The sequence below is a fragment of the Bombilactobacillus mellis genome, from assembly GCF_000967245.1.
In the GTDB taxonomy this organism is placed as follows: Bacteria; Bacillota; Bacilli; order Lactobacillales; family Lactobacillaceae; genus Bombilactobacillus; species Bombilactobacillus mellis.
The window spans coordinates 620,441-678,111 of record NZ_KQ033877.1 but is presented as its reverse complement, the minus strand read 5'-3'; the positions used below and the strand labels follow the sequence as shown (position 1 = coordinate 678,111).

At 37.2% G+C, this 57,671-nt stretch carries 66 protein-coding genes, 1 tRNA gene and 1 other annotated feature (2 of these 68 running past the window's edge); of the genes, 5 read left to right on the top strand and 62 right to left on the bottom strand.

The features are described from left to right. From JG29_RS03360 to JG29_RS03300, 13 genes are all read right to left on the bottom strand, one after another. A protein-coding gene (locus tag JG29_RS03360) for a polyprenyl synthetase family protein (RefSeq protein WP_045922482.1) crosses the window boundary here: on the bottom strand, positions 1-534 show its 5' portion. It extends 339 nt beyond the left edge of the window; only the first 534 of its 873 coding nucleotides appear in the window; its start codon is at positions 532-534; its stop codon lies beyond the left edge, outside the window. Then, positions 534-773 carry an exodeoxyribonuclease VII small subunit gene (locus tag JG29_RS03355; RefSeq protein WP_045922481.1) on the bottom strand — a complete coding sequence of 80 codons (240 nt, stop codon included), beginning with the start codon at positions 771-773 and terminating at the stop codon, positions 534-536. Before JG29_RS03355 ends, JG29_RS03360 begins: the two co-directional genes overlap by 1 nt. Further along, positions 760-2,103 (bottom strand): exodeoxyribonuclease VII large subunit, encoded by a 1,344-nt coding sequence (gene xseA, locus JG29_RS03350; protein ID WP_045922480.1) that lies wholly within the window; start codon positions 2,101-2,103, stop codon positions 760-762. The genes JG29_RS03355 and xseA overlap by 14 nt, the downstream gene beginning before the upstream one ends. After that, a complete protein-coding gene (locus JG29_RS03345) occupies positions 2,093-2,950 on the bottom strand; it encodes a bifunctional 5,10-methylenetetrahydrofolate dehydrogenase/5,10-methenyltetrahydrofolate cyclohydrolase (RefSeq protein ID WP_045922479.1) in 858 nt (285 codons plus the stop codon). Before JG29_RS03345 ends, xseA begins: the two co-directional genes overlap by 11 nt. Before the next feature lie 65 nt (positions 2,951-3,015). Next, positions 3,016-3,420 (bottom strand): transcription antitermination factor NusB, encoded by a 405-nt coding sequence (nusB, locus tag JG29_RS03340; protein ID WP_045922478.1) that lies wholly within the window; start codon positions 3,418-3,420, stop codon positions 3,016-3,018. Positions 3,421-3,442: 22 nt separating this feature from the next. After that, positions 3,443-3,844: an Asp23/Gls24 family envelope stress response protein gene (locus JG29_RS03335; protein ID WP_045922477.1), complete on the bottom strand. Its 402-nt coding sequence runs from the start codon at positions 3,842-3,844 to the stop codon at positions 3,443-3,445. A 24-nt stretch (positions 3,845-3,868) separates the two neighbouring features. After that, the gene (gene efp, locus JG29_RS03330; RefSeq protein WP_045922476.1) at positions 3,869-4,432 is read right to left on the bottom strand and encodes an elongation factor P; all 564 of its coding nucleotides are present in this window, start codon (positions 4,430-4,432) and stop codon (positions 3,869-3,871) included. 181 nt (positions 4,433-4,613) lie between these two features. Then, on the bottom strand, positions 4,614-4,895 hold the full coding sequence (gene rpmA / locus JG29_RS03325) for a 50S ribosomal protein L27 (RefSeq protein ID WP_045922475.1): 282 nt from the start codon (positions 4,893-4,895) through the stop codon (positions 4,614-4,616). Positions 4,896-4,918: 23 nt separating this feature from the next. Next, entirely contained in the window at positions 4,919-5,263 is a 345-nt protein-coding gene (locus tag JG29_RS03320) for a ribosomal-processing cysteine protease Prp (RefSeq protein ID WP_045922474.1), read from the bottom strand. A gap of 6 nt (positions 5,264-5,269) precedes the next feature. Then, positions 5,270-5,581, bottom strand: a complete 312-nt coding sequence (gene rplU, locus JG29_RS03315; RefSeq protein ID WP_045922473.1) for a 50S ribosomal protein L21 — start codon at positions 5,579-5,581, stop codon at positions 5,270-5,272. 8 nt (positions 5,582-5,589) lie between these two features. Next, positions 5,590-5,655 (bottom strand) — a sequence feature (ribosomal protein L21 leader region). Between the two features lie 55 nt (positions 5,656-5,710). Further along, a complete protein-coding gene (locus JG29_RS03310) occupies positions 5,711-5,947 on the bottom strand; it encodes a hypothetical protein (RefSeq protein WP_045922472.1) in 237 nt (78 codons plus the stop codon). Between the two features lie 74 nt (positions 5,948-6,021). Next, positions 6,022-6,201, bottom strand: a complete 180-nt coding sequence (locus JG29_RS03305) for a hypothetical protein (protein ID WP_045922471.1) — start codon at positions 6,199-6,201, stop codon at positions 6,022-6,024. Beyond that, positions 6,194-6,856: an NAD(P)H-dependent oxidoreductase gene (locus tag JG29_RS03300; protein WP_084232529.1), complete on the bottom strand. Its 663-nt coding sequence runs from the start codon at positions 6,854-6,856 to the stop codon at positions 6,194-6,196. The genes JG29_RS03305 and JG29_RS03300 overlap by 8 nt, the downstream gene beginning before the upstream one ends. Before the next feature lie 275 nt (positions 6,857-7,131). Between JG29_RS03300 and JG29_RS08830 the strand changes: the two genes are divergently transcribed. Beyond that, entirely contained in the window at positions 7,132-7,278 is a 147-nt protein-coding gene (locus JG29_RS08830) for a hypothetical protein (RefSeq protein WP_174789243.1), read from the top strand. A 435-nt stretch (positions 7,279-7,713) separates the two neighbouring features. Here the strand turns inward: JG29_RS08830 and JG29_RS03295 are convergent, their stop codons facing one another. From JG29_RS03295 to miaA, 6 genes are all read right to left on the bottom strand, one after another. Further along, entirely contained in the window at positions 7,714-10,287 is a 2,574-nt protein-coding gene (locus JG29_RS03295) for a hypothetical protein (protein WP_045922469.1), read from the bottom strand. A gap of 1,034 nt (positions 10,288-11,321) precedes the next feature. Beyond that, a tRNA-Arg gene (locus JG29_RS03290) sits at positions 11,322-11,395 on the bottom strand. Between the two features lie 47 nt (positions 11,396-11,442). Then, a complete protein-coding gene (gene glnA / locus JG29_RS03285; RefSeq protein ID WP_045922468.1) occupies positions 11,443-12,783 on the bottom strand; it encodes a type I glutamate--ammonia ligase in 1,341 nt (446 codons plus the stop codon). A gap of 18 nt (positions 12,784-12,801) precedes the next feature. Continuing rightward, positions 12,802-13,164, bottom strand: a complete 363-nt coding sequence (locus JG29_RS03280) for a MerR family transcriptional regulator (RefSeq protein WP_045922467.1) — start codon at positions 13,162-13,164, stop codon at positions 12,802-12,804. Between the two features lie 82 nt (positions 13,165-13,246). Beyond that, a complete protein-coding gene (locus JG29_RS03275; RefSeq protein WP_045922466.1) occupies positions 13,247-14,497 on the bottom strand; it encodes a methionine gamma-lyase family protein in 1,251 nt (416 codons plus the stop codon). Between the two features lie 5 nt (positions 14,498-14,502). Next, a complete protein-coding gene (gene miaA / locus JG29_RS03270; RefSeq protein ID WP_045922465.1) occupies positions 14,503-15,429 on the bottom strand; it encodes a tRNA (adenosine(37)-N6)-dimethylallyltransferase MiaA in 927 nt (308 codons plus the stop codon). A 100-nt stretch (positions 15,430-15,529) separates the two neighbouring features. Between miaA and JG29_RS03265 the strand changes: the two genes are divergently transcribed. Next, on the top strand, positions 15,530-15,718 hold the full coding sequence (locus JG29_RS03265; protein ID WP_045922464.1) for a DUF3042 family protein: 189 nt from the start codon (positions 15,530-15,532) through the stop codon (positions 15,716-15,718). A 90-nt stretch (positions 15,719-15,808) separates the two neighbouring features. Here JG29_RS03265 and JG29_RS03260 read toward each other — a convergent pair whose 3' ends face one another. The 15 genes from JG29_RS03260 to JG29_RS03190 form a co-directional block, all read right to left on the bottom strand. Continuing rightward, positions 15,809-16,210 (bottom strand): rhodanese-like domain-containing protein, encoded by a 402-nt coding sequence (locus JG29_RS03260; RefSeq protein WP_232297076.1) that lies wholly within the window; start codon positions 16,208-16,210, stop codon positions 15,809-15,811. Between the two features lie 16 nt (positions 16,211-16,226). Beyond that, entirely contained in the window at positions 16,227-17,192 is a 966-nt protein-coding gene (locus JG29_RS03255; protein WP_045922463.1) for an ROK family glucokinase, read from the bottom strand. Then, positions 17,161-17,412 carry a YqgQ family protein gene (locus JG29_RS03250; RefSeq protein ID WP_180213543.1) on the bottom strand — a complete coding sequence of 84 codons (252 nt, stop codon included), beginning with the start codon at positions 17,410-17,412 and terminating at the stop codon, positions 17,161-17,163. Before JG29_RS03250 ends, JG29_RS03255 begins: the two co-directional genes overlap by 32 nt. After that, positions 17,409-18,080 (bottom strand): rhomboid family intramembrane serine protease, encoded by a 672-nt coding sequence (locus JG29_RS03245; protein ID WP_045922462.1) that lies wholly within the window; start codon positions 18,078-18,080, stop codon positions 17,409-17,411. Before JG29_RS03245 ends, JG29_RS03250 begins: the two co-directional genes overlap by 4 nt. A gap of 8 nt (positions 18,081-18,088) precedes the next feature. After that, entirely contained in the window at positions 18,089-18,634 is a 546-nt protein-coding gene (locus JG29_RS03240) for a 5-formyltetrahydrofolate cyclo-ligase (protein ID WP_045922461.1), read from the bottom strand. Positions 18,635-18,732: 98 nt separating this feature from the next. Then, on the bottom strand, positions 18,733-18,882 hold the full coding sequence (gene rpmG / locus JG29_RS03235) for a 50S ribosomal protein L33 (protein WP_045922460.1): 150 nt from the start codon (positions 18,880-18,882) through the stop codon (positions 18,733-18,735). Between the two features lie 77 nt (positions 18,883-18,959). Continuing rightward, positions 18,960-21,062, bottom strand: coding sequence for a peptidoglycan D,D-transpeptidase FtsI family protein (locus JG29_RS03230; RefSeq protein WP_045922459.1), 2,103 nt, complete (start codon positions 21,060-21,062; stop codon positions 18,960-18,962). A 128-nt stretch (positions 21,063-21,190) separates the two neighbouring features. Continuing rightward, positions 21,191-21,493, bottom strand: coding sequence for a HesB/YadR/YfhF family protein (locus JG29_RS03225; protein ID WP_045922458.1), 303 nt, complete (start codon positions 21,491-21,493; stop codon positions 21,191-21,193). Between the two features lie 53 nt (positions 21,494-21,546). Then, the gene (greA, locus tag JG29_RS03220) at positions 21,547-22,020 is read right to left on the bottom strand and encodes a transcription elongation factor GreA (protein ID WP_045922457.1); all 474 of its coding nucleotides are present in this window, start codon (positions 22,018-22,020) and stop codon (positions 21,547-21,549) included. Positions 22,021-22,089: 69 nt separating this feature from the next. Beyond that, on the bottom strand, positions 22,090-22,737 hold the full coding sequence (udk, locus tag JG29_RS03215) for a uridine kinase (RefSeq protein WP_045922456.1): 648 nt from the start codon (positions 22,735-22,737) through the stop codon (positions 22,090-22,092). A 138-nt stretch (positions 22,738-22,875) separates the two neighbouring features. Beyond that, positions 22,876-24,033 (bottom strand): endolytic transglycosylase MltG, encoded by a 1,158-nt coding sequence (mltG, locus tag JG29_RS03210; protein WP_045922455.1) that lies wholly within the window; start codon positions 24,031-24,033, stop codon positions 22,876-22,878. Positions 24,034-24,101: 68 nt separating this feature from the next. Continuing rightward, the gene (gene pheT / locus JG29_RS03205) at positions 24,102-26,522 is read right to left on the bottom strand and encodes a phenylalanine--tRNA ligase subunit beta (protein WP_045922454.1); all 2,421 of its coding nucleotides are present in this window, start codon (positions 26,520-26,522) and stop codon (positions 24,102-24,104) included. 3 nt (positions 26,523-26,525) lie between these two features. Next, on the bottom strand, positions 26,526-27,569 hold the full coding sequence (gene pheS, locus JG29_RS03200) for a phenylalanine--tRNA ligase subunit alpha (protein ID WP_045922453.1): 1,044 nt from the start codon (positions 27,567-27,569) through the stop codon (positions 26,526-26,528). Between the two features lie 351 nt (positions 27,570-27,920). Beyond that, the gene (locus JG29_RS03195; protein WP_052696303.1) at positions 27,921-28,409 is read right to left on the bottom strand and encodes an HD domain-containing protein; all 489 of its coding nucleotides are present in this window, start codon (positions 28,407-28,409) and stop codon (positions 27,921-27,923) included. 18 nt (positions 28,410-28,427) lie between these two features. Next, complete coding sequence (locus tag JG29_RS03190) at positions 28,428-29,189, bottom strand: TrmH family RNA methyltransferase (RefSeq protein ID WP_045922451.1); 762 nt, start codon at positions 29,187-29,189, stop codon at positions 28,428-28,430. 90 nt (positions 29,190-29,279) lie between these two features. Between JG29_RS03190 and JG29_RS03185 the strand changes: the two genes are divergently transcribed. Next, complete coding sequence (locus JG29_RS03185; RefSeq protein WP_052696291.1) at positions 29,280-29,555, top strand: acylphosphatase; 276 nt, start codon at positions 29,280-29,282, stop codon at positions 29,553-29,555. A 21-nt stretch (positions 29,556-29,576) separates the two neighbouring features. Then, positions 29,577-30,686, top strand: a complete 1,110-nt coding sequence (gene yidC / locus JG29_RS03180; RefSeq protein ID WP_084232525.1) for a membrane protein insertase YidC — start codon at positions 29,577-29,579, stop codon at positions 30,684-30,686. Between the two features lie 69 nt (positions 30,687-30,755). On the opposite strand, the gene JG29_RS03175 is transcribed toward yidC, so the two are convergent. The 26 genes from JG29_RS03175 to JG29_RS03050 all read right to left on the bottom strand — a co-directional run bounded on the left by JG29_RS03175 (position 30,756) and on the right by JG29_RS03050 (position 55,470). After that, entirely contained in the window at positions 30,756-32,264 is a 1,509-nt protein-coding gene (locus tag JG29_RS03175) for a HAMP domain-containing sensor histidine kinase (RefSeq protein WP_045922450.1), read from the bottom strand. Then, the gene (locus JG29_RS03170) at positions 32,261-32,950 is read right to left on the bottom strand and encodes a response regulator transcription factor (protein WP_045922449.1); all 690 of its coding nucleotides are present in this window, start codon (positions 32,948-32,950) and stop codon (positions 32,261-32,263) included. Before JG29_RS03170 ends, JG29_RS03175 begins: the two co-directional genes overlap by 4 nt. A gap of 203 nt (positions 32,951-33,153) precedes the next feature. Then, positions 33,154-34,572 (bottom strand): NADP-dependent phosphogluconate dehydrogenase, encoded by a 1,419-nt coding sequence (gene gndA / locus JG29_RS03165; RefSeq protein ID WP_045922448.1) that lies wholly within the window; start codon positions 34,570-34,572, stop codon positions 33,154-33,156. Between the two features lie 69 nt (positions 34,573-34,641). Beyond that, positions 34,642-35,181, bottom strand: a complete 540-nt coding sequence (locus JG29_RS03160) for a DUF177 domain-containing protein (protein WP_045922447.1) — start codon at positions 35,179-35,181, stop codon at positions 34,642-34,644. An 8-nt stretch (positions 35,182-35,189) separates the two neighbouring features. Further along, the gene (locus JG29_RS03155) at positions 35,190-36,335 is read right to left on the bottom strand and encodes a nucleotidyltransferase (RefSeq protein WP_045922446.1); all 1,146 of its coding nucleotides are present in this window, start codon (positions 36,333-36,335) and stop codon (positions 35,190-35,192) included. 2 nt (positions 36,336-36,337) lie between these two features. Beyond that, positions 36,338-36,661 (bottom strand): ribosome silencing factor, encoded by a 324-nt coding sequence (gene rsfS, locus JG29_RS03150; protein ID WP_198139894.1) that lies wholly within the window; start codon positions 36,659-36,661, stop codon positions 36,338-36,340. Positions 36,662-36,693: 32 nt separating this feature from the next. Beyond that, positions 36,694-37,272, bottom strand: coding sequence for a bis(5'-nucleosyl)-tetraphosphatase (symmetrical) YqeK (yqeK, locus tag JG29_RS03145; RefSeq protein WP_045922444.1), 579 nt, complete (start codon positions 37,270-37,272; stop codon positions 36,694-36,696). Then, positions 37,256-37,906 (bottom strand): nicotinate-nucleotide adenylyltransferase, encoded by a 651-nt coding sequence (locus tag JG29_RS03140; RefSeq protein ID WP_045922443.1) that lies wholly within the window; start codon positions 37,904-37,906, stop codon positions 37,256-37,258. Before JG29_RS03140 ends, yqeK begins: the two co-directional genes overlap by 17 nt. Before the next feature lie 5 nt (positions 37,907-37,911). Next, positions 37,912-38,229 carry a YhbY family RNA-binding protein gene (locus JG29_RS03135; RefSeq protein WP_045922728.1) on the bottom strand — a complete coding sequence of 106 codons (318 nt, stop codon included), beginning with the start codon at positions 38,227-38,229 and terminating at the stop codon, positions 37,912-37,914. A 14-nt stretch (positions 38,230-38,243) separates the two neighbouring features. After that, positions 38,244-39,365, bottom strand: a complete 1,122-nt coding sequence (yqeH, locus tag JG29_RS03130; RefSeq protein WP_045922442.1) for a ribosome biogenesis GTPase YqeH — start codon at positions 39,363-39,365, stop codon at positions 38,244-38,246. Next, positions 39,358-39,888, bottom strand: coding sequence for a YqeG family HAD IIIA-type phosphatase (locus JG29_RS03125; RefSeq protein ID WP_282432003.1), 531 nt, complete (start codon positions 39,886-39,888; stop codon positions 39,358-39,360). Before JG29_RS03125 ends, yqeH begins: the two co-directional genes overlap by 8 nt. Positions 39,889-40,104: 216 nt before the next feature. Continuing rightward, positions 40,105-40,461 carry a 50S ribosomal protein L20 gene (rplT, locus tag JG29_RS03120; RefSeq protein ID WP_045922440.1) on the bottom strand — a complete coding sequence of 119 codons (357 nt, stop codon included), beginning with the start codon at positions 40,459-40,461 and terminating at the stop codon, positions 40,105-40,107. A 24-nt stretch (positions 40,462-40,485) separates the two neighbouring features. Next, positions 40,486-40,686: a 50S ribosomal protein L35 gene (gene rpmI, locus JG29_RS03115; protein ID WP_045922439.1), complete on the bottom strand. Its 201-nt coding sequence runs from the start codon at positions 40,684-40,686 to the stop codon at positions 40,486-40,488. 16 nt (positions 40,687-40,702) lie between these two features. Then, entirely contained in the window at positions 40,703-41,215 is a 513-nt protein-coding gene (infC, locus tag JG29_RS03110; protein WP_084232523.1) for a translation initiation factor IF-3, read from the bottom strand. Between the two features lie 212 nt (positions 41,216-41,427). Then, positions 41,428-41,661 (bottom strand): cytochrome b5 domain-containing protein, encoded by a 234-nt coding sequence (locus tag JG29_RS03105; RefSeq protein WP_045922438.1) that lies wholly within the window; start codon positions 41,659-41,661, stop codon positions 41,428-41,430. A gap of 39 nt (positions 41,662-41,700) precedes the next feature. After that, positions 41,701-43,677, bottom strand: coding sequence for a fructose-1,6-bisphosphatase (locus tag JG29_RS03100; RefSeq protein ID WP_084232521.1), 1,977 nt, complete (start codon positions 43,675-43,677; stop codon positions 41,701-41,703). A 202-nt stretch (positions 43,678-43,879) separates the two neighbouring features. Next, a complete protein-coding gene (gene thrS / locus JG29_RS03095; protein ID WP_045922437.1) occupies positions 43,880-45,826 on the bottom strand; it encodes a threonine--tRNA ligase in 1,947 nt (648 codons plus the stop codon). A gap of 256 nt (positions 45,827-46,082) precedes the next feature. Then, complete coding sequence (gene dnaI, locus JG29_RS03090; protein ID WP_045922436.1) at positions 46,083-46,997, bottom strand: primosomal protein DnaI; 915 nt, start codon at positions 46,995-46,997, stop codon at positions 46,083-46,085. A 12-nt stretch (positions 46,998-47,009) separates the two neighbouring features. After that, positions 47,010-48,350: a DnaD domain protein gene (locus JG29_RS03085; protein ID WP_045922435.1), complete on the bottom strand. Its 1,341-nt coding sequence runs from the start codon at positions 48,348-48,350 to the stop codon at positions 47,010-47,012. Next, positions 48,343-48,840, bottom strand: coding sequence for a transcriptional regulator NrdR (gene nrdR, locus JG29_RS03080; protein ID WP_045922434.1), 498 nt, complete (start codon positions 48,838-48,840; stop codon positions 48,343-48,345). The genes JG29_RS03085 and nrdR overlap by 8 nt, the downstream gene beginning before the upstream one ends. 14 nt (positions 48,841-48,854) lie before the next feature. Then, positions 48,855-49,445 (bottom strand): dephospho-CoA kinase, encoded by a 591-nt coding sequence (gene coaE / locus JG29_RS03075; RefSeq protein ID WP_045922433.1) that lies wholly within the window; start codon positions 49,443-49,445, stop codon positions 48,855-48,857. Beyond that, a complete protein-coding gene (gene mutM / locus JG29_RS03070) occupies positions 49,445-50,275 on the bottom strand; it encodes a DNA-formamidopyrimidine glycosylase (protein WP_045922432.1) in 831 nt (276 codons plus the stop codon). The genes coaE and mutM overlap by 1 nt, the downstream gene beginning before the upstream one ends. Before the next feature lie 11 nt (positions 50,276-50,286). Beyond that, positions 50,287-52,947 (bottom strand): DNA polymerase I, encoded by a 2,661-nt coding sequence (polA, locus tag JG29_RS03065; protein WP_045922431.1) that lies wholly within the window; start codon positions 52,945-52,947, stop codon positions 50,287-50,289. A gap of 208 nt (positions 52,948-53,155) precedes the next feature. Next, positions 53,156-54,475: a UDP-N-acetylmuramate--L-alanine ligase gene (gene murC, locus JG29_RS03060; RefSeq protein ID WP_045922430.1), complete on the bottom strand. Its 1,320-nt coding sequence runs from the start codon at positions 54,473-54,475 to the stop codon at positions 53,156-53,158. An 18-nt stretch (positions 54,476-54,493) separates the two neighbouring features. After that, positions 54,494-55,129: a YtpR family tRNA-binding protein gene (gene ytpR, locus JG29_RS03055; RefSeq protein ID WP_045922429.1), complete on the bottom strand. Its 636-nt coding sequence runs from the start codon at positions 55,127-55,129 to the stop codon at positions 54,494-54,496. A 20-nt stretch (positions 55,130-55,149) separates the two neighbouring features. Then, positions 55,150-55,470: a thioredoxin family protein gene (locus JG29_RS03050; protein WP_045922428.1), complete on the bottom strand. Its 321-nt coding sequence runs from the start codon at positions 55,468-55,470 to the stop codon at positions 55,150-55,152. Between the two features lie 120 nt (positions 55,471-55,590). On the opposite strand from JG29_RS03050, the gene JG29_RS03045 reads away from it, so the two are divergent. After that, positions 55,591-55,905 carry a hypothetical protein gene (locus tag JG29_RS03045; protein WP_045922427.1) on the top strand — a complete coding sequence of 105 codons (315 nt, stop codon included), beginning with the start codon at positions 55,591-55,593 and terminating at the stop codon, positions 55,903-55,905. Positions 55,906-55,947: 42 nt separating this feature from the next. Here the strand turns inward: JG29_RS03045 and trmB are convergent, their stop codons facing one another. Together trmB and JG29_RS03035 are read right to left on the bottom strand one after the other, a co-directional pair. After that, positions 55,948-56,586: a tRNA (guanosine(46)-N7)-methyltransferase TrmB gene (gene trmB / locus JG29_RS03040; protein WP_045922426.1), complete on the bottom strand. Its 639-nt coding sequence runs from the start codon at positions 56,584-56,586 to the stop codon at positions 55,948-55,950. A gap of 15 nt (positions 56,587-56,601) precedes the next feature. Then, positions 56,602-57,671, bottom strand: partial view of an ABC transporter permease gene (locus tag JG29_RS03035; protein WP_045922425.1) — the 3' portion only. The gene runs 142 nt beyond the window's last position; only the last 1,070 of its 1,212 coding nucleotides appear in the window; the start codon falls outside the window, past its right edge; it ends in the stop codon at positions 56,602-56,604.

Here is a 57,671-nt window from a genome sequence, read left to right as displayed (position 1 = left end):
CAGATCTAAATCAATTATTTGATCTAAAGATAAATCACGCCCAGTATTGACAATATCTATCATTTGTCCTGCCACCATACCGTTGCCGCCAGCTGCTTGGGCTAAAGTTTTAACTAAAGAAGACTGTAAAGTTGCCGGCAAAACATTATCTGTCAACCAAATAAAGGCTTCAGTCAATAAAGCATCACCCGCCAAAACAGCCCGCGCTGGTGTAAAACGTTTGTGGTTAGTTAACTGGCCACGTCGATAATCATCATTATCCATTTCGGGCAAATCGTCATGAATTAAAGAATAAGTATGAATAAGTTCAATCGCACCTGCGATCGGAAAATAATCACTAATCAAAGCCGATGGTTTTAAAGAATGCAAAGTCGCCAACATTAAAAAAGGGCGAATACGCTTGCCGCCAGCATCTAAAGAATACAACATCCCGACCTGTACTTGAGGCTGTTTAATCCGTTGCACCAGCTGATTATGCAAATAAGTATTAAATTGATCCAAATATTGCTGTTGAAAATCAATAAATTGATTCATTATTCTTGCGAGCTCTCTTTATCTGCTAAGTGAAAATCCTGTTCTTGGCCATCAGCAGTCATTACTTTGGTTAATTTATTTTCCGCTTCCGACAAAGTTTTTTCTAATTTTTGGCTCAATTTAACACCTTTTTGAAACTGATTCATAGCTTCTTCCAAAGGAACATCACCTTGCTGCAAACGATCAACTATTTGTTGTAATTCTTCTAAATTTTCTTCAAAAGTCTTATTTTCTGTCATTATTCTTTGCCTCAATTTGTAATACTTGTGCCTGAAAATCACCATCAGCCAACCGTACCTGCACCTGCTGTTTGGCTGACAGTTTTTGAACTGTTGTAATTACACGCTGGTGATCAGAAACAATGGCATAACCTCTTTGTAAAGTCTTCAAAGGACTCAAATTATCTAAATTAGTGGCCCCTTGAATTAATTGCTGCCGCTTTTCTTTCAAATTATGACTATAACTCTGCTGTAAATTTTGCTCTAAAGTATTAAGTTGCAAATTTAATTGTTTAATGTCTGGTCGTTGAAACTTTAAAGCTTGATACAACATCTGCCACTTTTGGTTAGCATTATGAATATTTTGTTGTGTTAGATCTAGTAATAAATTAGTAAGTTGATCTACTCTTTGAATATAATCACGGTACAAATTCTGTGGCCGTTGAAAGATAGGGCTATTTTGGTAAACTTGCAGTAACTGCCGCTTTTTAATCAGAATATTCCTTACAGTTTGATACAGCGAAGTTTGCAACTGTTTTAGCTGCAGCAAAGTTTCTTTCAAAACCGGAGTGGCTAATTCTGCCGCTGCTGTCGGAGTCGGTGCCCTTAAATCGGCTACTAAATCGGCAATCGTTGTATCTGTTTCGTGTCCTACCGAAGAGATAACCGGAATATTTAAATCGACAATTGCCCGCGCAACTTTTTCTTCATTAAAAGGCCATAAGTCCTCAATCGAACCGCCACCCCGACCAATAATCACTGTATCAAAATCACCAATTTGATTTACCTGATTTAAGCAGCTAACCAGACTGTCAGCGGCAGTTTTTCCTTGCACCTGAGCCGGAAATAACACCAATTGAACAATCGGATAACGACGTTGAACAGTAGTGATAATATCACGAATTACAGCACCGGAGGGACTGGTAATAACCGCAATCCTTTTGGGAAAACGGGGAATAGGTTTTTTAGGTAAAGCAAAAACCCCCTCTTGGCGCAACTTGTTTTTTAGTTGTTCATAGGCTTGATACAAGGCTCCAATTCCATCGGGTTCCATATGATCAATATAAATTTGATATTGACCGGTTATTTCATACAGTGAGATATAGCCACTCACCAAAACCTTCATGCCTTCTTCAGGCCGAAATTTAATCTTAGAAAAAGCACTTTGGAACATAATTGCAGATATTTTGGCATGTTCATCTTTCAGTGAAAAATATTGATGACGGGGGCGTAATCTAAAATTAGAAATTTCGCCGGTCAAATAAACCCGCCTTAAATACGGATCTACATCAAATTTTCGTTTCAAGTATTTAGTTAAAGCACTGACCGTTAAATATTGCTTATCTACCATCTTTTACCCGCTTTTCTGCAGCCTTAACTACCTGCTCAAAGAGACTGGCAACTGTTAATGGACCTACTCCACCGGGAACCGGACTCAGCATTGCAGCCATTTGTTGAACACTAAGAGCATCCACATCACCCTGCATCTGTCCTTGAGAATCATAATTGGCACCCACATCAATAATAATAACGCCCTTTTTCAGATATTTTTTATTAATAAAATTAGCCTGACCAATTGCCACTATTAAAATATCAGCCTGTTTGGTGATAGCAGCCAAATTTCGTGTTTGGGAATGGGTAATTGTAATTGTTGCATTTTGTTGTAATAATAATGCTGCCAAAGGCTTACCCACAATTTCACTACGGCCGATAATAACAACATGCTGGCCGCTGACAGAAATTTGATAAAAATCTAGTAGCTTCATGATGCCTAAAGCCGTAGCAGGAATATTAGTTGGCTGGCCCGTCCATAAACGGCCGACATTTTCAGCAGTTAGGCCCTCAATATCTTTGAGTTGGGGTATTACCTGTATAATTTTTTGCCGACACAGATGTGGCGGCAAAGGTGCCGCTAACAAAATTGCATCGACATCAGCCAGCTGACTTATCTGAAGAATTGTCTGCTGTGCCTGTTTTTCACTAATTTGCGGCGGTAATTGTAATACTTTGTGTTTTAAACCAATCTGTCGGGCTTGGCGTTGTTCACTGCGAATATAACCAAGACTGGCTGCATTATCACCAATTACTATTGTGACAAGGGTCGGAATCACATGCTGTGTTTTTAAATAACTAATCTTTTCTTGTAACTGCGTTCTTAAAATCTTGGCTGGTAATTTACCAGATAAAACTGTTGTCATTCTTTTTCAATTTCCAACTTATCTACTTCAATTATGATTGCCGCCCAATAATGAGCTTAATCTGTTTAAGAAACCGGAACAAAATTAGACAGAACACCGTTAATATATTTTTTAGATTGAGGATCACTATATTGTTCTGCTAACTTTAAAGCTTCATTAATTGCCACCTTAGCCGGAATATCTGGACTTTGCTGTATTTCAAATAAGCCGATGCGTAAAATATTCAAATCCACACGGCTTAAACGTTGTAAAGACCAGTTCTTCTTTAAATACTGAGACAATTGCTGATCTAGTTGTTCATGATTGTGCCAGACACCTTGCACTAAAAAATACAAATAATCCGGAATTTCAGTGATTTTAGCTGTTGCTAAAACTTCTTGCAAGGCAGCTTCCAAGTTAATATTATTTGAACTTAATAAAAACAAAGTTTGAAAAGCCAACTCGCGAACTTTGTGCCGAGTAATAGCCACTTGTTTAATCCCACTTTTCTTATTATTTACTATTGGCTACTTGTTTATCCGTTTTAGGGGTCACTAAACCCACTACGTGAACGTTAACTTGAGCCATTTCCATTTCAGTCATATATTGTAATTGTTGAGTTAAATCCTTTTGCATTTCTAATGCTACTTGCGGCACGGATACCCCATATTTTAAATAGACATAAACATCAGCTGTTAACTTGCCAGTTTTTTCATCATAGGAAACAGTGACACCTTTGCTTCTTTTTTCGCGACCCAAAATAGAATCCGCCAGTGTCCCCCGCATTCCCGATACACCTGATACTTTGGAGGCCGCAATCCCCAGCAACACTTCCAGAACAGCTGGTGAAATATTAATATCACCCAAATTATTTTTATTTTCTGGATCTATGACAATATATTTACTATCAGCCATGATGAAAAACCTCCTCTGAGTTTATTATTTATTGGCCCGTGAACTATAAGTACCATCTACTGTGTTAATTGTTAAGATGTCACCTTCATTAACGAAAAACGGTACCTGAACTACTAATCCAGTTTCCATTGTGGCAGGTTTAGAACCGCCGGAAGATGTATCTCCTTTAATTCCCGGCTCAGTAGCTTTTACCTTTAAATCAACAACGTTAGGCAATTCAATTCCTAAAGTTTCTCCACCGTGCATGATAATATTGACTTCCATGTTCTCCGTTAAATACTTTAAAGCATCACCAATATTTTCTCGTGGTAAAGAAATTTGTTCATACGTAGTAGTATCCATAAATACATAATTATCACCGTCAGCATATAGATACTGCATTTTCTTATTATCAATTTGTGCAGGTTGAACTTTTTCAGTGGAACGGAAGGTTTTCTCTTGGACAGCCCCGGTACGTAAATTTTTTAATTTAGAGCGAACAAAAGCACTCCCTTTACCAGGTTTAACATGCTGAAATTCAATTACACGCCATAATTCATTATTAACTTCAATGGTTAAGCCATTTTTAAATTCATTTACAGAAATCATATTTAACTCCCTAAGTCTAATTGTCTATACTATATCAATTTCCTACTAATAAAAGCAAGTCTCGGACAATAATATTAATCCCGGACAAATTACAGTTAATCATTGATATAGATTTAATTATAAGAAAGACTAATCAATTTAAAAAGAGTGAGACAAGCTTTTGTCTCACTCCCGATAGTCATTAATCTTCACTAATAACCGAAACTTGTTTTCGATCGCGACCTAAGCGCTGAAATTTAACTACGCCCGCCTTTAATGCAAACAAGGTATCATCTTTTCCCCGGCCGACATTGGCTCCCGGATGAATCTTGGTACCACGTTGCCGGTAAATAATAGCCCCCGCGTTAATGTGTTGACCATCGGCCCTTTTAGCACCCAGACGCCGGCCAGCCGAATCACGACCATTAGCAGTCGATCCACCACCTTTGTGGTGAGCAAAAAATTGCAAATTCATTTTTAACATAGGTTCTACCTCCTCTTCAATTATCAATTTTGTAAATCAATTTTTATAAAGTCACTATAATTAGCAGCAAGAGAAGTACTAATCTGATAACAGCTATCCATAAGTGTTCTGACAGCAATTAACTGATCATGGTCGGTAATGGCTGCATAATTAACTCGGCAGCAAAGATAACCACCCTCTGCGGAATCAGTTTGCACTTGCGGCTGAATATTCGCAACTTCAGTTAAAGAATTAACTGTACCGATGCTTAAAACTGAAACTGCCGCGCACACAATATCCTGTCCATAAGGGCCGGCCAAAGCATGACCACTAAACTCAAAACTTTGTACATGACCTTCAGAATTACACTTAAACACTGCTTTAATCATAAACTCTTATTTAACTTCAATCTTTTTAATAACAACTTTAGTATAAGGCTGACGATGACCCTTCTTCTGATGAGAATGCTTTTTCGGTTTATACTTAAAAGTAACAACTTTCTTTTCCCGTCCCTGTTTTTCAACAGTACCGGTAACCTTAGCGCCCTCAATTGTTGGAGTACCTATCGTAATAGAACGACTACCCACTAACAATACTTGATCAAAAGTAACATCTTGTCCTTCTTCAGCAGCAAGTTTTTCAACAAAAATTGGCTTATTTTCTTCAACTTTATATTGCTTGCCGCCAGTTCTAATAACTGCGTACATGTGTACACCTCCATTCTTAGACTCGCCACGCTAGGTGCTATGCTTGAACCTATCATGTGCGGTTGCAGCTGTGGTATCACAATTACAACTGCTTAATCATACAAAAAAACTGCGTCGGCGTCAACCATTTTATCCAAGGAACTGGTAATGGACTAAATTTCTTAAATCAAAAATATTATTATTGGAATCTGTAAAAGTACCCGTCTTATCCCGCAATTGTTCCTTTAAATTGTCCAGCGCCTTCTGATCGTCAGCATCCACGGAGACCCGCAAAACACGTCCATCAGAAAAGGTTAATTCCGCAAAAATTTGCTTCTGATTACTTTTACTTTTCTTGAGCATTTGTTTCAGAGTTTTTTTCTTCATTTTTACCACCTAAATAAATTTTCAATACTTTTATTGTAATGCAAGCTTCAGCGGATAACTACTATTAATATAATTCACCATTGTTCGTGATTCCACAGCTTCCCATCAATTTCACTTTTAATTTGGTTAAGGCGGACCTGCTGTTGCTGCACTATAGTTTTTAATCCCTGCCATACTGCCCTTTGTTCATAACTTTTCTCGGATTTGATCAGTTGTGTTAACTGCTCAATTAGCCATGCACCTTGATCATTCAAAAGTATCATCCTCATCTTGTTTTATTAAATCTAACGTAGCTTGTGCACTATTAAGTTCATCCGTCATTTGGGTGAATGTTTGAATTATTAAATCTTGAGTAGCATTCTTTCGATTTTGCTGTTTTTGTAAATAATGCAGATACCACTGGCTACGGTTTTTTAATGAATCGGGAAAATCCTGTGATAAATAGCGCTGGTAATCCATAAATAATTGGAGTTGTTCAATTTCTGACAGATAATAAAATTGATAAACTGGAAAAATCGGCAAGAATTGCATTTGAGCCTGACGAGCCAACGCTTGAAATGGAGTCATTAATTGCCCCAAAGAATATCCTACTTGTCCACCTGCTTGGAAAGCTTTAGCTGGTAGTCCTGTTGTCACCACAATTCCCAATTCTTTATCTCTTAAGGAGTTGTTTAAAAATTGATTGGATAATACTTGCGTTTGCCATTGGCTTAGCGAAGCAGGTGCTTGATACCAGTACAAAGGAAATTGAAAAATAATACGTTGCGCCTGCAATAAGAGCTGTTGCTCATGCTCAATATTGATCCTGTCCAAGGTATCTAAATGGTGCCAATTTGCTTGGACTAATTGTGCTCCTTGATAAAAAAATTGTTCCGTAGTGGAATTATCAATCTTGGGATGGGCAACAATAACTAAAGTTTTGATAACTAACCGCCCCTTTAAATAACTTAAAACTTAATTTTACATCAACCCCATTTTAAGCTCAATTTACGATCTCGGACAAACTATTTGGAAATAATTTAGACATCGTATATTTTATAAGGAAAGATTAAGCAAAAATTTTTGGCTTTAAATTATAAATGGCGCTCTAGTTTTGTTATACTCACGCTAAGAATTGATATTTTCAAACAGCCTTAGAAAAATGATATCAATTCTTGAATATTGGGGAAGGAGAGGATTTTATCATGGTTAAACAATCATCAAGTAAAAAAACCACATCCAATAAAGTTGCCGGAGAGGCTTCCAAGACTTTAAAGGATAAAAATGCCAGCAAAAACACCAAGTCAATTGCTGGCAGTGCCTTGGCTCAAGCCAAAACACATAAGAAATAAAGCTTAAAATCTTCCCTTTTTCCTAATTATTAACGAAAAAGGGAAGATTTTTGCTGAAAAACCGAAACTGATATTATTATGGATAAGCTTATATTGATCACCATAATTTGTTCTCCAAATGATTGTGATCGGATAGTTCTTGTAAAAATCGAAAAATAATTTAACAACGAACTATACATAATTTTTGGCTGCTATGAAAATCCCATCAGATCTTTAAAAATAATAGTTCAGATATTTATATTAATTAGTGATAGTTGCACATCCAGAGTGGCCTATTATGGTTAGTTATTAATTATTAAAAGGAATTTTATAGATCTTCTGAGTACCGCAAACAGTCCTATAATAAATGGAAACCTGTTTTTAAACATGGATAATCAGTTAGATTAACAATATCATTAATTATTTTATCTGAAAATTGATAATAGTTAAGGTTACTTAAGGAGTATCCTCTATTTCGTAGGTAATAGTTGCAGTATAAGTTCCAGGTTTAATTATAGTCGCGATAGATTTTTGAGGTACATTAAGAGAAATATTTTTAAACTTAGTAGTATCTTCTGTATTTTGGGACGGTTGTTGCGTTAACAACAACTGTTTATCAGTCTGTTCTGAAGAGACCGTAACTGTGTTCTCATTAGGGAAAGTTAACGTGATAGAAGACCCTTGCAATCCCTTTTCTTTCCCCTGTTTGAAAGCACTCAATTGAATGTTGACTTTATAAGGAACAAAATAATCAGCCAAGTCGGTCTGTAAACTAGTCCGGTTATCATTTATCGTTAATGTATTTTCATCCTTATTCGGATTCGGTAAACTTATACTTCCAGCATAAGGTATTAAACTAATGCCAAAATTCAGCTGGGGCAGCTTTGTAATACTAATAAAGCCTAATTGGTCAATCAGACCTAAATTAACAGTTCTATTATCATTATCTTTATTGACAATAATCGCTGTTGTTAAGAAATAGTTATCATGTGAAATAGTGTTAGCTTTATTATTAATTAATTGAGAAATAGACTTACCACCGCTTACAGTAGGAAACATCGCTCTACAGTCACTTATCTTTAAACCCACATAATAAGTATTAGATTGTAAGTTGTTAACAGAGCAAGTCCCATCATCGCCAGTGATATTACTGTTGCTAGTTTGTTGAAGCTCTTCATATGAATCATCAGTGTTCTTTTTAAAGATATGAATTGGCATATTAGCTTTAATCTTTTCATTAGTGTCAATTATCCCATTATAATTACTATCCATCCAAACTTTAACCCTAACAGACCTCTTACTAGGAACTAGGTCACTAATCTTTTGAGTTTGAACTGTAGAAATATTATTATCTCGATCTACTGCTACAACATGAATATAATTTTTTGAATTTTTCAGTAATTGTTGATTAGTTAAAGTAGCGCTATTACCGTTAGTATTAGGCTGAGTAACCTTTAAAAAATTGGCTGCCGATGTATCTACTTTAGAAGGATCAGAATCTTTATATTTGACGTTAGCAGCGTTGGTACCAGGATTAGAGTTGCTGTCAATAGCATAAAAGTAACCCTTAATATCACTTAAAGCCTGTTGTTGAATCACATCTGAAGATTTTGGAGTAAGTTTATTAGTAGTCTTATCATTAACATTACCGGTGACCTGATAATAGTAATAAGAGGGATTATCCTGACTATTAATAGTAAGATCAAATTTATCATTATTAGTATCATTCGAAGTCAAGGTGGGGGCATTTGGTGCCGCTTTATCATTAGCTTTAGGATCTGTACCTGAATTACTAGTATTTAAAGTACTAGTATAATAAATTGTATTAGCAATAATTTTTGCTTCATCAGGGGTACAAGCACCTGTAGTATGTCCAGTTTGGATCATAGCATAGTTGTTTTTAGTAATTAGATACCAATTATCATCACCAACTTTTTTGCCCTGTCTATCATATAAGTAATCAGGTTCATTAAATGAACCACTACCATTATTACTAAAAGTAGGCAAAAATACCATCCAACGGATAGCATCTGAATTATACAAATAATATTGATCAACTGTATGAGTTTGCTGAATATCCATTACCTCTGGAAGACCTTTATTAGGATATTGAGCTAAATCTCCATTGGGATCAATAAATTTAACTTGTGTTCCGCTAAGCCAAATGTGATTAGTCCCCATTGTATAATCATTATTCTGATTTTGTAAACCTCTCACCCAAAGATCCAACTTGGGAGCAAATTTATTAAACCATGGGTGCCCGCCCTGTCCAGCAGTAGTTATAGTATCATGTCCTAAAATAATTGAGCGGCCAGTATCAGCAAATTTTGCTACCACTGGTTGTGATTTTTCTGTTAAATCATTAACACCAGCGACCCACCCTCCATTAGAATCAGCAGAGCCAAAATATAAACCATCATATTTATAACTACCATCATCAGCTTTTAAATACTTATCAGGATTATTATTAAAATCACTTAAGGGTACAGACTCAACTGCAATTGAATTTTCAGCATTAATTTTTGCCATCCAACCTATCAGAAAGTCAGCATCTAAGTTAGCATCTTTTGGATAAACATTTAAAATTTTAACTTTTTTACCATAATTGGTTGAAATTTCTTCCCACTTTTCATTATCTGTGCTTCTTTTAACTTTATAACCATCAGCCAAATTAGGCAACTTATCCCAATTTAATTTTACAGAACCTGAATCAGCTGTATCATCAAAACTATAATTGCCATTAAGTTCAAAATCTCCTTTTTTGATTGTTGTTGAAGGAATTCCCTCTGACTGCTTAAGCTGATTTAGCGGCTGCATTAAGCTCGTCAATGTTTGATTTTTTTGTGTTAATGATTCTCGTTGATCTGGTAAAAATACTTGGGATTCTTTTAAAGAATTTAAAAAATCGTTTTCATTTTCGAGACTAGTAGTAACGCCAGTGTTTATATCAGTTGCAGCTACCGAGCTTACATTCACTATAAAATTACTAATGAGTACAAGTATTAATAAAAATTTTGACATCCATTTCATACAAATCACCTCTCTCCTCAAAGTTTTTATTTCCAACTTATGTTTCATCAAAAAAAATACAGCTTTTTTAATAATCTTAATAATAACTAGACAATATCTTAATTCTTTATCACTGTCAACTATATCAGTAATTGTTTTTTTATAATATTCGATATCACACTTTTTTAATAATAATTGATTATTGGTCGATATCGGCCTAATTAAACTAAGGCTTAGATTTTATTAATCTATTAGCAATAATATCTACTTGTAAAGCAACTAATAAATCATGAATTAGTAATATTAATAAACTTTGATTTCGAACTTTTAGTACTAGAAGTGATATATTTATGTACGACAAAGCAGAATCACGAAACTTTATTTTTGATACTCATAATTTTAAATTAGAAGCAATAATTTTAAAATTTTATAAATGAGACTATGGCTTTAACCTCTAAAAATGAAATGATTTTCAATAATTTACAAGTGGTTATTTCTACAAAAATTACCTATCAATCTAAAATTGATTACTATTTTGACTTGCGCCAATAGTATTTATTTTAGTGGAAATAATTTAACCGTCTTCCTTTGTATCAATAAAAAATAAAATCTTCTTCATAAAGCTAAAATCAAAAATTTCATCTGAAAAAACTTTTGTTAAAAGGTCGGATGGATCATTAATCTATAGTAGTCATCGAAAAAACCACAATCCTTTAGTTGGATTATGGTTAAATATATTTTAAATCTCAAATTGACTTACTCTTTTTTTTAGTAACATGAGATATTTTCTCTCTTATCCATCGTAAATATAATTAAACACTCACTGAAATGTTTTTCCTAATTTGTATAAATAATAATAGGCGATCGACAGAATACAGAATGTTGCTGTTTTTACTGCACTTCAAAAGCTTATAATACTATCTTTTTACAAAACTATTCTAGTGCATTAAAAATATTTTTATTTCAACATAGGTCAAACACTTGTCACATCAGTATTTCCAGGCAAAATAAAAACCACAACCCGTTAATCGAATTGTGGTTAAAAAAGTTTAAAATGTCGCAGGTGAGATTCGAACTCACGACCTACGGTTTAGAAGACCGTTGCTCTATCCAGCTGAGCCACTGCGACAAACAAGTACTATTATAGAAATAATAGTACCAATTGTCAATAACTATTTAAAATCGTTTCAAGTATTGATCACATTCCCATTTTGAAACAGTTTGACGATAAGCTGACCACTCTAACTCTCGAGAATCTACAAAACTCTTATAAAGATGTTCTCCCATTGAACTAATAACCACCGGATCCTCTTTTAAGGCTTTAACTGCATTATGCAAAGTAGATGGTAAATCATAAATTCCGTTAGCGTGGCGTTCCTCTTCGGTCATAGTATAAATATTCCGATTCACAGGCGCAACTGGATCCTTCTGCTCCTTAATTCCTTGTAAACCACAAGCTAAGATCGCAGCAATTGCTAAATACGGGTTAGCTGTTGGATCTACGCTACGCATCTCCAGACGAGTACCGGTCTTTCGAGCCATGGGAATCCGAATTAAAGGAGAACGATTTTTACCTGACCAAGCAATATAAACTGGTGCCTCAAAGCCGGGAACCAATCGTTTGTAAGAATTTACTGTAGGATTATTAATGGCAGTAAGGCCACGCGCGTGCTGCATTAATCCATTTAGAAAATACATCATAGTTTGTGATAATTGATTTTTACTATGTTCATCATAAAAAACATTACCATTCTCATTAAATAATGACATATTAATATGCATCCCCGAACCATTAATTCCTTCCAAAGGTTTAGGCATAAAGGTAGCATGTAACCCATGTTTACGGGCTACTGTTCGCACTACTAATTTAAAAGTTTGAATATTATCAGCGGCTTCGATAGCATCAGCGTATTTAAAATCAATTTCATGCTGGCCAGGTGCGACCTCATGATGACTGGCCTCAACTTCAAATCCCATTTTTTCTAATTCTAATACAATATCCCGACGACAATTTTCACCCAGATCTACGGGCTCTAAATCAAAATAGCCGCCATTATCATTGAGATTTAATGTCGGCTGTCCCTTTTCGTCTAATTTAAATAAAAAGAATTCCGGTTCCGGTCCAATATTGAAGGCTGAAAAACCTGCTTGATGCATCTTTTCAACTATTCTGCGTAAATTATTCCGCGGATCACCAGTAAACTCATCGCCTTCAGATGTATGAATATCACAAATCAAGCGAGCCACTTTGCCATGCTCAGAGCTCCAAGGAAAAATAAGCCAAGTATTGAGATCCGGATATAAAAGCATATCGCTTTCTTCAATGCGAACAAAACCATCAATTGACGAACCATCCAAGGTTGCTTTATTAGCTAAAACTTTATCCAATTGGTCAATAGGTAACTCTACATTTTTAATAATTCCATTGATATCAGTAAACATCAACCTTAAAAAAGCAACATCTTCTTCTTGGGCAATTTTACGAATATCTGCAGCAGTATACTTTGTAGTGGCCATATAATATTAATCTCCTCATCAATATATATTATTCGAATCATGAGTATTCCAACGACCAATACGCAGCATCTCATTACTAAAAATCTTACGCGCAGCAGAATCACTCAGATTGGTTTGATGGGCCTTATCAGCGTAAGAGTGCTTACTTAACACCCTTTTCACTTCGGCCATGGTCATCTTCGAATCCAGATATTCTTTAATATCTAACAAACGGTCAATATCATTCAACGAATACAGCCTTTGATTTCCCTGACTGCGACACGGATGAACCAAACCAAATTTTTCATAATATCTGAGCTGGCGCGGAGTTAGTCCTGTCAGCTTTGCTGTCGAACTTACTGGTAATATAGCAATAGATCTGCGAATTTGTTTTTCATTCATCACTCTTGACCTCGAACCTAGACTAAATATAGCAATTAATATTTCGGGAGTCAACTATTCATGTCAGCTTTGATGACATTAACTATAAAATTTCTGCACAAGCTCTGGCCACCGCAATACGCACATGTGAATAAGTTAAACCACCCTGTAAATACAAAGCATAAGGTGGACGTAAAGGACCATCAGCCGATAATTCAATGGTCGAACCTTCAACAAAAGTACCCGCAGCCATAATTATTTTGTCCTCATAACCGTCCATTTCACTGGCTTCCGGGCTGACAAAGGAGTCAATGGGTGAATACTTTTGAATTGCGCGGGCAAATTGTACCATTTTTTCTCCACTGCCCAAGACGATTGTCTGAATCAGATCAGTACGTTCTTCGTTCCATTTTGGAGTCACTTCAAAACCTAGTTGTTCTAAAAGTGCCGCTGTAAAAATAGCTCCTTTAATGGCATTACCCGTTACTTGTGGTGCTAAAAAGAATCCTTCAATCATTCCACGCAAATAAGGTCCTGTTGCTCCTTCTTGGCTTCCAATACCCGGAGCTGTTAGTCGAATAGCAGCTTGTTCTATTAAGTCTTTTCGACCAACCAAGTAACCGCCGGTAGTAGCTAGGCCTCCGCCAGCATTTTTATATAAAGAACCCGCCATTAAATCGGCACCATATTCGGTGGGTTCGTGCTCTTCCGAAAATTCGCCATAACAATTGTCCACAAAAATAATCGTCTGAGGGCAACGCTGTTTAACAAAACTAATCATTGCAGCAATCTGGTTTACGGTATAACTAGGACGTACTTCATAACCGCGAGAACGTTGAATTGCTACAACATCCGGCTGAAATTCCTGCAAAGTCGCATCTAAATGCTCATAGTCAACATTTTTTTGAGCGTTTAACGGCTGATATTTAAATTGAACACCGTATTCTTTTAATGATCCTGGCTGCTGGGCATTTTTCCCGATTACTTCTTGTAAAGTATCGTAAGGCTTACCGGTTATATATAATAATTTTTGCCCAGGCTTTAAACAGCCAAATAAGCCGACAGCAATTGTATGTGTACCCGAAACAAATTGAGGTCTGACCAAAGCAGCTGGTGTTTTAAACACTTGGGCATAGACTTTATCTAAAGTCTGGCGGCCTTCATCAAAATGACCATAGCCCGTAGACCCGCTCAGATGACTTTCAGCTACGTGTTGATCAGTAAAAGCCTCTAAAACTTTAGCTTGATTATTATCAATGCGTCGATTAATTTCTTCAATTTGCGGCTGAATTTGTTGGTCAACCTTTTGCACTGCCTGCTGAATTTTGATAGGTAATTTCTGTTTCCAATCCATTAAATTTACTCCTGAAATTTCTTAATTAATGCACTGATTTGTTGTAGTTGTTGCGGGTGTCTGACAATATCAAACCAGTGCACTGTCAATTGATGACGAAAATATGTTAATTGCCGTTTAGCAAAACGCCGTGAATTGCGCTTAATTAAAGTTACTGCCTCTTGAGAAGTTATATTACCAGCAAAATAAGGGAAAAACTCCTTATACCCAATACCTTGGCTTGCCTGCGGCACTTGATTTCTTCTTTCATAAAGCCAGGCTGCCTCCGCTTGCAATCCCGCTTGCAACATTAAATCTACCCGCTGATTAATGCGCTGATATAATAATTGACGCTCAGTTGTTAAGCCAATTATCAAATATTCAATTTCAGCTTGGCTTTGCTGTTGTTGGCTAAACGGCTCTCCAGTTACATCCAAGACTTCCAAAGCTCGAATCACACGTCGGCTGTTTTGGGGTGAAATTTGGGCAGCTGCTTGCGGATCACGCTGGCGTAAAATCTGCCATAACTTATCTTTTCCCAATAATTCCAGTAATTGTGAATAATGTTGACGAATTGAAGCCGATTGTTGTCCCGTATGCGGGCCGCCTAAGTTTAGATTGTCCACCAAAGCTTTAATATAAAAACCTGTTCCTCCTACAATAAAAGGCAGATGTTGCTGTTGAAGAATTTGAACAATTAACTTTTGGGCAGCCTGCTGAAATTCATAAACTGTATAATTTTGCTCTACATCACGAATGTCCAATAAATAATGACGAATTCCGGCCATTTCTTCTGGTTTAACTTTGGCAGTTCCGATATCCAAATGTCGATAAATTTGCATTGAATCGCCGGAAATTATCTCACCATTAAATTTCTGGGCTAATTTAATACTGGTAGCTGTTTTTCCCACTGCGGTCGGACCAATAATTACTACTGCTTTTTTCTTTTGCAAAATTATTCACCTAATCATTGCCAAAATATAGTTATTTTAGTTGAAATTATTAATTAAGTTGTTGATAATGAAATTGAAACATCATAGGAGGTAGACATTCATGGCACAAAAAAGTGGTTTGATCAAGGGAATTTTCATTGGTTCATTAGCAACTGCGGGTGCAGTTCTAGGATCAGCTTTAACCTATCGGCAAAAAGTTATTAAACCCGCTACTGCTGAAGAAGATAGAATTGAAGCCAATCGTCGCAAGGCCAACCGCAAAGCGCATTCCGCCCACCATGCTAATTAATTTGGAAGTTAAATAAATTATCAAATTTTAATATTATTTAAGATAAAGGGCTTGGAAAAATCAATAGATTCCAGCCCTTTTTTGACAATATTAAAGTTTGGTAGTTTTTTTAGTCTTGCCTTCCCATTCATTAAATCCGCTTTTTAACCATTTAATATTTTGAAATCCCAGCTTTTTCAACTTTAAAGCCGCACGAATACTCAAAGTCGCTCCCTGCTCGTACAAATAAACCGGCAGGTCCTTACGTAATTTCGAAACCCACATTTTTAGTTGTGTATAAGGAAGGTTTCGTGCGCCTAAGATATGTCCCGAATCAAAATATTTTTTTTCACGAAGATCTACTAATTGGGCTTTACGCATCGTCGACTCAAATTGAGCATTATCCAATTCTCCACCCAATTGTTTTGCGCGAAAACGATAATAAAGCCAAGAACCTCCATAGTAAGCTAAAAAAATTACAATAACTAAAAGTAAAGTAATCCAAAATGACACAATTTTCACCTCATGATTATTTATTTAATATTAATGATGCTGCTCCAATTACTCCTGCTTCATTTCCCAAAGTTGCCAGAGTTAAAGTGGTCGTCTTTTTTACTGAACTAAATACATAGCGGTTATAACTTTCTCGAACCCGTTGTAAAAGAAAATCTCCTGCATTAGAAACGCCGCCGCCAATAATTATATACTGAGGATTGATAGTTACTGCTACTATACTCAGTGCTAAACCCAGCTGATCACAAACAACGTGAGTTACCTTTAATGCCAAGGGATCGTTTTGCTTAGCTAAGTCAAAAACGTCTTTAGCAGTAAGATCATCGCCATTATCTAAACTAGCTTTTAATTCGGAATCTCCGGCATATTCTTGAGCATAATCACGAGCCACATGAACGATTCCTGTAGCAGAAGCCACGGTTTCCAAACAGCCTCTTTTGCCACACGTACAACGATAGCCTTGAGGATTAATTGTCATATGTCCAATTTCACCGGCAGAACCGCCTTGACCATGGACGATTTGACCATTAATAATAATTCCGCCGCCCACACCAGTTCCTAAGGTGACAAAAGCTACATTATCCGCATTCTTGCCGGCTCCCAGCCAGCGTTCGCCTAAAGCGGCAACATTGGCATCATTTTCCACTTGTACTGGAATGTTAGTATGAAGTTCAATTTGTTCTTTCAAAGCCATCGGTCGATCCCAATTAAGGTTAAAAGCACTATCGACCATTCCAGTTTGATAATCCACACTTCCGGGAGTGCCAATACCGATTCCTTGAAATTGTTTCGCAGACATTTGATATAATTGTAAATGATGATTAATACTGTCAATTATATTAGGGATAATATTATTTCCGTCATTTAAAACATCCGTTTGAATACTCCAACGTTGTTGAATTTCTCCTTGAGGCCTCATAATGGCAAACTTAGTAGTAGTACCTCCTAAATCAATCCCCAGTAGCTTGGGATCTGCTATCATTATTTTTCACCCCTTGTTCTTCATACTTATGTTCTCGATTTAATACTAATTTACAAGTAACAAAAGTGGCCTGATCAATAACTTCTTGCTGATATAAGCGATCTAATTCAATTGCCATCAACTCAATATCCCAGATTCTTTGACCTACATGAACATAGATACCAAACTTTTTTAAAACTTGCTGTACATCATATAATGTCCGAATATTAGTCTCTCTCATGCCCGCGCTACTCCTATTTGATACAATACAACCGTTAATACTAGTAGTATCACTATACTAATTATCCGACCTAACCGGGACAAAGAATTTTGCATTTGGGGAACGCTAATCACAAACCCCAAGAGACAACCGGTCAACGCGCCGCCAATGTGTCCCCAAATATCAATACCGCCCATAAAAATGTCAGTACCTAAATTCAGAATAATTAACAGCAAAAACTGTTGAGACCATTGTCTTATAACTTCATTCTTCCGAAAAATTAATCCTAAAGTTACATAAAGGCCAAACAAGCCGAATAATGAAGTACTTGCACCTGCGGATAAAGAAGTATTGCTTCCAAAGGCAAAGCTCATTAAATTACCGCCGATACCACTCAATAAATACAGTCCAATAAATTTTAAGGGTCCATATAAAAATTCTAACTGTTGTCCCATAAAATATAAAGTCAAAGAATTTATCAAGATATGTTGCCAACCAATATGCACAAAAATTGGAGTAATTAAACGCCACCACTGTCCTTGAGCAACTAAACCATTCACCTTGGCTCCTGCAGCTACCAAAGCGGAAATATTTTCACTACCACCCTGTAGTATTTCCCAACCAAATACGATTACTTGAAGCAACAAAATAGTATAAGTGGCCCAAGGAAGTTGTCTAATCCTTCTCATCAAAGTTTCTATTCTCCCGTAATAATATAATCCAATGAATAATCCCACTTTGCCACTGGCCATGCTGCTTGCGGCATTGCTACCGGCGGAATTGCCAACACCACACTCGTAGTTGGATGTGTTGCCAAATAATGATCATAATAACCGGCCCCAAAGCCGAGACGTTGTTTGGTATCCAAAGCCACAGCTAAAGCCGGCACAATCGTTAGATCAGCCCCCTTGGATCCCAAAGGACCAATAGCGTCAGGTTCCCACACACCGAAGAGAGTTTTTTGAAATTGCTGCTGGGCTGCTAAGTCAAAAAATTCCATCTTTCGATTCGCTCCGTTTTTGGGCAAGTAAACTCGCTTACCTAATTGTAAAGCAGTCTGAATAATAGGTTGGGTGGGTAATTCATTAGTCATACTTAAAGATACTGCAATACTTTGTGCTTTTTGAAAATAAGGCGCAGCAAATAATTGCTGATATAAAGAAGCTATTTGCAAATTGGGGCTATGCCACCATTCTTGGATTTTTTTTTGTTGTTGTTGCCGGATTATTTTTTTACTCTCCAAAGATAAACTCCTTTAGTTAGTTATGTTCAAAATTTACAATGATATCCTTAATTTTGACTATGTGGTTATAAAAAAACAACAGGGCAGGCCTGTTGCTTTTACTTAGTTTCGCGATGTAATGTCACTTTATGTTCCCGTGGACAATATTTTTTAAGTTCCAGGCGGTCAGGATTATTACGCTTATTTTTGCTGGTTAAATAATTGCGTTCATGACATTCAGTACACTCTAAGGTAATGTTTACTCGCATATTACAACCTCTTTTCTTACTCGAATAAGATACAACTTTGTCATTTTAACATTAATAGCTCCAATTTTCCAGTATTATTAGTTATCTTTTGTGTCAGTATCAAAATAAGCAGTTATTATACTTTTGATTAAACTTAAATTATACTCACCTTTTTCACTGCTTAAATTAGGTAAAACTACTGCAACCGCAATTTGCGGATCGTCATAGGGCGCATAAGCTACCATACTTGAAGTAATAGTCTGAGGAGGATCTACATTATTAGGATTATCAGGATCATAATAAAAAGATTGGGCAGTTCCAGTTTTACCGGCAATGGCTGGTTTAACATTGGCCAACTGTTTTGCAGTCGTCCAGCCACCATTCCCATGAACGACATTATAAAATCCATCTTTAACCACATTCAATTGACTACTATTAAAATCGACCCGATTTAAGACTTGGGGCTGAGTTTGATGAATGATAGCGCCCATTGAACCATCATTTTGCGTTTTCTGAATAGAATTTACTAGATAAGGCCGCATACGATAGCCACCGTTAGCAATTGTAGAAACATACTGCACCATTTGTAATAACGTATAAGCATCATAGTTGCCATAAGACTCATCTAAAGCTGAACCAACTTTGACGATCCCGTTACTATTAGTAGTAGCTCCTTCAATTCCGCTGCTTTCACCTGGTAAATCAATTCCTGTTTTGACACCTAAACCAAATTGATTATAATAGCCGCGCAACTTTTGAAAAATATCATCATCAATATGAATATAACTATTAGGAACATATTTGGCATTACCGATTCTCATCGCCAAACGCATCATATAGATATTCGAAGAAAATTCTAATGCTTTTTGTGCGCTCAAAGCGCCAAAAGTACCAACCGGATAGACAGATTTCTTTATTGGCGTACTTGGTAAATAAACCGGATCATCCGGCAAGACGCTATTGTCCGGCGTGATTGCGCCAGACATCAAACCACCTAAGACCGTCGCGCCTTTAACAGCTGATCCCATAACAAAAGTTCGATTAATGACCCCTAATGAATCATCAGTCATTTTACCAGTTTTAGGATTATAATGAACTCCCGACATCGCTAAAATAGCACCAGTCTTCGGATTCATGGCTACCGCATAAGCCCCATCGGCATATTGGGTTACACCATTAGCCAGTGCAGTATTAAAAATACTATGAACCGCTTGATCCACCTTATTTTGATAATCTGCATCAATAGTCAAGTTCAGGTTATCGCCTTTTTCACCTTTATATTTTTGTAAAGAATCTGTCAGCTTATTATTTGTGCCGACAGCTATTTGTGTGAGAGATTTGCTTCCCTTTAAAATAGGTTCGTATTCCTGTTCCAGATAACTAGTACCTACCCGATCATTGCGAGAATATCCTTGAGCTAGTAATTGATTAATCCGATCATCCGGTAGGCCTTGTTTTTCTGTGGAAACTTTTCCAATGATACTAGTCATTGAATCTCCCATCGGATAGGAACGTTGAGAATCAATTCCTACTTGAATTCCTGGCAATTCCGTTTGATGCTCACTGACTTGGGCCACTTCCTGCGGCGTAGTTTGATAACTTTTTATATAGACAGTGGAATATTGATAAGCTGCACTCATTTTGGCAAAAATTACAGCTGCCTGTTGCTGTTCAGGTGTTAAAGTTACATGCTGTTTTTTAACATAAGCGACAGCACGCCGATATTCCTGACGTTCCGGTTCGGCTTGTTGTTCTTCTTCAGTGAGGTGACGATTAATTATTTTTTGAACCTTTTTATAATGATTTTCATCAGCTAAATAATAATCTGCTTTATCACGAGCGGTTAAGTTAGCATCATCAATATAAATATATTTTTGCAGCCGATTGGCTATTTGAAACATATCTGTCGTCTTTACTGTGGCACTGCGGGTATAGGTAATCGCACTGCTAGGCTCATTATCAACAATGAGCCGTCCTTTAGAATCATAAACTAGTCCCCGCGGCACATTACCGGCAATAACCGTCTTATCTGAACGTTCCACTTCCGCTTGAAATTTAGTGCCGTTTAAAAGTTGTAAATAAGCCAATTGTCCTACTAACAGAGCAAATAAAACAAAGACTATTACCAAAAGCACATTCAACCGAAAAGGTAAAATAGACTGGGTTGTTTTAGGTTTATTCAGTCGTTTAAAAAATTTCACTAATCAAATCTCCTCAATTAGTACTACGGGTATCATCAACAAAAAAGAGTCAGGGACCAAACATTATTGTACCCCAACCCTTTCTATGAGTCCAAGAACTCTTTAGTGCAAACTAAATTCTTGAATAACTATTCCGGCTCTTCATCTACAAATGTATATGTGGGACCATCATAATCAGCATCATAATCAATTTGCAAATCATAACCTGTAAAAAACCAAATATCATCTTCATCAAAATAATAGCTTATTTCCTGATAAACTGCTTGATAATAAGGATGTTGCGGTTTTTGTTTGACAAAGGCTAAAGAAAACCCGAAATGAACGTTGGTGCGGCCATATACTTTACCATAAAAATGTAAACCGTCGCCAGGTTTCAACTCCAGATTATTTTGATACCATTTTTGTGCTGCTGGACTTACTGTTATTTTCATATATTCATCACCTGCTAAAAATCATACAACATGGAAGCGATTTTATCCAGTAATTAGTTTTCCACATTAATAATTTTCACAGCAAAAGCGCCTCCGGGAGTTTCAATTGTAACCGTATCCCCTACTTTTTTACCTAATAAAGACTGGGCAATCGGCGAATCGTTACTAATTTTTCCAGCCAAAGGATCAGATTCTGCCGAACCAACAATTTGATAAGTTTCCGGTTCTTCATCCGCTTCTTGAAAAGTAACTTTTTTTCCGACAGAGACTTCATTTGCATCTACGTCATTCACATCAACTACTTCAGCATACTGCAACATAGTCTTAATCTCAGAAATTCTTGATTCCACTACACTTTGCTCATCTTTAGCAGAAGTATACTCAGAATTCTCTGATAAATCACCAAAACCGCGAGCAATTTTAATACGTTCAATAATTTCCGGACGCTTTTTTAATTTTAAATCTTCCAGTTCTTGTTCCAGCTTTTTTTTACCTTCAGCTGTCATAGGATATCTTTTTTCGGCCAATTTTTACACCTCATTCTTTAATACGCCTACCAATATAAGCAGACAAACTAAAACTGTCAACTTCTATTATTAGTTTTCTTTTCCCTGATAGAGTAAATACTTAATTTTAGAAGTTAGTAAATCAATTGCAACTTCGTTAGCCCCACCTTCAGGAATAATTAGATCAGCAAAACGTTTGGTGGGTTCAATAAATTGTTGATACATCGGACGAACGTGTTCCAAATACTGTTTGAAAATTCTTTCCAATGTGTACCCGCGATGATCAATATCTCGTTGAATGCGGCGAATCAAGCGAATATCGTCATCTGTATCTACAAAAACTTTAATCCCCATCAAATCTCGCAAACGCTGGTCATACAAGGCCAAAATTCCTTCTAAAATAATAACATCAGCCGGAGCTTGATGGCGCGTGGTGGCGGTCCGATTACTCTGAACAAAATCATAAATGGGTACTTCCACAGCTTGAAAATTTTTCAATTTTTTTAGATCTGCAACTAAGAGATCCATATCAAACGCCAAAGGATGATCGAAATTTTGCAATTTTCGCTGCTCCAAAGGTAAATCTAATTGCTTATAATAAGAATCCATCTGCAAAAGCGCGATTGATTCTTGGCTAAATTCTGTCATTAGCCGTCGGACGATTGTGGTTTTTCCACTTCCTGAGCCGCCACTAACTCCAATAATTAGTGGATGCTTTGAAGGTGCTTTTTGCTGCAATATCAACTATCTCCTATCAAAAGGGATTGAGATTTTAATCTATCTCAACCCCTAAGCTCCATATTAACTATTAATAATACCACGGAATCAACCGTGAGGAAAAAAATATAACCATTTTTCCTTAATTATATTTCAGTTTTACTGCCCAATTGATGAAATGGTCTCTAAATGTTGCGAGTAGTTGGTAGAGTAATAAACCTTACCAGTTTTCAAATTAGCCACAAAATAGAGATAGCCCTTATCACGCTCAGCTGGATTTAAGACAGCTAATACCGAATTAATACTTGGTGAATTAAATGGACCCGGTCCAAAACCGGCATTCTTATACAGATTATATGGCGATTTTACCCGCGTTTCTTTCCTAGTCAAACTACGCTTATGTTTATTCAGAACATACATCACAGAAATATCCGATTGTAACGGCATATTCTCATCAAGCCGGTTAAAGAAAACTCCAGCAATCATGCGCCGATCTTTTTCAGTTACACCTTCTCTTTCTACTAAGGAAGCTAAGGTTAAAGCTTGTTGAACTGTGAGATCTTTAGTTTTAATTTGTTCATAATATGGTGTTAATTCTTGATTGGTTTTAGCAACCATCATTGTTACTAATTTCTTTAAAGACATGCCGTTGTAGTAAGGATAAGTTGCAGGGAACAGGTATCCTTCCAAATGATAACGTACATTCTTGGATTTCATTGTTGATTCCAGTAATTGCGGATACAGATTTTGTAATTGTTTGAGGAACTTCTGATCTTTCATTAAAGCCAAGAATTGTTTTTTACTGTAAGGGGTCTTTTTACTAATAGCATCACCAATTTGCTCTAACGTAACTCCCTCACGTACTAACACATTATGATCGGGCTGAGCAATATGCTCGGAACTGCCGCCCTTTTGCAGACGAGCCACAATTTGTGTCAAGGTCATTGACGGCTTAAACGTATAATAACCAGCTTGAAAATCAGTATAATTATGGGATTTAACATAATAATTAAACACTGTTGCACTACGAATAATCTTCTTTTGCTGTAAGCGCGACGCAATTTCCTTATTTGATGACCCGACTGGAATTTTTACTTCAATTTCTTGATGATTATTACTATTTAAAGGCTGCAGTGATTCCTGCACATAGTTATAACCCAAAACGCCAAAAGTTAGAATTAAAATAACAATAATAACAATAATCCAACCAGCAATACTGTTAACAACCCGCCGTTCGGAAGCCCGTTGATGCTTCTTTTGTGATACCTGATCGTTATCGGACCGCTCGTATTGTTTATTCTTGTCTGAATTAGCCAAAGATGGTTCCTCCAAATGTTAATCTCAAAGAATAATTATACACAAGTTTCACAATAATGGCGCAAATTTTACCGAATTTCTGCATCAATTTGTTCTTGCAGGGCTTGTTCTATATTTTCGAAATTCTCATTAACAATTACGTCTGTTAGCGTAGCATCCCGGTTTTGGAAGGTTAAATTATAGGCTACTGATTTATAACCCGACTTGATATTTTTTCCTTCGTAAATATCAAATAATTGCACCTTAATTAAATATGGTCCTCCTGATTGCTGAATAATATTTTGTAACTGGGCATGGGTCACAGATTGTGGTACCAAAACGGCAATATCTCTGGTTACGGCTGGGAACTTGGCCGCAGGAACATACACGTTAGACTTCGCAGTTAAGTGTTCAATTTTTTCTAGATTCAACTGGAAGACAACCGTCTGGGGTAAGCCCAATTTTTGCGCATAGCTGGGATGCACAGTTCCGATAAAACCTACTTCTTGCTGATTCATTAAAATAAGAGCGGCCTGTCCCGGATGCAGCTGCGGAATTGCTGTTGTTGCTTGATAAGAAACTGCAGCTTGCTTATTAAAACTTGCCAGTAATTGCTCTACATCACCTTTGACAGCAAAGAAATCAACCTTTTGCGCCCTATTTTGCCAATTTTGTTCTTCAATATTACCAGTGACCGCTCCGGCCAGATATTCAATTTCTTGAGGCCGAACTACTTTGGCATTAGCTTTAGAAAAGATACGACCTTGTTCAAAGAATGCTAAGTTATTCTGTTTTCGAGCAACATTATAAAGAATATCATCCAATAAACCACTAACTAGATTGGAACGCAAATATTCGTGTTCATGAGACATTGGCCAGCTGACTTTGGTCAGAGATTGTTCCTCTATACTAAAGGCTGCTGCTTTTTCTTGAGTTGTCAGAGCATAACTGATAACTTCGTCATAACCCAAAGCCCGCATATTATAACGTGCTTGACGCAAGAATTTCTGGTGTGAATTATAGCCACCGATTGTCTGAGCGCCTACAGGCAAAGTACTGGGGAGTTTATCAAAGCCATAAAGACGGGCAACTTCTTCTATTAAATCAGCCTCAAGACTAATATCCCAGCGGCGTAAAGGTACTGTAACCGCAATTTCTTCTCCTTGAAGCTGGGTTTTGAAACCTAGACGTTTAAAAATACTAAGCACTTGAGCTGGCGAAATTTTGGTTCCTAACACATGATTGATACGCTCCGTAGTGATGTTAATAACTGGAGGATCTAAAGGTGCTTGTGCAGCTACAATCTGGTCCTTTAAGGCTTGAGCTTGAGCTAATTGAGTAACTAATTGAGCTGCCATATCTAAAGCTTCCGCTGTTGCTGACAGATCAATACCCTTTTCACAACGCAATGAAGCTTCGGTTCGAAGATTATGCCGCTGAGCTGTTTTGCGCACTTTTACCGGATTAAAAACGGCCGCTTCAATGGCAATTGTTTTGGTATCGGCAGTTATTTTTGTTGCTTGGCCGCCCATAATTCCTGCTAAAGCTGCAACTTGCTGGCGGTCAGCAATCACCATATCCTGATCAGTTAATTGATAAGTCTGACCATTTAAAGCTGTAAACTCTTCTTGCGGGTGCGCCAGACGAATCTGTAAGTCAGTACCCTTTAATTTATCTAAGTCAAAAGCATGCAGCGGATGTCCATAATCCAGCATAATATAATTGGTGATATCAACAACATTATTAATCGGCTTAATGCCATTATTCCATAAATGAATTTGTAACCATAATGGACTTGGTTGAATTTTGACATTTTGCAGAACCCGCATACGATAAGTGGGAGCCAAAGTTGGATCAGTCACATTAACTTGTAAACGATCTGCCGTTGGGCTTTCGATTTCTGATAATTGCGGATGTGGAAAATGAGGTTTTTGATCATACATAGCTGCTACTTCCCAAGCAGCTCCCCGCATCCCGAGAGTATCAGCGCGATTAGGAGTTATGTCAAAATCTAAAATAGTATCATCCATACCCAAATAAGAGAAAACAGGGTCACCTAATTGTACTTCGGCATCTGCCGGAAAAACATAAATACCATTTTTAAATTCCTCGGGCACTACAGTTTCTTCAAAGCCAATTTCCTGGAGTGAACAAATCATTCCTTGGGATTCAAGGCCGCGCATTTTACTACGTTTAATTTTTTGATTGTGAGCAATCCTTGCTCCCGGCAAGGCCACAATGACCGTCTGCCCGGCTGCAACATTAGGAGCACCACAAATTATTTGCAGAGGCTGCGATTCATTCACATCTACTTGACAAACATTTAAATGATCTGAGTCAGGGTGAGGGGTTAAAGCGGTTATCTTTCCTACTACAATTTTTTTCAGACCTGCACTCGGTTTGATAATTTCATCTACTTCGATACCTGTTACAGTCTCACGATCTGCTATTTGTTCTGGCGTCTCGGGCAAGTTTAGATACTCAGACAGCCAATTTGTTGAAATCTTCATCTATTATTCCCCCTGAAATTGTTCTAAAAAGCGGACATCATTCAAATAAAAATCACGAATATCATTAATTCCATATTTCAGCATTGCAAAGCGATCTGGACCCAGTCCAAAGGCAAATCCGCCATAAACTTTTGGATCAACTCCAGCATTGGTTAACACATTAGGATGAACCATGCCTGCTCCTAAAACTTCTACCCAACCGGTATGTTTGCAAACAGCACAACCTTTGCCGCCACAGGCAAAACAAGAAACATCAACTTCTACAGAAGGTTCAGTAAATGGAAAGTAACTCGGGCGCAAGCGAATCTCTCTTTCTTGTCCAAAAATATGACGGGCAGTTAATTCTAAGGTTCCCTTTAAGTCACCCATAGTAATGTGCTTATCAATTACCAGGCCTTCGATTTGATTAAATTGATGCGAATGTGTTAAGTCATCAGTATCGCGCCGATATACTTTGCCCGGGCTAATCATTTTTAAGGGGCCTTTAGAAAAATCATGTTTTTCCATAGTACGGGCTTGAACCGGCGAAGTTTGAGTACGCATTAAAATTTCTGATGTAATATAAAAGGTATCCTGCATGTCACGAGCCGGATGATCTTTAGGTAAATTCATCATTTCAAAGTTATAATGATCCTCTTCTACTTCTGGTCCATTAATTACTTCATAACCTAAGCCGATAAACAATTCTTCAATGTCATCCATTACCTGATTAATGACATGTTTGGTTCCCATACGTCGCGGTTTACCCGGCAAAGTAACGTCAATTTTTTCAGCTTGCAGCTGTTGTTGTACAGCCTTATTTTCCAAATCCTGCTTAGCTTGATCCAATGCTTGCTGCAAATCATTACGGACATTATTAGCCAAAGCTCCGATTTGCGGACGTTCTTGTTCGGAAAGACTCCCCATTTGTCGAAGAGCCTGCGTTAAAGATCCCTTTTTACCCAGGAATTTAATTCGAATCTCATTTAGAGTTGTTAAATTATCGGCAGCTGCAATTTGCTGCAATCCCTGTTGGTGCAGCTCATCTAAAACCTTTTGTAATTCCATAATTACCTCCTAGTTATTAGGAAAATAAAAAAGCCTCATCCCAAAAGGGACGAGGCTTCGCGGTACCACCCTAGTTTGAAAAAGACAGAACTATTTTCTTAATAAATTAATGATGGTTCTTCATTTTGTAAAACATCGAATGCTTAACCATTATCTTCAAGCTTTGTCTTTACTCACACTTGCTGTCACATAACGCTGACTAACGTTATAACTCCAGAGTGAATTCACACTTGAATTATTCAATCGCTCTCACTCAATCGACTGTCCCTGTAAATAATTCTTTAGTAGTGCTACTATTTTCCTTCATCGTTATTAATCACAGTTTAAAACTTTCATAATTAAATTTCAATTCTATTTTAACAACATTTTTTGTTTCCAATTTATTAATTTGGGAGCCAAGGCTTCCTCAACTGCACAATAATCGTCAACTAGACTAACAATCCAACTTTCAGGATAACAAGGCAGCTCCGGTGTTGCACCAAACATATGCTTGATAATAATGTCTCGTTCTTTAGCTGACAAATCCGTCAAATTTTCCGCATTATTTAAAGCAATTTGCGCGTGCAGGTGTGCATGAGTTCGAAAATCCATCTGATGAGGATCCCAGTCATAATAAAATAAATCATGTAATAAACCGCCACGCGCCAAAGCCCGCGTGTCCAAGCCGTACTTTTTACCCCACAGATAGCTTTGATAAGAGACATTAATTGAATGCTCCAGGCGATTAGAATAATGATGATGAGTAATTGTCTGTAATCGCTGAACTTCAGGCCGCGCTAATAAATCACTCACTAAAGCCAAATATTCCTGATTTTGACGCCAATTCATTCTTTTCATTATTTCAACCTCATTCAAACATCAGAGACTAAACATCAGAATACCAGCAGCAATAGCCACATTCAAGGATTCTGCTTGTCCTACAAGAGGAATGTACAGATTTTTATCAACTAATGGGATCAGTTCTGCTTGCATTCCATGGGCTTCATTACCCATAATTAAAGCAAACTCTTCTGGAGCCGTTAATTGGCGATAATTCAGGGCTTGATCATCAACTAAAGTCCCATAAACAGGAAGCTTTTGCTTTTGAAAAGCCGGAATAACTTGCTCTAAATCAGCTCTTAATAATTGTAAATGAAACTGACTTCCCTGCATCGCTCTTTGAACTTTAGGGGCATAAATATCAGCGCTATCGGTACTCAAAACAACACCTTGATAGCCTGCTGCATCAGCTGTGCGAATCATCGTTCCCACATTACCGGGATCTTGCACCTGATCTAATACCAGCCATTTGCCTTGATAGTTGATGGTAGTTGGGGTTGTCGGTTGTGCGATCACTGCAAAAATCCCTGGTGGCGTTACCAGCGCACTCAAGTGTTGTGCTACATTATCACTAATTTGAGTAGTTTGATTATATAGCTGCTTTATTATATGATGTTCATCATGATTAATAAAATTTTCGGTAACCAATAATTCTTTAATATTGACTTGGCTTTTAAGTGCCTCATTAACTAAATGCTCCCCTTCAATCAAATAAAGGTGTTGGTGGCGTCGGCCTTTGACTGTGCTTAATTTTTTTATTTCCTTAATTTTTTCATTTTTGACTGAAGTAATATAGTCCATAAACGAAAACATCCTTTCAAATTTATTTTACCAGATATTTTGGATTCAAACTTCTTTCAGTTATAATAGTTTTATTGTGAGGTGATTAAATTGACCACTAAGCACATTGCAGTTGATGTTTATGGCCGTGTCCAAGGAGTCGGCTTTCGTTATACAACTCTTAGCTATGCACAAAAATACGAACTTGTCGGCTCTGTTGCTAATCGTAGTGATGGCAGTGTTCACATTGAAGCTCAAGGAACAGCAGAAAATTTATCAAAATTTTTGCATATCATAAAAAGTGGCCCCAGTCACTTTGCCCATGTAGATCACGTTCAAGTTCAAGAACGGCCTCTAGAAAACTATTCGCAATTTTCCATATCATAAAACAATAAACTGGAGATAACAATGAAAAAAAGTATAAAACGTCTTATTTTGTTAGCAGGTCTTTTGGGCCTGGTCTTTTTAACTGTTGCCTGCTCACGGCAAGGAATCAATAATTCCACTCCACAACCGCCAGCAGGTGGTCCTTACGGCTTTATTTATAAATATTTAGCAGTTCCTTTTCAGAATTTAATTCTCTATACTTCCAAAACCATTGGCGGTAAAGAGGGCTATGCTTGGGGAATTATTATCATTTCCTTTATCGTCCGCTTGCTCTTATTGCCTTTAGGCTTATATCAACAAAAAAAATCTATTATTCAACAAGAAAAAATGAAAGTCATTCAACCGCAAATGCAGTTGATTCAAAAATATCAAAGCAAGGCTACAACACAACAAGCTCAAACTCAAATTAGTCAATTAATGATGGCCGTTTATCGAAAAAACAATATTAAACTCACCGGCGGTATTGGTTGTTTACCGCTACTCTTACAATTCCCGGTATTTATTGCGATCTATCAAGCTGTTCAGTACTCACATGAAATTTCTAAAGCTACTTTTTGGGGAGCACCCTTAGCCAAACCCAGTCTCATTATTACCATCATCGCCACCTTGTTTTATGTTATTCAAGCTTGGATGTCTACCAAAACAATTCCCGCTGAGCAAAAGCAACAAATGCAAATGATGCTGCTTATTAGTCCGGCAACTACCTTTTTTATTAGTTTGATTTCTTCTGCAGCTTTAGCGTTATACTTTTTAATTGGTGGAATCATCATTGTTATTCAACAAGTAATTAGTGATTATATCATCACTCCACGAGTACGCCAACAAGTTGATGCTAATTTGAAAGATCATCCTGTAGTCACAGTAGTTACAGAAGCTGACTTAAAAAATTTAACTAGCTCAGAAGCTGCTGCCAAAAATTCCAGTGATAATCAGCAGGCAGCTTTATTACATCAACGTAATCGGCAACGTAATGCTGGCAAACAGCAGCACGTTCATGAATCCTTAAAAAATTCGACTAGTCCCACAGCTGCTGCTAAAAATTCTAGTGATAACCAACAGGCAGTTTCAGTGCATCAACGTAATCGGCAACGTAATGCTGGCAAACAGCGGCATCATTCCAAAAACCATTAGAATTTATCCCACAGATTTTTGATCTTTGGTTAATCATAATAAAAAAGCTCACTTTTTAGCGAGCTTTTTTTATTTATTATCTTTTGAAGAAGCTAACGGTAAGTTAATCCGGAAAATAGTACCGGAACCGAGAGCACTTTCCGCAGTAATGGTTCCTTTATACATTTCAACTATTTTCTTTGCGATTGAAAGGCCTAAGCCATTGCCGCCACTTTGGCGTGAACGCGCCTTATCAACACGATAAAAACGATTGAAAATCCGCTCTAAATCCTTGGAGGCAATACCGACACCAAAATCCTGCACGGCAATCGTCAACATGTTACTTTCCGTAGATACCGATAGATTAATTTCTTTGCGATCTTGGGAATACTTTACAGCATTATCTAACAGAATAACCAAAATTTGCATTAAATGATTACGATAAATTTGGACCAGCGTATGCGGAGGAATTGTATCATCTAAGTTAATCTGAAAATCCGGATGCAGCATGACAAAATCATTATAAGCCTGCTGAATAGTTTCGTTAGCCTGAGTAGTTTCTTTAACATAATTGACTTCGATTTGTTCAGCACGGGTTAAATCCAACATTTCTTGAATCAACTTTTTCATACGGTCAATTTCACTGACCGAAGCGTTAATTGACTCCTCTAAAACTTGCGGATCATCTTTACCCCAACGTTGTAATAATTTCAAATGACCTTCAATGACTGCTACTGGCGTACGCAATTCATGCGATACATCTTCAACAAATTCTTTTTGTTGATTAGTATACTCCTGCATTCGATCCAGCATTCGATTAAAACGATCCACCAAATCAGTGATTTCATCATTCGAACGCTGCTGGGGAATTCTCGCTGTCGAGTCAGGATCGGCGTTAATTTGATCTATGGTTTTATTAACCTGCTTGATGCGTTGAACTAAAGGACGTGTGAGCAAATACCCCATGATGATACTGAGTAATAAGGCAAATAACACCACTACCAGCATTTTCTGATTTAGTTGGCGAAATGTTCGATGATAATTTCGCATACCGTTATTAATTTTGGCATAGCCGATCAATTTCTTACTGTGCTGTGAATAAATCGGCATATTAGCCTGTAAATACTTTAAGCGTTTAGAATCGCGCTTTTTTACGGCTATATGCGCTGAATGAACCGGCTTAAATTTAGTATCAATATTACCGACTTTAAATAATGGCCGTCCTTGAGGATCAAACAAAACTAAAGCCAAATCTCCTCGAGCTAGTTGTTTTGTTAAACTATCCCGATAAAAATCTTCCGGTCTTTCAGAGACGACATTACCATTTTTATCATGACGCAGTATCTGACGATTAAATTGAGGCGCTAAGCGATCCTGCACTTGTTGTCTGGTTAAAGGCGCTTGATAAACATTAAAACGACTGTCCACTGCTGAAATCGTATCACGAACATTATTTTCTTCATTATGCAATAAAGCTTGTTCAATCGAGCTGTAAATTAATGAAGCAAAGAGACCAAATACCAGAAAAATGGCCAAGCTCAGAAGACAGGTCCATTTAAAACGTATCGTTAAACGCCAATTTGCTAATTTATTTTTCATGGGCGGACAACATAACCGGTGCCGCGAACAGTTTGAATATAGCTTTCTTTATCAGGCAAATCAATTTTATTACGCAAATACCGGACATAAACATCGACAATATTGGTCTCACTTTGAGTCATATCACTACCCCAAACACTTTTTAATAATTCTTCACGGCTTAAGACCTTGCCCATATTATTGAGTAAAGTCAAAAACAAATCATATTCGCGTCGGGTTAATTCAATCACCTTCCCGTTGCGGCTTAAAGTGTGAGCCTCTTTATCCATAACTAAATCGCGATATTCAATTTTGGTAGAATGAGGAGCCATTTTTTGATCTTCAATATCGATACGCCGTAAAAGTGCACGTAAGCGCGCCAATAATTCTTCAATGGCGAAGGGTTTAACAATATAATCATCTGCCCCATGATCTAATCCCGATACCCGGTCAATTATAGAATCTCGGGCCGTCATCATAATGATCGGAGTACTTTTTTCTTGGCGGACGCGACGGCAAACTTCTAAACCGTTTAACGTAGGTAGCATTAAATCAAGCAAAATAACATCCCAGTCTTCATTTAAGGCTGCATCCAAACCCTTTCTCCCATCAAGTTCTACATGGGTTGTATAACCTTCATGCTGTAACTCCAATTCGACAAAGCGTGCTAAATTTTTCTCATCTTCAATAATTAAAATTTTTGCCATTTTAATACTCCAACTCTTAATAAATATTCATTATTTTGTAATATACCGATATTATCTTAACACATTCAATCACAATTCAGTTTGAAAATACCAAATATATCTTAATTTAAAATAAAAAAAACGAGGATTTTGACTAATAGTTATCCTCGCTTTTTAAGATTACTGGAAAACTCTCTCATGATAATAAGTTAACAGTTTTACGATTATTGTTCTTGATACCAAGGATAGTGAAAAATCCCTTCCTGATCGACTCTTTGATAAGTGTGCGCACCAAAATAATCCCGCTGTGCCTGAATTAAATTGGCTGGTAACACCTCTGTTCGATAAGAATCATAATAAGCAAGCGCTGCTGATAGGGCAGGCACCGCAAGGCCACTTTTAACCGCCCAACTGACTACTTCCCGAGCAGAATCTTGATATTTGGCACAGATATCTTTAAAGTAATCGTCCAACAATAAATTATCTAACTGAGGATTATTCTGGTAAGCCGAGGTGATTTTTTCAAGAAATTGAGCCCGAATAATACATCCTGCCCGCCAAATTTGCGCGATTTGAGCATATTGCAAATTCCAGTCATAGTGGTTAGAAGCCGCTTTTAATTGCGCAAATCCTTGGGCATAACTCATGATTTTACTGAAATATAAGGCTTGGCGAATCTTCTCAGTAAAATCAGCCGGAAGTGTTACTGGTGTTAATTGCGTACCCGCTAAAATTGTGCTAGCTTTTTGCCGTTCTGCCTTAAAGGTTGAAATATAGCGCGCATAAACGGCTTCAGTAATTAATGATTGTGATACTCCTAATTCTAAAGCACTCTGAGAACTCCATTTGCCAGTGCCTTTATTTCCAGCAGTGTCCAAAATCATATCTACTATTGGCTGATCAGTTCCTTGATCATCTTTACGCGTTAAAATGTCGGCGGTAATTTCAATTAAATAACTAGACAATTCTCCTTGATTCCAGTGCGCAAAAATATCAGCTAATTGCTGCGGTTGCAAATGGCCGAGTTGCCGTAATAAATTATAGCTTTCAGCAATCAATTCCATATCACCGTATTCGATGCCATTGTGCACCATTTTAACATAGTGACCGGCTCCATTAGGGCCGATATAAGCTACACAAGGGGTTTGATCCGAAGCTTTGGCAGCAATTTTTTGCAAAATCGGCGCCACCAATTCATAGGCTTCTTTTTGACCACCGGGCATTAATGAAGGCCCTTGTAAAGCTCCTAATTCACCGCCGGAAACACCCATTCCAATAAAGTTAACCCCTGATTTATCTAAACGGGCGTTACGTTTGATAGTGTCTTCAAAGAAAGTATTGCCTCCATCAATTAAGACATCACCCTGATCTAACAAAGGCAATAATTGATCAATTACTGCATCCGTAGGTTGACCAGCTTTTACCATTAGAATAATCCGTCGCGGCTTTTCTAAAGATTGCACAAAATCTGTGATAGTATAACTGGGTACCAAATTTTTTTCAGGATGATCGGCCACCACTTTTTCGGTTTTCGAACTGGTGCGATTAAAAATGGCTACACTATAGCCTTGGCTTTCAATATTTAAAGCCAAATTTTTTCCCATGACGGCCATTCCAATAACGCCAATAGTTGGTTTACTCATTCAAAATTTTCCTCCTCATTATCATCACATCAATAGTAGCAAACCTGATCTTATTATTAAAGCAGATATTTATTTTTCATCCGGCGGTAATAATTTTTTAAGTTTATCCCATTGCGGATTAGCTGCGTGTTTTTGATTTTGCTGATACTGATCTTCGGAAATCACATTCCAATCATCACCGCTAGGCATAGAACCGGTATTTTTTTCAGAATTAGTTAAAACTTGCGTCGGAATATTCAACAAAATATTATCTTCAATCGCCGCTTGTAAATCTAAACAATTATTTTCTAAGGGAATAATCAGCTCGTCTTCATGTTCTGCTGAACTCTGATTAGCTTCATCACTATAAAATTCTTTAACCTGTGCTTTAATGGGAATTACCACCGGTTGCAAACTACGTGTAGAAGGATAAGTTAAGTTTGTTGTAATTACAAGCTGACTATACAACAAACCTTTTTCCCATCCTACTTCACCTTTTACTTTTACTGGATCAACCGCCAGCACTTGAGGATCACGTGCTTGTAAGTTGGCCTGTAAGTTAAGTGTTTGTTCAATTTGTAAAGGATGTTGTCGATATTTTTCTAACTGTCTTACCGGATATACAAGCATTTTTTGACCTACTTTCTTTTGATTGGTTGACGTCCAAAATTTTGTTCTGGTACATTTACCAAATTAAAAATTCGATCTGCCATAACTGTTGGTGCCATAAGCCCAGTACCGTTACCTATTTTTTGTGTTACTTTGGTAATCAAGGGAAGCTCTAAATCTTTTTTGACATTATGCAAATGCTTCTGCCCCGCCCTATTAAATCCTAAGACGTGCAGATAACGTTGCCGGCGCATTTGCTGCATTTTTGTAACGGAAATATTTAATAAAGTATACATACATAAACGCCGTAAACGCGCATAGGTATATCTTTTACTTTTTATTCGGTGCAAAAAGTCTGTAAAATTTTGTGCTGCCAAAATCTCCTGCCGCAATTTATATTCCAAGCCTTCATTCATCTGATAAATCTGCCCTAATTCCGACAAACTTACAGTTAATAGCCGGTACTTCAAAAATTTAAAAAAATCCTCCCAATTGTATAAATCGGCCTGCGCTAAAGCTGCTTGTGTAAATTGAGGAACGGCCTTTTGATAAGCACTGCCCGCAAAAAGAGCGCGCCTAATCGCAGAGGCACTGGAATATTTACCCTGGAGACTAACGGCATTATGCGCTATCTGTCCCTTACGTGCTAAAGGTAGTAAACGAACCGGATAATTTAGTTTTAGACATGCTTGGGCATATGCTAGTCCTAATAGTTGATTCGGTTGCGTGATATTAATCCCTAATTGCTGCTGAAGATTTTGATTAAATTGAGTAGCATACGTATTATGAAAATCAGTGAATTGTTCTGAATTAAGTGATACTTTTTGAATTTGTTCTGCCAACTGATAGTAGTCTATGTGAGGATTTTCACTGCCAAAAACCAAGGTCTCTACTTGCAACTGCTGTAAAATCCGCACAGCCTCTTCTGCAAAAATGTCTGCCGGCTGAACAGCACCATAAATGGGCAGTTCAATAATCAGATCCGCCCCGGCTTCTAGAGCTAAGCGTGCGCGCTGCCATTTATTTAAGATGGCAAAATCGCCTCTTTGCACAAAATTACCGGACATGACTACTACTAAAACTTCGGGCTGTAAATTTCTTTTAATCTGTTGAATTTGCCAAACATGTCCATTATGTAATGGATTATATTCGGCAATAAGGCCACAAATACTCATCTTCACTCGGTTAAGGCCGTGACATCGACAACCGGGGCGTCAGACCATAAATTTTCAATTTTATAAAAATCGCGCGCTTCCGGTGTAAAGACATGAACAATTACATCCCCCAGGTCTACTAAAACCCAAGGGGAATCCTTCTGTCCCTCAACATGATTAACACTAGAAGCTTGATCCGTAACATTATCAACAATTGCCTGTACTTGACGTTGAGAAGAACCTGAAGCAATCACAAAATAATCGGCCATCAAACTAATGTTTTGCATATCTAAAACAACTATATCTTCAGCTCTTTTTTCTGCAGCGGCCTTAACTGCCATCTGCATAACTTCTTGACTATTCAATAAAATACCTCACTTTATTTTTGCACAACCCATTCGTTATAACTGGCAATGGTTAAAGGATAAATCTGCCGCTTTTGTTTCAGCAAGTGTTCTAAGGTATGCTGTAATTGATAACGAACCCCCGCATCCAAATCACGGTCAGTGATCGCTCGTGCTTCCTCTGCTTCTTTAAAATCGCGTCCCGGTTCTGTGTAATCGGCCATAAAGACGATTTTATCCAGGGTTGTCATGCGAACATCACCTGTAGTATGGCGCCGAACAGCATTTAAAATGTCTTCGTCGACAATACCCAGTTCATATTTAATAAAAAAGGCACCCACAATACCATGCCAAATCGCATTACCGTAATTTAATAGGTCAGCATCCAATTTTTCCTGTTTAATCATTGTAATAAATTCTTCATCGCTGCGCTCTTTAGCATAATCATGAACCAAGCCCGCAATTTGAGCCTTATAAGTGTCACAATTATTAAATTGCGCTAACTGGACTGCCCGTTCACTTGTCCGCAGGCAGTGCTGGTAGCGATAATCGGATAAATGCTGCTTGACCTGCTGTTGTAAGCCAGAAAGATAATCACTATTTGTCTGCTTCATCTTGATAAAGCCCCTTTTCTTCAATATACTGCAAAACTAGATCCGGTACAAAATATCGAACTGAACCATGATGGCGAATAGTATTTCTGATCCAAGTGGAACTCACGTCAGTGGCAGGCATATTAACCCAAATTACCGGATAAACCGATTTTTTTTCATAACCTTTGCGACAAACACCGACTAATTGAACCATTTGCACTAATTGTTCAATCTTGTGCCACTTAGGTAAATAGTTAACCATATCTGCGCCGATAATTAAATAATAACGATTTTCAGGATGAGAAATAGTTAAAGCGCGAATCGTGTCATAAGTATAACTAACTCCCCCACGATTAACTTCCATCAATCCTAATTCAAAATTACGATGATCAATAATTGCTCGTCGAACCATTTCGACACGATCACTGGCCGCAATGGCACCTTTACTGTCCACATGCGGCGGCTTGGAATCCGGCAGGAATAAAATTTTATCCAAACTTAATTGATTTAAAACTTGATCCGCAACCATTAAATGCCCAATATGAGGCGGATTAAAAGTCCCCCCCATAATACCGATCCGCTTTTGTTTTCCATTATTTATTCTTTGTAATTTAGGTTCAGTAATTGACTGATTCTTAACTGCAATCTTTGTCATTAATCTTACCTCGAAATTTGTTTTACCTTAAGACTTAGATGGCGGTGGGAAGGCTGGGGGGCTTGTTTATATAAGATTACCATGCGGCCAATATCTTGGACGTATTGAATTTGCGTATCAAATTTTTGTACTTGCTGAATTAATTCTTCTGATTGCACCGAAGAATTGGGCAAGATAGATATTTTAATCAACTCTTGGGCATTAATTTGCCATTGTATTTGTTGTAAAACTGTTTTTGTAATACCATTTTTGCCAATTTGCAACATCGGTGACAGTTTTTGCGCTTGTCCTCGAAGAAATTGGCGCTGCTTAGGTGTTATCATAGCTACTCCTTCATTCAATTTATTAAAGATGGGCGGACTTCCACCTGTAATCCTTGGGGTAAATAGGCTTGCAATCTTACTTGGGCCGGAACCGCAATCCAACCTAAACCCGCAAAAACTATATCACTTTTAACTTTGGTAATAATAGTTTGTGCTTTTAAAGGTGGTAGATGATCCTGCGAAACAGGCGGCTGCAACAACTTGCCTAAATGTTTGTGATAAAAAGTCTGGGCCTGCGATAATTTGGTCCGATGTACATAAAGCTGATTGTTTACATAGACGACAAATGAACCCGAAGGACCCGAAATAAAATCTAATCGTGCTAAACCCGCTAAAAATAAAGTTTGCTGCGCTTGTAATTGAAATACTCGCGGATGAATTTCCTGCTGGGGAGCCAGATATTTTAATTCCGAAGGAGCCAAAAACTGAGAGATTTGATTATCATGCATAATGCCCGGAGTATCAATAATTTCACCGCCCTCGGCTAAAGGCAGGCGAATTTCATTAAGCGTAGTCCCCGGAAAATTGGACGTTGTAATTAAGTTTTGCCAATCCGAATGAGCTTGAATAATAGCATTAATTAAAGTCGATTTGCCGACGTTAGTAGTCCCGACGACGTAAACTTTTTTTCCTTGGCGCAATTTCATGATTTGCTTTAATAAATCATCAATATTCGTAAGTTTTTTGGCACTTACTAATTCTATAGCCACAGGGTGTAATCCTAATTTTTTGACTTGCTGACGCAGCCAATCTTTTAATTTATTACTATTAAAAGAGCTCGGGATTAAATCTGCTTTATTACCTACTAACAAGATTGGATTACGTCCGATATATTGACGCAATTTTTTGATAACACTTCCCGAAAAATTAAATAAATCGACTACATAAATCACAAGAGCCTGTTGTTTTCCAATGGATTGTAACAACTGTTGAAAATGCTTATCATTTAAAGGTACTGCTGACACTTCATTGTAGTGTCGTAAGCGAAAACAACGCTGGCAATATAATTCTTGAACATTATCTTGAGCCAGATATTTTTCTAAAGTAGCTTCAGGAATATATCCTGCCTGCTGTTGTTGTTGCGACTGCAATAAAGCACCACAACCAATACAATATAATGCCTCTTCATTACTCATTCAAGTGCTGCCTCCACTTTAACTGCCGGTAAAGCCGACTATTCAACCACATTAAAGGACGTTCAAAGAAACGATTAATCCGAGTTTTTTTAGCATCAGTAGCCACTAAAGGCCGCACGAGAATCGTTGCTAAACCGGCCAAATTACCGGCTAAAATATCAGTCATTAATTGATCGCCTACCATTATAACGTCTTTTTTAGCTAAATGCTGTTCCGATAGATATTTTTTAATCGCAAAAGGCAAAGGTTTTAGAGCCCGATCAACTACTTCCACATCTAGCCCCTGCACCGCTTTTAAAACCCGCGCACGATTATTATTAGATACAATAACTAATTTAACCCCCTGCGCCTTTAATTCTTGATTCCACTTTATTAAGCGCTGATCACGACGATATTTCTGATTCCAAGGCACCAAAGTATTATCTAAATCCGATAATATGACCTTAATACCTTGATCAACAAACTCTTGAGCATTTACTTGCATGATTTGTTCAATCATTACGGTCGGTTTAAAAAGTCCCAGAGCCCTTCACTCCTAATATATTATTTTAAATTCAACTAGGTTTAATCAATTGTTAAACAAGAATTGCCAAAACTTTTGAATCGCTTAATCCTAACGTTACTCAACTTAATGCTGCTGTGTGCTGAAAGCTTTCTCAGTTTCTCTTAATAAAAAAAGGCTGCGACAAAATTTAATTTTGCTCCAGCCTCCAATGGCTCACCGCCATCATTAAATTTATTATTTCAATGCAGTTTTAGCAGTGTCGACTAACTTTTTAAATGCACGTTGATCATTAACAGCCAAATCAGCCAACATTTTACGATTAATATCAACTTGTGCCAATTTTAGTCCATGCATTAACTTACTATAGCTCATATCATGGGTTCGAGCTGCAGCATTAATCCGGGCAATCCATAATTTACGATATTCGCGCTTAACTTGACGCCGATCCCGAAAAGCATAACGATAGGAATTAAATAACTGCGTTGATGCTGCCTTAAATTGAATATGTTTCGAACCACGATAGCCCTTAGCGAGTTTTAAAACTTTCTTACGACGTTGATGAGTAACTGTTCCACCTTTAACACGTGGCATAAAAATTCCTCCTAGAAATCTATTTTATTTGTAAGTAGTTAACATTTGCTTAATTCGTTTCATATCACTCGCACTAACCATCGCCGCTTGTGATAATTGCCGCCGTTGTTTCTTGGTCTTACCGTGGAAACGATGACTTGTATAACCATGATGACGTTTCAAACCACCATTAGCAGTAAATTTAAAACGTTTTGCTGATGCACGATGTGTCTTTTGCTTAGGCATTATAATATCCTCCTAATTATTTCTTCTTTTTATCAGTGATAGGAGCAAGCATCAGAAACATACTTCTGCCATCCATTTTAGGATGCGTGATAACAGTAGCAACATCTTGAGTTGCTTGCGCCATTTTTTCCAGAACATCTCGACCAATTTCTTTGTGAGTGATGGCACGGCCCCGGAATCTAATTGAAACTTTGACCTTTGCTCCCTTTTCGAGAAATTTACGAGCATTTTTTAATTTAGTATCAAAATCATTTTTCTCAATAGTAGGACTTAACCTAACTTCCTTGATACTAACAGTCTTTTGTTTCTTTCGCGCTTCACGGTCTTTTTTTTGTAATTCAAATCGATATTTACCATAATCCATAATACGGGCAACCGGTGGTTTGGCATTAGGAGAGACTAATACTAAATCCAAATGTGCCTGTTCTGCCAAGCGTAAAGCCTCTGCTCGATTCTTAACACCTAATTGTTCTCCACCAACCGAAATTACGCGCACTTCACGTGCCCGAATTTTTTCGTTCACGATCATATTATTTTTGCTATTATTAGCAGCTATTGGTATCCACCTCCAAAAAATTCACTCACAAAAATGCGGGCGCAAAAGCGCCCGCAAATAATATCTAGTCGATTATTCTTTAAAACCCAGAGGCAAAAATTGCATGGGTGAGAAGCGGGAGCTTCTGCTTTTAAACTCAATGAACATTATATCTAACTAGGTTAACATTGTCAATAACTATTTTCTTATTCAGTTAATTTCCCCACAACCGGCAATTTGGCCAAGACTGTTTTTTTGTGCGGTGCTTTTAAAATAATTTTCGAGAGATCATTACCCGCAACTTGCCCATGATGATTAGCACCGGCCCAAGCATCAACTTGAGTCACATCATAAACTATGCTATCGATAGCCACATATTTTTGAGGTTTAATTTTACCATTATATTGCGCTAATTGCGTTTTAGTAAAAGTTTTAGTCATTCTCTAGACCACTCCTTTTTAAAATCTGCGATCAGTTATTCATTCTGCCAACAATTCTTCTAATTGTTGAATTTGTTGTTTCAACTTCTTACCAATATCTGTTTCACTAACGGTTTTGCGTGCTAATTCCTGCTCAACAACTCTTTTCGTCGAGACAATATCACTTAATTGTTCAATTGCTTGTTCGCGGGTAGTAAAAGGCTGGTGCGTCACTAATTGTAACCCATGAGAATTATACAATAAAGTATAACCGCCAATACCGGTCGTCTTATGATAGGCAGTAGAAAAGCCGCCATCGATGACAATCATTTTTCCATTGGCCATAATGGGAGAATGTCCCTTTTTAACCGGAGTATGTCCATTAATTAAATGACCACAATCAGCATCAGCCCCAAATTCACGTAAAACTTTAACAATAAAAGGTTCTTGATGACGTAACTGATAATAACTGTTCGGCTTTTCATAATGGGTTTGCGGATCGGCAATAAAATATCTTTCAAAAGTTGTCATTTCCTGTTTTCCAAACAACGGTGAAACAGGACCTGACCAGAGATACCATAACAAATCAGTCGCTAAATCTGTACTTTGACGACTATTAGCATAACAGCGTCGTAAATTATCTTCTAAAAAATCGAATAATTCTTTTCCGGCATAGAGATGATGATTAAGAGTTAAGCCCTCAAAATCACCTTTTTCATCAACAGGAATACAGCCATGAACCAACAAATTACCATTATACACTAAGTACATACTGCCCTTTTGCATGAAAAAGTCCATATGCTTGCGTAATTTTTCTGAATGAACAAATGCCTGCGTCAATTGGGTAATTACTTCTTGTTCGTCAGGTAAAAGCTGATAAGGATTTTTCGGATCAACCGTTTGAAAACAGCCATTAATTATCGGATAAGTTTTGCCTTTAAGCAAAATATGAGTTTGCTGTGGATCTAACTTATCCAACAATTGGCGCGATTGCATTTTAAATTCGGGCCTGCGTTCAATCAGATGTCCTTCTAATTTAAACTGAATAATTGCAATTGCTTGATGAATCTTATTAATTTGACTTAATTCACTGGCAGAAGGCCGTGCTTCTTGAGGATTAAGTTTGGGAGCAAAGCCCGGATTATCATGATAATATTTATCGGCTAATAAGGATAAATGACGTAAATTGATACCATAGGCATCTTCAACAATTGATAAATTGTTATATCGCGCACAAATTCTTAACAAACTGGCCACACATAAAGGTGATCCTGATACAGCTCCCAGCCATAAAATATCATGGTTGCCCCATTGTAAATCTACCGAATGATAATTCATTAACCGATCCATAATCTTATCTGGATGGGGTCCCCGGTCATAGATATCACCCACTACATGTAAATGATCGACAACTAATCGCTGAATTGTATGACATAAGGAAATAATAAATTTATCTGCCGATCCTAATTTAATAATATCAGCTGTTATTTGCGCATAATAATTTTGCTTATCCAGCGTATCAAAATCCCCGTAGAGTAATTCTTCAGTAATATATACAAATTCTGGTGCTAGCGCTTTCCGTAACTTAGAACGAGTATATTTAGTCGCACAATATTTTAATAGTTCCAATAATTGGGCAAAAGTATCTAAATACCATTGCTGTAAGTCTTCCGAATGCTGAAAACCGGCTTTAATGATCTGGAGACGTTGTGTAGGATAATAGACTAAAAAGGCTAGTTCCTGCTGGCTTTTAGCATTCAAACGTCCATTAAATAAAGCCTTAATCTTTAATTTAATATTCCCCGAAGCATTACGCAAAACATGATCAAAAGCTGCATATTCACCATGAATATCACTCATAAAAGCTTCAGTACTTTTCGGTAAATTTAAAATAGCTTTTAAATTAATAATTTCCGTGGTGATAGCTTCTCGCGTGGGAAATTTTTCTTTTAGCAATTCTTTTGTTAATTCTTGCGTAACAATCACCCTTTTAAAATAAGATATCTTTATTATACCAATTTTTTTAAAAACTGTCATCTTTGCTTTTAAATAAGGATTCTACAACAAAAAATGATCTATACCAAAATTAAAAAACATCTTTGCTAATGACTTTGAGGATTTACCTTTACCGCTTTAAGTATAACTTAACAAAGATGATGCATCTAATAAAAAATTAAAAATTTAAATTAAGGCAATTAAAAAGGCAGAAACATTACTGCTTCTGCCTTAACAATTTATTTTATTCTTTTCCAGTACGGGAATAATTTTTTACATCAGCGACGACACTGTCAATAAACATACTAATATCTTCTTCCGCACTATTTTGTTCACCATATTTACGAACGGAAACTTTTGCGTCACTAACTTCCCGATCGCCAATTACAATTGTATAAGGTATCTTTTGAGTTTGAGCTTCACGAATTTTATAATTCATTTTTTCATTACGCGAATCAATTTCTACTCGTAACCCTAATTTGCGCATATCGTCTTGTAATTTTTGGGCATAATCTAAATGCAAATCATTTCTAACTGGAATGATCATTGCCTGAATTGGTGCTAACCAAGTTGGAAAGGCTCCTTTATACATTTCCATCAGATAAGCTATAAAACGTTCCATAGTAGAAATAACACCACGATGAATCATTACGGGACGATGTTCTTGACCATCCTCACCCACATAAGTTAATTTAAAGCGCTCCGGTTGCATAAAATCTAACTGAATGGTCGATAAAGTTTCTTCGTTTCCTAATGCTGTTTGAGTTTGGACATCTAGTTTAGGGCCATAAAAGGCAGCTTCACCTTCAGCTTCGTAATAATCTAAGCCCATATCATCCATCGCGGCTTTTAACATACCTTGGGATCTATTCCACATTTCATCATCATCAAAATATTTTTCAGTATTAGCCGGATCACGATAACTTAACCGGAAAGAATAATTATCGATCGCAAAATCATGATAAACATCCAACATTAATTGTAAGACTTTTTTAAATTCATCTTCAATCTGATCCAAAGCTACAAATGTATGACCATCATTAAGTGTCATCTCACGGACGCGTTGTAATCCGGAAAGCGCACCAGATTTTTCATAACGATGCATCATTCCTAATTCTGCAATTCGGATCGGCAACTCGCGGTAAGAATGAATATGATGCTTATAAATTTCAATATGTGAAGGACAGTTCATCGGTCGTAATTCTAGCATTTCTCCTTCACCCATATCCATTGGCGGAAACATGTCTTCACGATAGTGATCCCAATGACCTGAGGTTTTATAAGCATCTAAATTCATCAAAACCGGTGTATAAACATGCTGATAACCAGCAGCCACTTCTTTATCAATAATATAACGTTCAACTACCCGCCGAATGGTTGCTCCTTTAGGCATCCAATAGGCCAAACCAGCACCAACTTTAGGATCAACAAAAAATAGATCTAATTCTCGACCAATAGTCCGATGATCGCGCTCTTTAATCTCTGCGCGTCGTTTTAAGTCTGCTTGTAGATCCTCATCACTTAAAAAGGCTGTTCCATAAATTCTTTGTAACATCGGATTACTGGACTTACCTTGCCAATAAGCACCTGCAACAGATAATAACTGGTAATATTTTAAATTCTTAATTTCTGGTAACAAGGCTTTCTCGCCAAAATCAATAAAATCGCCTAATTTAAATACTGGAATTTGGACATTATCGTATGCCGCAACTAAAGCAGATTTATAAGGATCAGCCTGCACTTTTTCTGCCAATTCTTTTTTATCCATCATTTGCCGTTCGATTTCTGGTTTTTCGGCTATTAATTTTTGCATTCGATCTTTTAAATCTTCTAATTCGTCGACACTTACTTGAGCATCCGCCTTATCCGTATCTAAATAAAAACCTTCATCATTAACCTGATGTTCGCCAAAATTAATTTCAGGATATTTTTGTTTTAAAACGGCACTTAATAAGAAAATTGCTGTTTCCCGCATGACTTCGACTGCAGCAGCATCTTTGGAGGTAATAATCTCAATTTTAGCATCTTGAAAAATTGGTCTTTGTAAATCTACCAAAAAGCCGTTAATTTTTGCCGCAACAGCAGATTTCTTTAAACTATTACCAATACTAGCAGCAACTTCTGCCGGCTTAATTCCAGCAGCAACTTCTTGTTTAGAACCATCCGGAAATTCTAATGATATATTTGACATTCTTCTACCTCCAATAAAAAAGTCCCTCGGAAAAATTCCGAGGGACGTATTTAAAATAATATACGCGGTTCCACCCACATTAAAGCACTCAGCTTCATCTCTATCAGTCTATAAAGCAACTAACCGCTCAGTCTTCAATCTGGTTATGGTTAAAAATCTTCGTTGAGTTACTTTCAGTCGGTGGTGAACTCTCCCTGAATTGAAGATTAATAGAATATAAAAGCATTAAACCACGAAAAGAACAAAAATGCAACAATTACTTAAAACGTCGATTAGGACCACTTACAATTATTTCTTGCGATAAGAAACGAATTCGTTCCATAATGCGCGCAGCTTTAAGTGTCTCTTCATCACCGCGCTGATTAACAGTTAAATGCTTTTGTAGCTCGGCCATCGAAAAATTAGAGGAAAAGAAGGTCGGCAGCTTTTCCTGCAGACGATATTGTAAAATTACTCCCAATACTTCATCACGAATCCAGGAACTTAAAGAATCTGCTCCAATATCATCTAACATCAGAATGGGAACAGCTTTAATCTGATTAATTTGCGATAAGACCGAATTATTTTGAATGGCATTTTTCATCTGGACAGCAAAGGTCGGAAAATGCATCAACAAGACCGTCACCTTATGCTCTACTAATTCCCGGGCAATGGCCGCCAGCAAATAAGTTTTACCGACTCCTAATTTGCCGCATAAATAAAGACCAGGAATAAATTGCTGGGGATTTTGGCTATATTTTAAGACGAAATTTAAAGCCGCCGCATAGGATTCTTGCCGCCCTAATGCTCCTTGAGCATAATCATCCAAATTAGCCTGACGAATATCGCTAGCCATATTTAAGGTCATAAACTTATGCTCCAAAGCAATCTGTTGTTTTTGAGCAGATAACTTGGGATTGGGTCGATAAACTACTTGAATCGATTGATTAACTAAGCGCAAAAAAGGATCGTATTCACTGGCAAAATTATTCTTATGGTTCTTGGCTTGGACAAATTCATAGATTGCATCCAGATTATTATTCAATATGGTCGTCGTTATTTGGCTTTGATGTTGTCGAATAAATTTTTGGACATCTGGATCTTGTAAAGCCTGCTGCGTTAATTCCTGATATTTTTTATTCCAATGATTTTTAGCAATTATCCCCGAAAACTCCTGTGCCATATTTTTCATATTATTCACCTATTAGGAATTATTTTTAAAATCACGCCATTGCTGTTGCAATTTAGCCAATTCTTCAGGATCAACTTGTTTTGCCTGATGCTTTGACCAATCAGTTGTTTGCTCTTGATGAGGCTGGTAACTATTGCGCGCAGACTTGCGCCTGATATGGCTGCTTTTGCCAGTACCATTCGCACGAGCTTTAATCCGTTTCACGGCCGCGCCGGCAGTACGAATATCATTTTGAACCCAATCATTAGCGACAGTTTCCACAAGACTTTGTGTTAAAGTAGCGGAATTATTTAAAATATAATCAATCAAAATATTAATTACCGGCAACGGTAATACCGCTCGCTGCTGCAGTTTACGTAAAACACCAGTTTCAGCTGATCCTACAAAACCATGCAGCTGTTGCTTTTTGGCTGCCAAAAAATCTCCCGGTGCTAACTGATTAGCTTGCTTAATTAATTGCTGTTCTGCTTTTGTAAATTCTTGGGCCTGGGAATCTTTGACCGTCAATTCCGGCTGCAATTGATTATTGGTTTCATCACGTACTTGAATATTAACCCGCTCCTCAAAACGTTTCTGGGCAACATTTTGCAATCTTCTGATATCAATACTGTTATTTTGAACATTCAAAGTATTGGCAATTAAATCTGCCATTTCGATTTCGGTAACACCATAAAAGGCATGCACATTAAATAATTCATTCTGATGTTGGGCAATATCCTGCGAGCTGACATGATAACTAGCCGTATAATCCGTGAGTAACTGCCAATCAAAAGTAGCCAATTGATCTTTGGTATAATGGGGAAGCTTTGTTGTCGTCTTTGGAGTAGGTTGTTGTGCCATTTTCAAAATTTCCGAACTAGACAAATGAAAAACATCTAAAAAACTTTGAGTAATATCAGTTAAAGGTTGGTTTTGTGGTAATCGAGGGGGCTGATATTTTGTTTGTAAGCGTTCATAATCATAACGGCCGATTTTTTCATATAAAAAAGTTTTTAAAATATTATCTCTAAAAAATTCTTGGGGACGTAAAGGCTCATGTAATTGATAGATTAAATATTGTCCCAGAGCATCTTTCGTAGAAAAAGTATGCATTAAAGCGACTGCTTCCAGCTTAATTCGTGCCTGATAAAAGTGGGGTGCATCAATATCTAATAAATTTAACAACTGTGCATGCTGATTTCGCTCCGAAACTAAAGCTTGTCGTTGATTCCACAATAATTGATAAAGGCTTAAAGCATTACTGCCCACTAAGGGCTGATATAAATCCAATAATACTTGCCGATCATAATCAGTTAAAAAATCTTCAGTAGTTACCCAATAACCCCATAAGGGATCAATTTTTGCTTCAGTCATTGGCAGAACCGCCAGTTGATGAATCAGCATTATTTTTTTGATTAGCCATCATTTCTTGAACTTCCTTCATCAACCCATTGATATCCTTAAATTGCCGATAAACACTGGCAAAACGAATATAGGCAATATCATCCAATTGTGCCAATTCCTGCATTACATATTCTCCTATTTGCCGCGAATAAACCTCATTTTCGCCTGTAGCGCGCACTTTAGACTCCACACGGGAGACCACCTGATTCATATCATCTAAAGTTACTGGTCGTTTTTCAGCAGCTCGAACAATTCCTCGTAGAACTTTTTCCCGACTAAATTCTTCCCGACTGCCATTTTTTTTAATTACTAAAACCGGAGACTGTTCAATGCGTTCAAATGTTGTAAAACGATGACCACAATTTTCACACTCACGGCGGCGACGAATCACCCGACCTTCATCACTAGGTCGACTATCAATAACTCTGGAAGAATTTTGATGACAATGCGGACAAATCATTTTTTAGTACTCCTTTAAATTAACAGCTCTAACATCTGGTCAATTTGTTTTTGCAAATAATGTAAATCACCATTATTATCGATGATAAAATCTGCCCAGCGACTTTTTTGACTTAAGCTCATTTGACTGGCAATCCGTTGTTGTGCAGCAGCCAGCGTTAGATGATTGCGCGTCTGTAATCTTTGTAATTGCACAGAAGGCGCGGCATAAACCAAAATAATTTGATCTAATAATTGTTGATAATGCTGTTCAAATAGTAATGGAATTTCAAAAAAGACCGGAACACCATTATCAGAAACTTTTTTAATCAAATCTGTCAAACGTTGTCGAATTAATGGCTGCAAAATTTGATTCAATTGGTCTAAATAATGCGGATTATTAAACACTATCTGTCCTAAATAGGGACGATTTAACTGACCATCCTCCTGTAAAATCCGCGTTCCAAAACAATTAACTATTTTTTGCCAACCTTCAGTTTGTGGTAAAACAACCATCCGGGCAATGTGATCAGCATCAACAATTGTAAATCCTTGCTGTTGCAGTATCTTAGTAACGGTCGATTTCCCGGTTGCAATACCTCCGGTAATTCCAATAGCTTTTCTCATTATGGATTAAGTGTTTGGCATTGAGGACAAAAATGAGTTCCTCGACCTGCCACCTTAATTTTTTTAATAATTGTACCACAACGTTCACAAGGATGGCCTTCTTGATTATAGACATGCAATTGTAACTGAAAGGTGCCTTCATGTCCAGTCGCATCAACATAACTGCGGACTGTAGTCCCTCCAGCAGCAATAGCTGTTTTGATTTCATCATTAATAATCGGATAAAGCGCAGCAACTTGTTGCTCCGTTACTTTATTGGCCGGTTCTTCGGGATGAATTTGAGCTCGCCATAAGACTTCATCAACATAGATATTGCCCAAACCAGAAACAACATGCTGATCTAACAAAGTAGCCTTAATTGATTTTTTTCTTCGCTGTAATCCCTGCTGCAAAGCGGCCAAAGTGTATTCTGGTGTAAGCGGCTCCGGCCCTAAAGCGGCGATCGCTTTCCCTTGCAATTCCTCAGTAGTGGGTACTAATTGCATTTTCCCAAATTTGCGAACATCCCGATAGCCTAAAAACTTTCCGTCATCCAAGTGAAAAACAATATGAACATGTTTGTCAAAGTCAGCTTTCGAGGCTCGGACTTGATATTTGCCTTCCATACGCAGATGGCTAATCATTGTTAAATTATTATCAAAATGAAACAAAAGATATTTAGCGCGGCGGCCAATATCTAAAATCTTAGCCCCAACTAACTGGTGTTGAAAATCGGCTACGGAGCCGATAATAATTTTATCGTAGTAAATTTCGACATTAGTAATTGTCCGGCCCTTAACTAAACTATTCAGTCCCCGCCGCACTGTTTCTACTTCCGGTAATTCCGGCATGTTTTTCTCACCTATCCTTTAGCATCGAACCAAGTTGGTCCATGTGCTGATTCTACTTTCAAAGGTACATCCAGCTGCACCGCTGAATCCATTACTTGTGGTACTAACTTCTCTAAAATCGGGATCTCCTTTTTGGGAGCTTCAAAAATTAATTCATCATGAACTTGTAATAACATTGTAGCTTGCAGATTATCTGCCTGCAGTTTCTTTTGCATATTAATCATGGCTATTTTAATAATATCAGCGGCACTGCCTTGAATAGGAGTATTCATCGCAGTCCGTTCTGCAAAGGAACGCAGATGATAATTTCGGGAATGGATATCAGGCAAATAACGGCGGCGATGCATAATAGTCTCAACATAACCATCGGTTCGCGCCATCTGGACAATTTTATCCATATAATTTTTCACATCCGGATACTGTTTAAAATAAGCATTAATAAACTCTGCCGCCCGTTTGCGGGAAATACCAATATTCTGGGATAAACCATAATCGCTAATTCCATAAACAATTCCAAAATTAGTGGCCTTAGCTTGACGCCGCATATCCGGAGTAACCTCAGAAATGTCATGAAGGCCAAAAATACGCATCGCGGTATGAGCATGGATATCATAATTATCAGCAAAAGCCTTTTGCATATTTTGATCACCGGAAATGTGTGCCAAAACCCGCAACTCAATCTGTGAATAATCACTGGAAAAAATTTCCCATCCAACATGACTAGGCACAAAAGCCTTTCGAATTTCTCGGCCCTCATCCCGAGCCGGAATGTTTTGCAAATTCGGATCCACCGAAGATAGCCGCCCAGTCTGAGTTAAGGTCTGTTGATAACGTGTATGCACCTTCTCATCTACTGCAATAGAATTCATTAAGCCGATGACATAAGTTGATTGGATTTTGGCAACTTGACGGTAATCCAAAATTTGAGCAATAATCGGTGCTTGGCCGCGTAATTTTTCTAAGACATCGACAGAGGTAGAATAACCTCGTTTATTCTTCTTGATCGGTTTTAAGCCCAATTCTTCAAACAGAACTTTACTTAGCTGTTGCGGCGAATTTATATTAAATTCATGACCGGCTTGCTGATAAATATCTGCTTCTAAATCCTGTAAACGTTGATCTAGATCTTGTTGCATTTGCTCTAAATTATGACGATCAACTTTAATTCCCGCAATTTCCATATCGGCTAATACTTGCGATAAAGGTAACTCAATTTCGTCAAATAATTGATCTTGATCATGATCCTGTAATTTTTGCGGTAATTTAGTCTTTAAAAAATTAATCGCTGTTATCTTGGCCGCTAAATGTTGTAATAATTCTGATCGCGGTGGAATAGTTAATTTAGCTCCGCGACCATAAAACTGGCTATCAGCAATCAAATCCTGATAATCATAACCCTGGGCCAGTTTTCCTAAGTCATTAGAGTTTTCATTCACATCAATTAAATAAGAGGCTAACAGTGCATCAAAATTAACCCCAGCAAGATGAATTTGCCAACGATTTAAAGCTACATAATTACGCTTAAAATCAAAAACCGCCTTCTTAATTTGAGGATTTTGCAACCAAGATTTTAATTGCGGATTACGCAAAATTTCGGCATTATCAGTTACCCAAATTTGATCTTTAATCCCGATACCAAAACCGATAATAGGAGCCTTGTGATAATTGTCTTGCACCATCTCAACCAAAACTGTTGCTGCTTGTTGCGAAGCTGTAATTTCTTTAATATTATTCTCGTTTAACTCTTGAAAATTAATATTAGTTTCCACTGATTCTATTGTGGAAGCTGTTGTTTCAGTATCCATTTTGGATAAAAATGTTCGAAAATTCATTTTTTGATAAAAATCACGCAGCTGACTAATTTGATCACCCTCATAGGTTAGCTGATCAATATCTAATTGAACGGGAACATCTAATTGGATAGTAGCTAATTTTTGTGATAAAAAAGCAACATCTCGATCCTGCAGTAAATGTTCTTTGAGTTTGCTGGCCTTCATTTTATCAATCTGAGCATATAATTGATCTAAAGACCCGTACTGCTTGATTAGTTTAAGAGCTGTTTTTTCGCCCACTTTAGTTACACCAGGATAATTATCCGAAGTATCACCCATCAAAGCTTTAACATCAATTAACTGAGCTGGCTTAATACCTAATTTTTCTTGAAAATGCTGCGGAGTATAAAATTCCAGTTCAGTAACACCTTTGATGGTTAAAGCAACAGTAGTCTGTTCATTAACCAGCTGGGTTAAATCACGATCGCCGGTAACAATGGTAGTCTGAAAATTCTTTTTTTGAGCTTTTTTAGCTACAGTTCCAATAATGTCATCTGCTTCATAATTTTCTAATTCATAAGTTTTAATACCCCGAGCCTTTAATAATTGCTTAATAAAGGGCATCTGTTCTTGAAATTCTGTAGGAGTTTTTAAACGATTGCCCTTGTAGTCATCATACAATTGATTACGAAAAGTGTATTTACCCGCATCAAAAGCTACCAACATATCTGTAGGTTGGCCTTTAGATAAAATCAAATCTAACATATTGTTAAAGGCATAAATAGCATTAGTATGCAGTCCTTCAGGATTTTTGAATTTTTCTAATACTGTATACATAGCATAAAAGGCCCGAAAGGCAATACTGTTTCCATCAACCAGAATTAATTTTTTAGGCTCCATTAATTTACCTCATTTCTTCGATTCTTATTTTAGCAAATATTGGAATAACCTGCCAAAAACCGGTATTAAAATCGCAAACTTTTTAGAGTTATTTTTGCTGCGGTTATTTTAAATTGCATCTTGGAAATACCATTTTGTCTGTAAATTCTTCAAGAACCATAATAATAAAAAAGATTGGAAATTTTTATTATTCCAATCTGTCCAATTGTTATTTTTCTGCTAAAGCTTTTTGATAAGCAAGCTCATATTTTTGAATATCACCGGCACCCATAAAGATAAGGACAGCATCATGATATTGCAATAAAGGTTGCAAATTGTCCAGCGTAATCACCTGGCCACCATGCTTAATCTTGTTACCTAAGTCCTGGCTACTAATTTGCCCTTGTTGTTCACGAATCGAACCAAAGATATTGGTCAAATAAACCGTATCGGCTAAATCCAAACTTTGAGCAAAACCAGCTAATAAAGCTTTAGTTCGGCTATAGGTATGCGGCTGAAAAACGACAATTATATGTTTCTGCGGATATTGTTGGCGCGCCGCATCAATCGTAGCTTTAATTTCTGAAGGATGATGAGCATAATCATCAATAAGAATCATATCACCAACTTGTTTTTCACTATAGCGGCGTTTTACACCCTGAAAGCTGCTTAATTCCTGTTGAATTAATTGAGGATCAATTTTTTCCAAAAAACTAATACCGATAACAGCTAAACTATTTAAAACATTGTGCTCACCAAACAAAGGAATTGAAAAACGGCCGATTTTTTGCCCCTGATAAAGCACATCAAAATGACTCCCCTGAGTATCACGTTCAATATTAACAGCGCGAAAATCATTCGAGTCGCCTAATCCATAATAATAAATCGGAACCTGAGATTCAGTATGAACTTTTCGTAAGATCGGTTCATCACCCCAAGCAAATAGAGCCTTTTTCACTTGTAGAGCCTCAGTTTGAAAAGCGGACAGTACATCATCTAAATCCCGAAAATAATCTGGATGATCAAAATCAATATTAGTCATAATTAAATAATCAGGATGGTAGGCCAAAAAATGCCGGCGATATTCATCCGCTTCAAAAACAAAAAACTGACTATCTTTAATTCCCTTGCCGGTACCGTCACCGATAAGATAACTGGTTTTGGCAATACCACTGAGAACATGGGCTAAAAGACCAGTTGTACTGGTTTTACCGTGTGCTCCGGCCACTCCAATTGAAGTAGATTGCTCGATGAGTTGGCTCACCATTTGTGGATAACTTAAAATGGGTAAATTTAATTCTTGAGCACGTTGAACTTCGGGATTATCTTCGCCGAAAGCATTACCTAAAATTATAGTCATACCTTCTTGAATATTATCCGCATTAAAATCATTAATTCTAATCCCCGCTTGTTGCAAACCCTTTTGGGTAAAAGTAGTTTTCGCGATATCTGAGCCTTGAACTTCATAGCCCAAATCATGGAGAATTAATGCTAAAGCACTCATGCCGGTACCTTTAATACCAACAAAATAATACACAGTAGTTTCCATGGAAAATTCCTTTCCAAATTACTTAAAGTCTTGATTTAATTGTTGCAGATCAAGTGCTGAGCCCACTTGATAACTATCATTTAGAACCAAAATTCCCCGCTTTTGGGGAGCATGATCCAGACCTAATTCACGCGCTGAGCAGAGCATGCCATTGCTACTAATTCCACGTAACTGGCCTGGGAAAATAATCTGGCCATTCGGCATCATTGCCCCAGTTTTAGCCACGACAACTTTTTGTCCTTGATCCACATTAGGAGCACCACAAACAATTTGTTCTTTTTGATCGTCATTAATTACAACTTGGCAAATATGCAAATGATCAGAATGTGGATGAGGCTCCATTGTTTGGACCTGACCTACAACAAACTTAGGGGTTGTGTCTTCAGTCAATAAAGTTTTAAAGCCAGCTGCTGTCAAAAGCTGATTTAAAAGCTGCACTTGTTGGCCCGTTAAGAACACTTGACCCGCATCTGCTGCTGTTAAGCCCAATTGTTGTGCAACAGCAAAAAAATTATAGCCGATTACCTGCTGGTGATCATTAACAATCTGAACAATATTGTCTTTTTGATAATATTGTTGTTGTCCACTATCGGCTCCAGTGACAACTATCAGTACATCTCCTAAAACCTGGGGATTATAAGAACTAACTAACACTAATTTTTCAGCCTCTCCTTCTAATTTAATGAATTAATAAAGTTTTCTACTTCCGCTTTGGTTTTACGGTCCTTATTCACAAAGCGACCAATTTCTTGACCCCGATCAAACGCCACAAAACTCGGGATACCCATAATTCCCAATTCTTTAGCTAAATCCAGAAACTGATCCCGGTCTACATGAACAAATTGATAATCAGGGTAATCGGCTTCAATTTCCGGCATGAACGGTTCAATAAATTTGCAGTCTGGGCACCAAGTAGCAGAAAAGAATAAAATATATTTGCCATCTTGTGTAACTGTTTGTACATCGGTTGTTGAATAATCATTTAATTCTTTCATCAGGTTTCATCCTTTCATCATGCTAATAATAACTATGATAAATTAAAAAATATTGTCAAATACCTCAACTTGGTATTATATAATGATAAAATATAAGTATCAAACATAGGAGGCCGAATTATGAGTTTAAAAAATCTTGTTAAAACAACTGCAGTTACTGCCGGGGCACTGGCAGCTGCTGGTGCAGGTGTATTATACTTACTACATGAAATCGACAGTAGACAAGTGCTTGAACGTATAAAAACTAATCTCGGTGCAGACACCAATATTATTACCACTTGGGTTGAACCAATGTTCCAAAAAGTTAATGTTGATGGCCAAGATGTTTGGGCACTAGTAGGTGGAGTTACCGCCGTTCAAAATGACGAAGAAGCTCAGTATCACTTTATAGCTTCGGCTCTTACTGGACAAATACTGGATGTTCAAAGAGTTTAATTACAATTGCTGTTTCTAGCTATCAAAATTCAACAATTTAAATTAAAACCGGGCCGCCAAAAAATAAATTGGCTGGCCTTTTTTACTGAATTTTTCTTCATATTCCGTCCAAATATTCGTTTCTGCCCAAGAACTATGATGCAAATCCAAAGAAATTTTATCAAATTTCATACCATAATTATTACAGCTTTGTAGGGAGTATTCAAATAAAGCTTGATTATCTGTTTTAAATTCTATCATCCCGTCCGTTTGTAAAATTGTTTGGTATTGTTTTAAAAAATTGGGAGCCGTTAACCGCCGTTTGGTATGTCTTTTTTTAGGCCACGGATCAGAAAAATTTAAATATAATTTTTCAAATTCTCCCTTCGCAAAAATATTAACTAGATCACGACCATTAGCCTGCACTAAATGTAAATTAGGTAACCGCAATTCAACTTGCTGCTTTAAAATCATAGCTATTGCTGCGGTTTGAATTTCCATGGCCACATAGTTAATCTGTGGATTCTGTTGTGCCTTTTGAATAATGAAGCGGCCTTTACCGGCGCCCAATTCTAATTCTAAGGGTTGTTTTTGGGCAAACTTTTGCTGCCACTGTCCCTGCATGTTTTGTGGACTAACACTAATTAATTCAGGATATTTTTGAATCAATTGCTCAGCCCAGGGTTTATTCCGTAAACGCATATCACCAATCCTTAATTATTGTTTCAATTTTTGCAGCTGTCTAGGTAAATAGAATTTTACCAAAACTATAACCATAACTAAGCTAATAATTATAGGTAAAAAAGTCGTTAGATGCAAACCTAAAAAAATTAACAAGGCCAGCGTCATAATTAACCATTGCAGCAGTAAAACTATTGTTACTAATAATTGAAAACTTTGCTGTTTTTGACTTTCAGTTAACGGATAAATGTGAGTTAAGACAATCGCATCGTACTTTTTAAAGAGCGGCAACAACTGAAATTCCACTAGATAAATAAAGAGAGCCCCAATTACAGTCAGTACCCAATAATTATGAATGGCATAGATCAATAATAAAGCGACAATAGTTAAGCGCACAAAAAGGCCACTATATTCACTGTTACGCACAAAGCCGCGGGCAAATAAATAAAAATAAGCATTTTTTTGCTCCAAAGTAATGGGTTGAAATAGCCAATCAAGCCACTTTCGACGGGCCACCTTGCTTGAAATTCCCGGCACGTCCGTAAACAAGTTATAAAATCTCTTCAACTGATAGGAACGATTTGCTTCTTTTATAATCGCTGCATGCCATTGAAAAACTCCCTTTTTTAAACAACGATGCCAGCGATATTCACACCATGACCACCAAAGCACAGCAAGCACTAAAGCTAACCAAGTATTTAAATATACGGCAATAATTAAAAGTCCAAAATTTAAAATAATATTTTCGCCCAGTAAATAATGATGCGGAGAAGATTGATAAAAAGCAGTCAGCTGATTACTAATAAGAGTAATTACTATAATAATCGCAATTATGGCTAGTAAAATCACTTGCAGTAAAGAAAATCCTACTCCCCGAGCTAAAAATGGTGTTAAAAAAAATCCCAATAACATCAAGGAGATAATTGGCATCAAGAGACTATAGCTGTATGCATCACGTAAATATTCTGGTAAAGAACGCTCTTGTGGTAACAAAAAGGCTTCATCGGCCGCTTGTAATAATGTCACAGGATGAAATAATAAAGTAACTAAACCAATAATAATGATTGCCACCGGTTGAGCCCACCAGACACCTTGCGGTAAAGTAG

Excerpts from the sequence above, each read along its gene's own strand:
- JG29_RS03355 (WP_045922481.1), bottom strand. The coding sequence starts at position 773 with ATGACAGAAAATAAGACTTTTGAAGAAAATTTAGAAGAATTACAACAA.
- xseA (WP_045922480.1), bottom strand. The coding sequence starts at position 2,103 with ATGGTAGATAAGCAATATTTAACGGTCAGTGCTTTAACTAAATACTTG.
- JG29_RS03345 (WP_045922479.1), bottom strand. The coding sequence starts at position 2,950 with ATGACAACAGTTTTATCTGGTAAATTACCAGCCAAGATTTTAAGAACG.
- JG29_RS03335 (WP_045922477.1), bottom strand. The coding sequence starts at position 3,844 with ATGGCTGATAGTAAATATATTGTCATAGATCCAGAAAATAAAAATAAT.
- efp (WP_045922476.1), bottom strand. The coding sequence starts at position 4,432 with ATGATTTCTGTAAATGAATTTAAAAATGGCTTAACCATTGAAGTTAAT.
- rpmA (WP_045922475.1), bottom strand. The coding sequence starts at position 4,895 with ATGTTAAAAATGAATTTGCAATTTTTTGCTCACCACAAAGGTGGTGGA.
- JG29_RS03320 (WP_045922474.1), bottom strand. The coding sequence starts at position 5,263 with ATGATTAAAGCAGTGTTTAAGTGTAATTCTGAAGGTCATGTACAAAGT.
- rplU (WP_045922473.1), bottom strand. The coding sequence starts at position 5,581 with ATGTACGCAGTTATTAGAACTGGCGGCAAGCAATATAAAGTTGAAGAA.
- JG29_RS03310 (WP_045922472.1), bottom strand. The coding sequence starts at position 5,947 with ATGAAGAAAAAAACTCTGAAACAAATGCTCAAGAAAAGTAAAAGTAAT.
- JG29_RS08830 (WP_174789243.1), top strand. The coding sequence starts at position 7,132 with ATGGTTAAACAATCATCAAGTAAAAAAACCACATCCAATAAAGTTGCC.
- JG29_RS03295 (WP_045922469.1), bottom strand. The coding sequence starts at position 10,287 with ATGAAATGGATGTCAAAATTTTTATTAATACTTGTACTCATTAGTAAT.
- glnA (WP_045922468.1), bottom strand. The coding sequence starts at position 12,783 with ATGGCCACTACAAAGTATACTGCTGCAGATATTCGTAAAATTGCCCAA.
- JG29_RS03280 (WP_045922467.1), bottom strand. The coding sequence starts at position 13,164 with ATGAATGAAAAACAAATTCGCAGATCTATTGCTATATTACCAGTAAGT.
- JG29_RS03275 (WP_045922466.1), bottom strand. The coding sequence starts at position 14,497 with ATGGATTGGAAACAGAAATTACCTATCAAAATTCAGCAGGCAGTGCAA.
- JG29_RS03265 (WP_045922464.1), top strand. The coding sequence starts at position 15,530 with ATGGCACAAAAAAGTGGTTTGATCAAGGGAATTTTCATTGGTTCATTA.
- JG29_RS03255 (WP_045922463.1), bottom strand. The coding sequence starts at position 17,192 with ATGATAGCAGATCCCAAGCTACTGGGGATTGATTTAGGAGGTACTACT.
- JG29_RS03250 (WP_180213543.1), bottom strand. The coding sequence starts at position 17,412 with ATGAGAGAGACTAATATTCGGACATTATATGATGTACAGCAAGTTTTA.
- JG29_RS03245 (WP_045922462.1), bottom strand. The coding sequence starts at position 18,080 with ATGAGAAGGATTAGACAACTTCCTTGGGCCACTTATACTATTTTGTTG.
- rpmG (WP_045922460.1), bottom strand. The coding sequence starts at position 18,882 with ATGCGAGTAAACATTACCTTAGAGTGTACTGAATGTCATGAACGCAAT.
- JG29_RS03225 (WP_045922458.1), bottom strand. The coding sequence starts at position 21,493 with ATGAAAATAACAGTAAGTCCAGCAGCACAAAAATGGTATCAAAATAAT.
- pheT (WP_045922454.1), bottom strand. The coding sequence starts at position 26,522 with ATGAAGATTTCAACAAATTGGCTGTCTGAGTATCTAAACTTGCCCGAG.
- pheS (WP_045922453.1), bottom strand. The coding sequence starts at position 27,569 with ATGGAATTACAAAAGGTTTTAGATGAGCTGCACCAACAGGGATTGCAG.
- JG29_RS03190 (WP_045922451.1), bottom strand. The coding sequence starts at position 29,189 with ATGGACTATATTACTTCAGTCAAAAATGAAAAAATTAAGGAAATAAAA.
- yidC (WP_084232525.1), top strand. The coding sequence starts at position 29,577 with ATGAAAAAAAGTATAAAACGTCTTATTTTGTTAGCAGGTCTTTTGGGC.
- JG29_RS03175 (WP_045922450.1), bottom strand. The coding sequence starts at position 32,264 with ATGAAAAATAAATTAGCAAATTGGCGTTTAACGATACGTTTTAAATGG.
- JG29_RS03170 (WP_045922449.1), bottom strand. The coding sequence starts at position 32,950 with ATGGCAAAAATTTTAATTATTGAAGATGAGAAAAATTTAGCACGCTTT.
- gndA (WP_045922448.1), bottom strand. The coding sequence starts at position 34,572 with ATGAGTAAACCAACTATTGGCGTTATTGGAATGGCCGTCATGGGAAAA.
- JG29_RS03160 (WP_045922447.1), bottom strand. The coding sequence starts at position 35,181 with ATGCTTGTATATCCGGTAAGACAGTTAGAAAAATATCGACAACATCCT.
- JG29_RS03155 (WP_045922446.1), bottom strand. The coding sequence starts at position 36,335 with ATGAGTATTTGTGGCCTTATTGCCGAATATAATCCATTACATAATGGA.
- rsfS (WP_198139894.1), bottom strand. The coding sequence starts at position 36,661 with ATGCAGATGGCAGTTAAGGCCGCTGCAGAAAAAAGAGCTGAAGATATA.
- yqeK (WP_045922444.1), bottom strand. The coding sequence starts at position 37,272 with ATGAAGCAGACAAATAGTGATTATCTTTCTGGCTTACAACAGCAGGTC.
- JG29_RS03140 (WP_045922443.1), bottom strand. The coding sequence starts at position 37,906 with ATGACAAAGATTGCAGTTAAGAATCAGTCAATTACTGAACCTAAATTA.
- JG29_RS03135 (WP_045922728.1), bottom strand. The coding sequence starts at position 38,229 with ATGATAACACCTAAGCAGCGCCAATTTCTTCGAGGACAAGCGCAAAAA.
- yqeH (WP_045922442.1), bottom strand. The coding sequence starts at position 39,365 with ATGAGTAATGAAGAGGCATTATATTGTATTGGTTGTGGTGCTTTATTG.
- rplT (WP_045922440.1), bottom strand. The coding sequence starts at position 40,461 with ATGCCACGTGTTAAAGGTGGAACAGTTACTCATCAACGTCGTAAGAAA.
- rpmI (WP_045922439.1), bottom strand. The coding sequence starts at position 40,686 with ATGCCTAAGCAAAAGACACATCGTGCATCAGCAAAACGTTTTAAATTT.
- infC (WP_084232523.1), bottom strand. The coding sequence starts at position 41,215 with ATGATCGTGAACGAAAAAATTCGGGCACGTGAAGTGCGCGTAATTTCG.
- JG29_RS03105 (WP_045922438.1), bottom strand. The coding sequence starts at position 41,661 with ATGACTAAAACTTTTACTAAAACGCAATTAGCGCAATATAATGGTAAA.
- JG29_RS03100 (WP_084232521.1), bottom strand. The coding sequence starts at position 43,677 with ATGACAGTTTTTAAAAAAATTGGTATAATAAAGATATCTTATTTTAAA.
- thrS (WP_045922437.1), bottom strand. The coding sequence starts at position 45,826 with ATGTCAAATATATCATTAGAATTTCCGGATGGTTCTAAACAAGAAGTT.
- dnaI (WP_045922436.1), bottom strand. The coding sequence starts at position 46,997 with ATGAAAAATATGGCACAGGAGTTTTCGGGGATAATTGCTAAAAATCAT.
- JG29_RS03085 (WP_045922435.1), bottom strand. The coding sequence starts at position 48,350 with ATGACTGAAGCAAAAATTGATCCCTTATGGGGTTATTGGGTAACTACT.
- nrdR (WP_045922434.1), bottom strand. The coding sequence starts at position 48,840 with ATGATTTGTCCGCATTGTCATCAAAATTCTTCCAGAGTTATTGATAGT.
- coaE (WP_045922433.1), bottom strand. The coding sequence starts at position 49,445 with ATGAGAAAAGCTATTGGAATTACCGGAGGTATTGCAACCGGGAAATCG.
- mutM (WP_045922432.1), bottom strand. The coding sequence starts at position 50,275 with ATGCCGGAATTACCGGAAGTAGAAACAGTGCGGCGGGGACTGAATAGT.
- polA (WP_045922431.1), bottom strand. The coding sequence starts at position 52,947 with ATGGAGCCTAAAAAATTAATTCTGGTTGATGGAAACAGTATTGCCTTT.
- murC (WP_045922430.1), bottom strand. The coding sequence starts at position 54,475 with ATGGAAACTACTGTGTATTATTTTGTTGGTATTAAAGGTACCGGCATG.
- JG29_RS03050 (WP_045922428.1), bottom strand. The coding sequence starts at position 55,470 with ATGAAAGAATTAAATGATTATTCAACAACCGATGTACAAACAGTTACA.
- JG29_RS03045 (WP_045922427.1), top strand. The coding sequence starts at position 55,591 with ATGAGTTTAAAAAATCTTGTTAAAACAACTGCAGTTACTGCCGGGGCA.
- trmB (WP_045922426.1), bottom strand. The coding sequence starts at position 56,586 with ATGCGTTTACGGAATAAACCCTGGGCTGAGCAATTGATTCAAAAATAT.